The sequence below is a fragment of the Aeromonas sp. 1HA1 genome (genome assembly GCF_029237385.1).
In the GTDB taxonomy this organism is placed as follows: Bacteria; Pseudomonadota; Gammaproteobacteria; order Enterobacterales; family Aeromonadaceae; genus Aeromonas; species Aeromonas popoffii.
The window spans coordinates 1-57,030 of the sequence record NZ_JAACGC010000012.1 but is presented as its reverse complement, the minus strand read 5'-3'; the positions used below and the strand labels follow the sequence as shown (position 1 = coordinate 57,030).

Sequence of the window (57,030 nt, the reverse complement as noted above, 5' to 3'; positions counted from 1 at the left end):
GCCCCTAGGGCTGAGTCAGGCCGGGCTTTAGTGTAAGCTGGCCCGATGAGACTGAATGAAAAGGACGAGCAGATGGATCGGGTACCCAGTGATGTGATTTATGCCCTGACCCTGGATGGCAAGGGTGGCATGCAGCCACTGGCGGCGGGGAGCGAGATCCCGGGGAAGAGCCCTGGCTGGCTGCATCTGGATTACGGCAATCCGGAAGCGGCCCGCTGGTTGCTGCACACCCCCTTGCTCAATGAGGCTGCCAAAGAGTCACTGCTCGGCCAGAGCAACAGGCCCAAGCTGGTGCGGATGGGGGAAACCGTGCTGCTGATCCTGCGCGGTATCAATCACAACAAGGATCACAGGCCCGAAGAGATGGTGGCGCTGCGCATTTTTATCACCCCGGATCTCATCATCAGCAGCCGTCGTCGTCCGCTGCTCTCCGAGCAGGATGTGTTCAACCAGCTGACGCTGGGCGGTGGTGCCGATACCCCGGCCGATTGGCTGGTGGAGGTGTGTGATGCCCTGACCGACCGGGCGGGGGAATTTGTCGAGGAGCTGCATGATCAGATCCTGGATCTGGAGGAGATGGTGCTGATGCGCGACCTGCCCGCCAACGGCAGACTGGCGCTGATCCGCAAGCAGCTCATCATGATCCGCCGTTACCTCTCCCCCCAGCGGGATCTGGTGGCGCGTCTTGCCAACGAGAAGATCAGCTGGCTGGACGAGGATGACCGCCGCCGCCTGCTCGACATTGCCGACCGGTTGCGGCGCTGGCTGGATGATCTGGATGCCGGGGTAGCGCGCACCGCCGTGCTGGCGGACGAGATCAACAACCTGATGGCGGAGGCAACCAATCGCCGGGCTTACCAGATGTCGGTGATGGCGCTGCTATTTCTGCCCGCCAGCTTCCTGACCGGTCTGTTTGGTATCAACCTGGGGGGGATTCCGGGGGCCGAGAGCCCGACCGCCTTCTGGGTCTTCTGCGGCTCGCTGGTGGCACTGGCCACCGGGCTGGCCGTCTGGCTCAAACACAGACGCTGGTGGTAAGGAGTCGTCATGACCATATGGCAATCTTTTGGTGTAACCCTGCTGCTGTTGCTGTGCCACACCCAGATCCGGCGGCTGATCCACAAGAGCCTGCTGGCGCTCGGCCAGAGCAGGCAGGTGAGCGAGAACCGGGTGCTCTACGTGGCCCATGTGTTCCACTTCCTGCTCGGCTGCGCCACCCTGCTGATCCTGGCCGGGGTGTGGGGGCTCGACTTCTCCCGGCTGGTGGTGCTCGCCTCCTCCTTCTTCGCCGTGCTCGGGGTTGCCATGGTGGCGCAGTGGTCGATCCTCTCCAACATCACTGCCAGCATCACCATCTTTTTCGCCTTCCCCTACAAAATTGGCGACCGGATCCGCATCCTCGACAAGGACGATTCAGTCACCGGTATCATCACCGAGATTGGCCTGTTCTACCTGCAGGTGCGCGATGACAACGGCGATCTTGTCACCTATCCGGCCAACCTGATCCTGCAAAAACCGGTCAGGCGGCTGGATGGCAAGGGGGCAGAACCGCTGCAACCGGAATGAAAAAAAGCTCCTTACGGAGCTTTTTTTGTCTTGAATGTCGCTCAGCGTTCGAAGAAGCGATAGAGATGTTCGACCTGGATCGGGCAATCCGCCACCAGATGTACGTGCTGGCGTGCCTCTTCGACCGAGCCGAAATAGCGGGGGCAACCCAGGGTGTCTGTCATCTCGTACAACCTGCCATCCTGGCCCCTGAACTCCACTATCCAGCCCGGCAGTATGGCATCCTGCAGGATCTCGGCTTCCTTGAAGGCTTGCTGCTGGTAGAGCAGGCGAAGTTCGCTGACTGTCATGACGTCCTCCTGTGACTCATAGCGTCTCTTCAAGTCTAGTGGCTGGGGCTGGTGGCGGCCCGGATCATTTGGCCGTGTTCAGGCACTCCCAAGCCCAGCGAATGCGAATGAAGGTCTCGGCATCACCACCGCGATCCGGGTGGTGCTGCAGTGCCAACTCGCGCCAACGGCGGCGGATTGTCTCCTGGCTGGCATTGGCGGTCAGCTCGAACAGGGCCAGGGCCTCCACCCTGTGTCCTGCGCCATCATAACGACGCCAGAAGCGGGTAAGCAGTGCTTCCACCTCTGCTCGGTCGGTCTGCCAGAACACCTGCCAGTCGAGATAGTAACTGCGCAAATTTTCACCAATGGCAAAGGCGTGGCTGGCATCTGGGACATTCGTCAGCGGTTCGAGCCGGATATCCAGGGTGCTGATCACCAGCCACCACCCCTCTTGCCAGAGTTCGGCTTGCAGCTGGTAGAGGGCGTTCATGATCAGGAAGTTGACCCGAAACAGCTGTAACTGCTCATCGTCGGCCAGCACCGGAATGGCCCCCTGCTGGCGCAGGGCGGACATCAGCTCGTGCACCTTGTAGCTGCTCGCCGCCTGTTGCAGCAGGGCTAGCAGAGGGGCTATCAGAGGGTTGGTGCTCTGGTCACTCATCACATTCGATTCCTCCGGGTGAGGTGGCCCTCTGTCTGTGGTGTCCGCGGTGCGCTACGTACAGACGAGGTGGTGATGGATCAGAGTGACATTCACGACGGGGCGGGGCAAGGCGCTGTGGCAAGGTAGGCGAAGAAAAAGACCGCCAGCTGGGCGGTCATGAGATTGAGCCGGATTAGATGGGGCTCTCTTTGTGGAGATCGGTGACACAGTCGGCCACTGCCAGCACCAGCGCCGAGCGCACCACCTGATCGAGCCGGTTGAGCTGCATCTGGTAGAAGGCCCAATCCTCTTCGCTGGTGGGGGGCGCCAGTTTCATCATGCCACCCTGATTGACGCCGTGCAGACGGTCGAGCAGGTCGCGGATCGGCTTGTCGCTGAAGCGGTAATCCTTGGGGTCGCGCACCAGAAAGTCGCGGATCTTGAGATAAGCCTCCAGATCCTGATAGCGCTCGAGGGAGATGAGGCCGAGGGCGAAGATGAGCTTGAGGCGTACCTCCAGCTGGCCGAGAGGGCCGCTCTGGTTGAGCAAGGGTTCGATGGCGTATTTGACGGCATACTCCTCCTGACGGAACGCGCGTCGCATCAGGGAATCGACCGCTTCTTCCAGGATGGTCACGGCTTCGAGAAAGAAGCCGCGGGGGCCATCCTGCTCGTTCAGTCGTTCCAGTACTTCATCTTCCTGGTGTGTGGTCATAGGTGTATAGGGTCCAGCTGACAAAGGAGAGAGAGTGCCTCTCTCCCGGTTTTTATCGTATGGGGCACATTCCCTTGCCATTCAAGCGCTTGGCACGCTATCAGGGCTGGCTGAATGCGCCGCAAGCAGGGTCATTACAAGGTTTCGTAACGGGCGACAATGGCGCTAACCACCTCGCTCTCTTCATCCAGGCCGGTGACGTGGGCCAGCGCTTTGGTCGGGCCAAGCTCCGCCAACAGGTGTTGCAACTCCACCGCCTGCGGGTCATCGGCATTGCGATAGTGCAGCGCCGCGGCGATCCCCTCCTGCAACTGCTCGCTCGGCAGGCCGTACTCCAGGGTGCCGAGCAGCGGTTTCACCAGCCTGTCTCCCGCCGCCAGTTTGCGCAGCGGCTGACGGCCGACCCGGTCAATTTCGTCCACCAGATAGGGGTTGGCGAAACGGGCCAGGATCTTCTCTATGTAGGCGGCATGCAGGCCGGGATCGAAGCCGTAGCGTTTCACCAGTACGGCCCCGCTCTCCTCCATGGCACGGCGCACCTTGCTACGGATCAGCGGATCCTCGATCGCCTCGCGGATGGTGCGATAGCCCCGCAACTTGCCGAGATAGGCGGTGACGATGTGGCCGGTGTTGAGGGTGAACAGCTTGCGCTCGACGAAGGCCATCAGGTTGTCGGTGGGTTCCATACCCGCCACCTGCGGCAGCTCCCCCTTGAACTGGGTCTGATCGACGATCCACTCGCTGAAGCTCTCCACCGTCACTTCCAGCGGATCATCGTTGGCTGCCGCGGTGGGCGGTACGATGCGATCCACCGCCGAGTCGACAAAGCCGACACAGGATTCGAGCGTGGCATGATACGCGACCGGCAGGTGCTTGAGTACCTCCTGCTTGAGATGCGTGGTGCCGCGCACCATGTTCTCGCAGGCGATGACGTTGAGGGGGGTCAGGTTGCCGGCATCGAAGCGGGCCTGCAGCCCCTTGGCCAGGGTGCTGGCAATTTTGTCCAGAATATTGGGGCCGACCGCGGTAGTGACCAGATCGGCGGTGATGATACGGGCGATCACCTCGTGACCGGCGGAGCTGACCGCCGCCACGTTGCGCACCACGTCCAGTTTCTGATCCGCCCCCACCACGTGCACCTTGTACTCCTGGCGGTGGTTGAGCTGATCGATCAGGGTCTCGTTGACGTCGGCGAAGGTGACCTGATGGCTGGCGTCCGCCAGCAGTTTTCCGATGAAGCCACGACCGATGTTACCAGCACCAAAATGCAATGTTTTCATAATATTAACCTCTTTAACCAAAGACGATGAAGGACGATTACGCCGCATGCTCGGCACCCAGCAGATCCAGAAACGCCTGGGGATCCGTGGTGCTGGCCAGCCGGTCGATGAGACCGGGTTCATCCAGTGCATTGGTCAGGCGGGTTATCACCTGCATGTGTTCGTCGTTGCACGCGGCGATGCCGATCACCAGTCGCGCCACCTCGTCCGCCGCTTCACCAAAGGCGACGCCGGCCGGATACTGGCAGATGACGATGCCGGTACGCTTCACGAACTTCTTGGCGGCGATGGTGCCATGGGGCACGGCGATAGATTCGCCGAGGTAGGTGGAGACCAGCTGCTCGCGCTCCAGCATGGCGTTGACATAATCGGGTGCCACGTAGCCCCGCTCCGCCAGCAGCTTGCCGGCAGTCCGGATGGCGGCCTCCTTGTTGTCCGCTTTCAGTCCCAGATGCACGTCCTGACGGCTCAGGGTGAACACCTCGCTGGCCTGCGGTGCGTAGCTGTCGTCGTTGGCCGCGATCAGCAGCTGCGGGGTGGCGACGTCATCGTTGGCGGCCCGGGTCAGGCTCTGTACCAGCTCCTGATAGAGGCCGTTGTCGAGGAAGTTGGTGAGCGAGATATGGTGGGCGTTCGGCGCATGGCGACGGGCCCGCTCGGTCAGATCCTTGTGGGTGATGACCCAGTCCACCTGATCGTCGAGCTGATCGATGGCGCGGTTGGTGACGCTGATGTCGAGCCCGGCGGCCTGCACCCGCTTGCGTAGCATGCCGGCACCCATGGCGCTGGAACCCATGCCCGCATCGCAGGCAACCACGATATTGCGCACCGCCATCAGTTCACCGCCCGGCTTCTTGGCTGCTGCGGTCTCGGGCTTGCCGCCCTTCATGGCTTTCATCTTGCGAGTGGCTTCACCCAGCGCATCGGCCTCGTCGGCTTCCGGCTGTTGGGCACGGACGAACACGGCGGCGACCAGGAAGGAGACCAGGGTCGAGCTGATGATGGAGAGCGCGACCCCGATCAGGGAGGCTTTCGGCGTCATCAACAGCACGGCGAAGATGGAACCCGGTGAGGCAGGGGAGACCAGACCGGCGTTGAACAGGGTCAGGGTGAAGACCCCGGTCATGCCACCGGCGATCACCGCCAGAATGAGGCGCGGGTTCATCAGCACATAGGGGAAGTAGATCTCGTGAATGCCGCCGAAGAAGTGAATGATGGAGGCGCCAGCCGCGGACTGCTTGGCGGCGCCACGGCCGAACACCATGTAGGCCAGCAGCACGCCCATGCCCGGGCCCGGGTTCGCTTCAATCAGGAAGAAGATGGAGCTGCCGTGCTCGGTCGCCTGCTGGATCCCAAGTGGTGAGAAGATACCGTGGTTGATGGCGTTGTTGAGGAACAGGATCTTGGCCGGTTCGACGAAGATGGAGGTGAGCGGCAGCATGTGGTTTTCCACCAGGAAGCCGACGCCACCGGCCAGCACGCCGGAGAGCACCTTGACGAAGGGGCCGATCACGAAGAAGGCGAGGATCGCCAGCAGCATGCCGATGAGGCCAGCGGAGAAGTTGTTGACCAGCATCTCGAAGCCGCTCTTGACGCGCCCTTCCATTACTTTGTCGAAGCGCTTGATGGCCCAGCCACCGAGCGGGCCGACCATCATGGCGCCCATGAACATGGGGATGTCTGTCCCCACGATGACGCCCATGGTGGTGATGGCACCGACTACGCCACCGCGCTCACCGCCCATCAGTTTGCCGCCGGTGTAGCCAATCAGCAGCGGCAGCAGGTAGGTGATCATGGGGCCGACCAGCTTGGCCAAGGTGTCGCTTGGCAGCCAGCCGGTGGGGATGAAGAGGGCGGTAATGAAGCCCCAGGCGATGAAAGCGCCTATGTTGGGCATGACCATATTGGACAGGAAGCGTCCAAAATTCTGTATCTTGACTTTGGTATCCGGTGATAACATGTCGGGACCCCGTTTTAAGCCTGTTTGATTAAAAGTGGTAGTCGGGATGACGGGTTTTGCCGAACCTTCATCCCAGTCGTCTAAGCAACTTCAATCTACCAGCTTGTGATCACATTAGGTTGAAAACGGGGTGCCTTGTGACACACCTCTCAAATATCCAGGCTACCCCCCTCCCTTGATAGTGACTTTGATCACATACAGGCGTTGTAGTTTGGCTACATATCGATCTTTCCTGCTGATAACACACATTCAATGTGATTAAGATCACCTTATTTGGCTTGCGCAATCCCGCACTCAGTGTGACGTCTGTCACAAACGCATTATTTGTATTCAAATGGGGCAATTGAAGTGACCTCCAATGAGAGGGGCAGGACGATGAATCCTTCGCCTTATACTGTTAATGGCAAATGAATCAATTGCTTTGTAACCCACTTTCAGTTTCCCACTCAGCTTCTTCAGCCGCATTACCCCCTCCAGCAGGCCCCGATCGAAGCGTTGACGCAACAGATTGACAAACAGCAGCGCCGCCAGAGCAGCGTCTCCGGCACACTCATGCCGAGCCTGTCTATACGTATAAAAAAGCCCGCAGAGTTGCGGGCTTATGGATATCCAGTGGTTGACGCCGGGTTTAGTCCGCCTTGGGAGCGGTCTCGGCAGGGGTCTCAGCGCTCTCGGCCACCGGTGCTTCCGGTGCCGGGCCCGGCACCAGCTCGACCGCCGGTTTGGCGATGAGGGAGCGAGTCTCTTCCACCGCTTCACTCAGCTTGACCTCGATGATCTGGCCCAGCTCATAGACCACCTCGGTCTTGTCCAGATAGACGCGGCCGTTGTCCCAGTTGCACTCCAGGCGATCCTTGTTGTCGAGGATATGGCGAGCAGGCATGAAGACCACGGCTCCGTTCTCCTGCAGTCGCAGCTTGAGACCGGCACGCATCACGTCGATGATCTCGGCGTTGAACACCTTGTCGGTGCCGGCATCGGCCTTGAGGTAACGGACATAGAGCCAGTCACCGATGTCGCGCTCCACCATGCGGTGCAGGCGGCGACAGGCGGTCAGGTGATCGGTCAGTTCCTGGCTCGGGCGCTCGCCCGGGGTCTTGCCGGCGATGACGGCCTTGAGCAGGCGATGGTTGACCATGTCGCCGTATTTGCGGATCGGGGAGGTCCAGGTGGCGTAGGCATCCAGACCCAGGCCGTAGTGGGCACCCGGCTCGGCGGACATCAGCGCATAGCTCTGGAAGCGGCGGATCTTGCCATCCAGCCAGCGGGTATCCAGGTTGTCGATCCAGCGGCGCAGGGCGCAGAAGCCCGACAGGCTGGCGATCTCGTCGCGTTCGAACGGGGCGTCGGCGCTTTTCATCAGGTCGATGGCGCCGTCGAGGGACTCTTCATCGAATCCTGTGTGGACGTTGAAGATGCCGTAGCCGACACTTTTGCCCAGCACGCGACCGGCGCAGATGTTGGCGGCGATCATCGACTCTTCGATCATGCGGTTGGCGATGCGGCGCGGCTCCACGTGGATGGCCAGCACGGCGCCGTTCTCACCCAGCTCGAAGTCGTAGTCGGGTCTGTCCGGGAACACCAGCGCATGCTCGGTGCGCCATGCGATGCGCGCCTCTGTCATGGCTTTCATCAGCGGCAGCTGGGCCATGACGCCTGCGTCTATGGTCAGCTCCTTGCCATGCTCGGCCCAATCGGAGACCTCGTCATAGTTGAGACGGGCATGGGAGATGATACGGGCGGCGAAGAATTCGGTCTCTTCCAGCAGCAGGCCATCTTCGGCGATCAGCAGGCGGGCGCACAGGGTGTTGCGCTCCTCACCCTCTTTCAGGGAGCAGAGCTCGTCGGAGAGGGTGCGCGGTATCATGGGCACGTTGCGGCCCGGCATGTAGACGGTAAACGCGCGCTGGGCGGCTTCCTTGTCCAGCTCGCTGCCTTCGGCCACATAGGCGGTCGGATCGGCGATGGCGACCAGCAGTTCCCAGCCGTTGTCCAGCTTGCGGATGGCCAGGGCGTCATCCATGTCCTTGGTTTTGGCGCCGTCGATGGTGAAGAAGGGGACCGCAGTCAGGTCGGTGCGCGGCAGCTCTTCCTCCTTGATGACATTCCACTCGGGCAGATCGGCCGGTTCAATCTGGGCCAGGTTGTGGCGCGCCAGCACTACCCACCAGGGCACGTTGTGGTCTTCCTGATCGGCGATTTTGTGGCTGATCTCGGCGGAGAAGTTGCCATCACTCAGGGCGTGACGCTTGAGGGTCGCAACCACCCAGTCCCCTTCCTGGAAGGACTTCTCATCCAGACCCTTCTTGGCGCGGGCCTTGATGGCATCCTTGATCAGCGGATGGTCCGGCACCACGTTGAGGCGATCGCGGAACATCTTCACGCGACCGACGAAGCGGGTCACCGCCTGCTCCAGCAGGGCATCCGGCTCGGCCACTTCCTTCTCTTTTTCGGTACGGATCAGGGCGCTCACCCGGTCACCGTGCATCACCTTCTTCATGTAGGGAGGCGGTACGAAATAGCTGGTCTTCTCATCGACTTCCAGAAAGCCGAAGCCCCGGTCCGAGGTGCGGATCACACCCTCTTTCTTGGGGATGTTTTCGCGGATTTGTTGCTTGAGCTGGGCCAGCAGCGGATTGTCTTGGAACATAAGTGAGGAACCTGAGTGGAGACCTGATGAAGAAACGCCCAGCACTATACGTTTTTACCCCTCCAAAGCCAAGGTGAATGGCCCCGTCAACCCCTGTACAGTGCGTGGCGCCCCTGATCGATCAGGCGCTGGGAGATCTGTTTGTGCAGCCCGCGCTCCAGCACCCAGCGGTGCCAGTAGAGGCGCTCGACGAGCTGATGCTGAGGGCTGAGATCGAGCAGGCTCCCCTGGGCCAGCTGCTGGCGGATCTGCAGTTCGGGGATGAGGCAGTAGGCGAGCCCCTGCTCGGCCATGGCGACGAAGGCCTCCGACGAGCGCACCGTGTGGCAAGGGTAGCCGCCGGGTTCCAGCCCGAAGTGGCGCGCCATGAAGCTCACATGCATGTCGTCGCGCTGATCGAAGGCCACTGCCGGCGCCTTGGCCAGCGCTGCCTGGGTCATGCCATTGGGAAAATGGCGGGCGACGAAGGCAGGGCTGGCGGTGAGCAGGTAGCGCATCTCGCCTAGCTCGTCGACGCAGCAGCCCGCCAGTGGCTGGCCGTGCAGGCTGACAGCGCCGAAGGCCTGCCCCTCACGCACCCGGTCCAGGGTGCGGCACTCGTCATCCACTAGCAGGTTCAGTTCGATGGGGTGCTGTTCCAGCAAGGGGGCCAGGGCGGGCAGGAACCAGGTTGCCAGGCTGTCGGCGTTGACCGCTATGCTGACCCGGATCGGGGCCTGCGGTTCGTCAGGATCGATCTCGCCGGCCAGCTCCAGTTCCAGCTGGCGCACCTGGCGGTAGTGGGCCAGCAGCTTCTGGCCAAGGGGGGTCGCCTGCAGCGGCTGGCTGCGAATGAGCAGCGGCTCGGCGAATTGCTGCTCCAGCTGCTTGATGCGCTGGGAGATGGCGGACTGGGTGATGTGCAGGCGCTGGGCGGCCCGCTCGAAGTTCTGTTCCTGCATCACGGCATCCAGCGCCAGCAGCAGCTTGTAGTCCAACGCCTTCATCAGTATTCCTTATCCGTAAAGGTATTTAGAAGGGATGCTACTGGAGTGGCGGTGGCAGGACAACGCTGCGCTGGCCATATCGCCGACAGGCCCGGCTGGCGTGGTGTACGGGGTGAAGCAGGTTGGTCACTGTGAGATGTGACAGTGGTGGTCAAAAGATATTCAGTGGATACTCCTTTTCGTCCGTTTTTGCATGGGGTGGAAACGGGCCATAGCGAGCACTTTTAATCCCGGGCCTTACCCCGGGATTTTTTTATGGTGATTATCACTCAGTGACCAGCTCACGCGCATCGGCATACTCGCCCTGCATGGGCTGGCCGACAGCACGGGCGAAGCGCTCATCCAGGTGAAAGCGTATACCGACCCCGCGCACCGCGCCCAGATCCACCGCCTGACGGTGGCCGAGTCGCTCTATGGGCAGGCCGAGACGGCGGAAGATGCGCTCCACCGGTAGGCTGACCACGGCGACCAGTTCCCTGATCCCCTTCGCCTTGGCGAAGGCATAGACCTCGCGGAAGATAATACAGGTCAGCTCGCTCACCCCGCAGTCCATGCGCGGCGCCCGGTTGGCGTCGATGGCAAGGCGGGTCAGCTCCCACACGTCGTTGCTGCGCGGTGGTGCCTCACCGGCGAGGGCGCTGGGGAATATGCTGGGCAGCATGTAGTCCTGGGCGCAACTGAGCAGCCGGATGCAGCCACACAGGCCTTCTTCGTCTTCGATCAGCACCCAATGGGTGTCCGGGGTATCGAAGCTGTCCTGCTCCAGGCCACGGTGGGACTCCACATCCCAGCCGAGGCGATCGGAGAAGACGCGATTACGGAAGCGATAAAGCTCGTTTTCTACCTCCCATCTGGGGTGTTCTTTTAATTTTCCTTTGAAAACAAGCATTCAGGTGTCTCCATTTTAGTGTTCGGCGCTATAATCGAGGCCCTGGCCAGGGGGGCTAGCATATGAAACAAGACCAACTGCTTGAGTACCTCGAACATTTCACTTTGGTAACGGACGGGGATCGTTTGGCCGAGTTGATCGGTCGGTTCACGCTCGGTATGGGCTATGACTACTACCGGTTCGCGCTGATCATTCCCATGTCGATGCAAAGGCCCAAGGTGGTGCTGTTCAATCAGTGCCCCGATTCCTGGGTGCAGGCCTATACGGCTAACCATATGTTGGCTTGTGATCCCATCATCCAGTTGGCTCGCAAGCAGACCTTGCCCATTTATTGGAACCGGCTGGAAGGACGGGCGCGTTTTCTGCAAGAGGGCAGTTTGGATGTGATGGGGTTGGCGGCGGAGTTCGGACTGCGCAACGGCATTTCGTTTCCGCTGCACGGTGCGGCGGGGGAAAACGGCATACTGTCGTTTATTACCGCCGAGCAGGCGTCGAGCGATCTGCTGCTGGACTCCTCGCCCATCCTCTCCTGGATGTCCAACTACATCTTTGAGGCGGCGATCCGGATTGTGCGGGTCAGTCTGCGGGAAGATGACCCTCAGGAGACCCTGACTGACCGGGAGACCGAATGCCTGTTCTGGGCCAGTGAAGGGAAAACGTCGGGTGAAATTGCCTGCATCCTGGGGATCACGGAACGTACCGTGAACTACCACCTCAATCAGGTCACCCGTAAAACGGGGTCGATGAATCGCTACCAGGCCATCGCCAAGGGGGTGAGCAGTGGCATTTTGCTGCCCAATCTGGAGCAGGTCCTTGTCACCAACTTCCCCAAGCTGATGCAATAAAACCTGCTGATTTTCGGGGCAGAGCGACAGGCTCACAATTGTCAGATCATGCAATTGACAGTTGGTGCCGGATGGGGGTCATTCCTGCCCTCAGGAATTCGGTTGATTAGAAAAATGAATGCATCAGAAAATTTATGAATTTCTCTGAACACTTCGTTGCCCCTTATAGTGCCGTCCAACTTCTCTTTTGGACGGTTCATTCATGTTTGCAACTATCCTGCAAGGCTTCACTCTCGGCCTTGCCATGATCATTCCCATCGGTGCCCAGAACGCCTTCGTGTTGAGCCGGGGCATCCACCGTAACCACCATCTGTTGGCGGCGACGCTCTGCTGTCTGTGCGATCTCATCCTGATCGGAATTGGGGTCTTCGGTGGGGCCAATCTGCTGGCGGCGAGCCCCCTGGGTCTGGCGCTGCTGACCTGGGGGGGCGTGCTGTTTCTCGGCTGGTTCGGCATTCGCTCCCTGCGCAGTGCCTGGCGGGGGCAGGGGGCTGCACTGGCGGACTCGCCCCGGTTGATGGGGTTAAAGAGCGTGCTGGCCATGACGCTCGGGGTGACGCTGCTCAATCCTCACGTCTATCTGGATACCCTGATGCTGCTCGGCTCCTTCGGCAGCCAGTTTGCCGAGGAGTTGCGGCCGGCCTTTGCAGCCGGGGCCATGTTGGCCTCCCTGGTCTGGTTCTACAGCCTGGCATTTGGCGCGGCTGCGCTCTCGCCCTGGCTTGCCCGCGGCAGGGTCCAGCAAGCTATTGATACTATTGTTGGTTTCATCATGCTGGGGTTGGCGTTGCAACTGGTTAGCGGAACTTTGCTGACCTCATAAGGCTTTTTTTGTGTCGTACCTCATAAAAATTAATCCCAGCTTCATGCCCTGACATATTCGTCTGTTAAATTCCTGCCGCTGGTAAAGCGACACTCATAATAAAAGGAACAAAACAGTGAATAAAACCATGAAGCTGGGTGCTATTGCAGCCATAGTGCTGTTGTCTGCCTGTAGCAACGAAAACGACAGCAAGGCGCAACCGGGAACGGTTGCCCTGCGTCTGATCCAGACCTCCGATATTCACTCCAACGTGCTGGGGTTCGACTACTACCAGAACAAGGAGGATCGCAAGTTTGGCTTCTCCCGCACCGCGCTGCTGATCCGCGCGGCCCGCGCCGAAAACCCCAACAACCTGCTGCTCGACAATGGTGACCTGATCCAGGGCACGCCGCTGGCGGATTACATCTTCGAGCAATCCGGTGCCGGCTACCTCGACAAGCAGGCCCATCCGGTGTTCAAGGCCATGAACGAGATGGGCTATGACGCCGGCAACCTGGGTAACCACGAGTTCAACTACGGGCTGGATTACCTCGCCAAGACACTGCAGGGCGCCAAGTTCCCCTATGTGAACGCCAACGTGTTCGAGGCGGGTGCCTTCAAACGCGATGCCAAGGGGCAAATAGACTGGAGCGGCAACAAGTTCAAGCCTTACCTGCTGCTTGAGCGCAAGGTGAAGGATGACAAGGGCCAGTTGCAGACCGTCAAGGTGGGCATACTGGGACTGACCCCGCCGCAGGTGCTGCAGTGGGACAAGCGTCATCTGGAGGGCAAGGTGGTGGTGGCCGACATGGTCGAGACCGCCAATCACTATGTGCCCGAGCTGCGCGCCAAGGGCGCCGACATTGTGGTAGTGGTGGCGCATACCGGCATCAACGCCAGCAGCTACGAGGCCATGATGGAGAACTCCGCCTGGCATCTGGCCAAGGTGCAAGGGGTGGATGCCCTGATGCTGGGTCATGCCCACAAGAACTTCCCGGGCGATTTCCCGGATCTGCCGGAGGTGGACAACCAGGCCGGCACCCTGCGCGGTGTACCGACCGTGATGCCTGGCTACTGGGGCAATCACCTCGGTATCATAGACCTCACTCTGGAGCAGGTGGGCGGCAAGTGGCAGGTGAAACAGAGCCAGGCCAGCCTGCGCAAGATTGACTCCAGCGAAGGCAGCGCCGTGGATCAGCGGGTTGTGGATCTGGTGCAGGCGGATCACGACGCCACCAACCAATGGCTGGATGAGCCGCTTGGCAAGATCACCTCCTCCATCCACAGCTTCTTCGCTCTGGTGCAGGACGACCCGTCGGTGCAATTGGTGAGCGATGCCCAGCGTCGCTACGCCGAGCAGCTGCAACAGGACGGTCTGCTCAAGGAGCCCTACCCGATCCTGTCGGTGGCGGCGCCCTTCCGTGGCGGTCGCAACGGCATCAACGACTTCACTTATGTGGCTCAGGGTGACATCTCCCTGCGCAACGTCTCTGACCTCTACATCTATCCGAATACTTTGCAGGTGGTCGAGGTGAATGGTGCCACCGTCAAGGAGTGGCTGGAGATGAGCGCCGGTCAGTTCAACCAGATCGACACCGGCAAGACAGAGGTGCAGTGGCTGGTGAACGAAAAGTTCCCCACCTACAACTTCGACGTGATCGATGGGGTGAACTACGAGGTGGATATCACCCAGCCGTCCCGTTACAGCAAGGAAGGGCTAAAGGTCAGCGATGGTCAGCGCATCAGCGCGCTTACCTTCAACGGTCAGCCCATGGATCCGGCCCAGAAGTTCTACGTGGTGACCAACAACTACCGCGCCAGCGGTGGCGGTCACTTCCCGGGTGTCGACGGCAGCAACATAGTGCATGAAGATCCCTCCGAGACACGGGAGATCATAGCCCAGTACCTGAAGGCCCAGTCTGCTGACAACCCCGGTGGTTTCAGCCCTGCGGCCAACAACAACTGGCACATGAAGGCTCTGCCGGCCAACGTGGACGTGCGGCTCTACTCCTCCCCCCGCGAAGAGGCCAGGCAGCTGGCCGGCGCGGATCTGGAGTACAAGTCCACCCTGCCGATGGATGATGCCCAGCACCCCGGCTACGCCATCTTCCGGCTGATCCGTCAGTAATACCTGACTGAAACCGGCGATAAAAAAAGCCCTCGCAGTGCGAGGGCTTTTTCGTGGGCAGCTGGTGGCGTGTGTTTAGTTCACCACAGCCACGTTGACCCTGCCGTTGCTCTGGGTCATACGAACCCGTGCGCCGGTAGTGAAGGTGGGGCTGGCTTTTTGTACCACTACGATGATTTCGCCGGTATCTCTTTTGATCTCGAGCTCGACGCCGTCGACCTGATTCAACCTGTTGCCGATGGCGTTGCCTGCCGCCGCGCCGCCAATGGCACCGCCGGCAGTGGCAAGGTTACGGCCGGAGCCACCACCTATGGTGCTGCCTAGCAGGCCACCGACTACGCCACCACCTATGGTCCCCAAAACAGACTCATCTTGGGCTTGGATCGTGACGGGACGGGTGGAGGTGATGGTGCCGAAGCTGACAGTTTGCACCTGTTTGGCGCGATCCCTCGTGTAGACGTCGCCAGAGAAAACATTGCTATTGGCGCAGCCAGTGACGGTCGTTGCGGCCAACAGGGCAATAAGAGTCGTTCGTTTCAACATGAGGGGCCTCCTGGGCTGGCATCTGATCTGGTTAATTCGGTTAGTGAGTTTAACTTTACGCTAAGCGGATTGAGCATGACACCCGCAAAGTGTAACCAATTATCAGACTCGGGGGGAGAGAGGTTGTCAGCGGCCGGGTCAGCCAAGCCGTTTTTCCAGCAGCAGGCGAGCTTCATCCGGGCCAAAATAGTCGCGCACCTCGGCAAGTTTTTGATAACCAAGTCGAAAGTAGAGGCGTTGGGCCGGATTGGCGGGATTGGCGGGATCCACTGTCAGCCTGACGTGTTCGACCCGCAAGTCTGTCAGCGTCTGCTCCACCTTTAGCATCATGCGCTCGGCGAGGCCGAAGCCGCGCACCTCGGGCAACACAGCCAGTGAGAGCAGCCAGCCTTGCGACCGATTCTGTCCCAGCCCGCCCAGGGCATAGCCCAGCAGCCTGCCATCCAGTTCGGCGACCAGCAGCAGCTCGGGCCACAGATCCATGGCCTGACGGAAGAAGAAGCCGGGGTAGGTATCCTCCCCGAAGACATCGACATCTATCTGCCAGATGGCGTGCATGTCGGTGTGGCGAGCCACTCTCAAAATGGGGGGCTGATGCATCCGGGTTCCTGTCATTGCATGCGTGCTGCCGTGCGGCAGTCAAAAAAGGAGCACAGGTTAGTGGGCCAGCCGGACTGATGCAAGCTGGTCTGGTGATGGGGCCGGCGCCGCAGCTGCCCGATTCAGGGTGGCAGGGGCCGATTGCTGGGCAATCTGGGGGCCTTGCGGCGGCTGTCCAGCAGGTGGTGCAGGGCGAGCCAGGGGTGATGCCACAGCATGCGCAGGCCGCTCCACTTCATGATCAGTTGTATCTGTTTGCGCATGGCCGGGGCATAGCAGTGGATGTTGCAGTTGGCACAGGTGGGTTTGTGGCCGTGACCATAGCGGCAGCGCCGCAGGCGCTGGTGGGCGAATGCTTGCAACTGCTGGCAGTGCCGGCAGGCGGGATCCTGATGATGGTGGTCGCAGTAGAGGCGGATCATGGCGCTGACCGTCTGCTGCTCGCGCATGAGTCTGGGGTGGTCACTCGCCTGTTTGCTGACTGCGGCGTGTGAGCCCCGGGCTGGGCTGGCATGATGACTTTTCATGGCCGCCATTCTCCTGACCTGCTCGTTTGGGGTGTTGATACAGGTCAAAAGGGGGAGAAAAAACAGGGCCCGCAGGCCCTGTGTCATCAGATGAGGCTGGTTGCCTGCTCCAGCCAGGCGAGATCCTCGCCCTCAAGCAGTGGGCTCAGGCGGCGGAACACCTCGACATGGTATTCGTTGATCCAGCGGAACTCTGCCGGGCTCAGCAGACTGCGGTCGATGAGGCGAGTATCGAACGGCACATAAGTCAGCCGTTCGAAGCCCAGCATGGGCAGCTCGCCGACCTGTGCCTGTTCGGTCACCACCACCAGGTTTTCGCAGCGGATGCCGAACGCATCTTCGCGGTAGTAACCCGGCTCGTTGGAAAGCACCATGCCCGGTTGCAGGGCGACCATGCTCCCTTTCGGCGCGATGCGCTGGGGGCCTTCATGCACGCTCAGGAAGTGGCCGACCCCGTGACCGGTGCCGTGGTCATAGTTGTAACCGGCTTGCCACAGCGGCATGCGGGCCAGTACGTCGAGCTGGATGCCGGCGGTGCCGCGCGGGAAGCGGGCCTGATCCAGTGCGATATGGCCCTGCAGTACCCGGGTAAACATCGCTTTCTGCTCGTCGGTCACCTTACCCACCTTGATAGTACGGGTGATGTCGGTGGTGCCATCCATATATTGCGCGCCGGAATCCAGCAGATAGAGGCTGTCCTGACCGAAGGGGCGCGGGGTGCCGTTGGTGTGACGGTAGTGGCACATGGCGGCGTTGGGGCCAAGAGCGGAAATGGTATCGAAGCTCGGCTCGACATAGTGCTCCTGCTCACGGCGGAATGCTTCCACCTGATCGGCCAGGGTGCCTTCATCCACCCCCTCGAACTCGCCGGAGACGATCAGCCGATCCAGCCAGGCAAGAAAGCGGGTGACGGCGACGCCATCGCGCAGATGGGCGGCGCACATGCCGGTCAGCTCGACCTCGTTCTTGCACGCCTTCGGCAGCATGGTCGGATCCTGGCCGGCCACCAGGATGGCGCCTGCCTCTTCCATGATGAGCTGGGTCCAGGCGTTGGCCGTGTTGGGGTCGGCCAGCACTTTTTGCTGGTCTTCACCAATGCGTTGCAGCACGTCACCCAGCTTGTCGATGGGGTAGACGGAGACGTCTTGGCCAACGTGTTGGGTGAAGGCGAAGCAGTCAATTTTGTCGGTGTCGACGAAGAAATCCATGCTGGTGTTGGCGTAGAGCACGGCAAAGCCCAGCACCACAGGCAGCCGTGCCACATCGCGCCCACGCAGGTTGAGCAGCCAGTTGATGGGCTCGGCCTGGGTCAGCAGCACCGCATCCAGCCCGCGCTTGCGCAGATCTGCCGCTAGCAGTTCACGCTTGGCCTGGCTCGACTGGCCGGCCAGCTCTTCGCTGTAGAGGATGACCGGGGTCTTGGTCGGCACGGGGCGATCGCTCCAGTGCAGATCGATGGGGTTCTGTTCCACGCGTACCAGCTCGATACCACGCTCGGTCAACACGGCCTTGGCGTGTCGATACCAGGCCAGGCTGTGCAGGCGGGGGTCGAAACCGACCCGGGAGCCGGACGGCAGCTGATCCGCCAGCCACTGGACGTGGGGATCTTCATTGAGGTGGAGAAACTCAAACAGCTCGGCCGGTGCCTGCATACGGGCCTGCACAGTGTAACGACCATCGATGAACAGGGCCGCCCGCTGCGACATGATGATGGCGAGCCCGGCGGAGCCGTTGAAACCGGTGATCCAGTCCAGACGCTCGGCGTAGGCGGGAATGTACTCGCCCAGGTGCTCGTCATCGTGGGGGACGATAAACGCGTCCAGCTCCTGCAGGGCCAGCACGGCTCTGACTTGGGCCACGCGGGTTTCAATTATCTCGAAATGATTCATGTCGTTAGTGCCAGATGGTTGCTATATGAGTGTTCAGTTTTTATGGCCACTATCCAGGATCCGTTTGATCGACTGGCCTGCCGCTTCGATATGTTGTTTGAGCAGTACCACCGCCTCGTGCTTGCGCCGGGCGCGGCACAACTCCAGCAGTTGGGCGTGTTCACGCTCCGCCTTGTCCACGCCGTCGCTGGCAAACAGCAACTCGAAGCGGACATAGCGGTCACAGCTCAGATTTATCTGGGCGATCAGTTCAAGTGCCTGGGGGCGACCGGCTGCCTGATAGAGGGTGGCGTGAAAGCTGTGGTTCAACTCGGCCCAGTGTTCGATCTGGGTGCCTGATTCGAACGCCTGATCAAACTGGGCGAGGATCGCCTCCGCTTGCGCGAAGGTGGCTTCCGTCATCTTGTCGACGGCGTGAAACAGGGTATCGGCTTCCAGCAGGGCTCGCAAATAAAAGAGCTCCTCGATGGCCGAAGTGTCCAGCATGGTGACCACGGCGCCGCGGTGGGCCTCGAACTTCACCAGCCCCTGGGCCTCCAGCTGCATCAAGGCTTCCCGCACCGGAATGCGGCTCACCGCCAGCTCCTTGGCGATGGCATCCTGACGCAGGGGGGCGCCGGCGGGGAATTCGCCACGCAGGATCCGGCCACGGAGGTTTTCCATCACCATCTGGGTTCGGGTCTTGTAGGGTGGGGTCATGGTTGGGTCACAGGGGAATCGTTACGAAATTGTATATTGTATAAAGTTGGGCTGAATCTAACGTGCAACCGCACACAAGGCAAGGTTTGGCGGGGATCAAACGCCGCCCTTTGGTTAAAAAAATACCGGTCAGCAGGGCTGACCGGTATGGATGTCGGTAAGAGAAGGGGGCTGGTGTTACAGCTGCGGACCCGCAGCAATCAGGCGCTTGCCCTCTTCGTTATCGGTGAAGCGCTCGAAGTTCTTGATGAAGCGCTGGGCCAGATCCTGGGCCTTGGCATCCCACTCTGCCTTATTGGCATAAGTGTCGCGCGGGTCGAGGATCGCCGGGTTCACGTCGTGCAGTGCGGTCGGCACTTCCAGATTGAATATCGGCAGCACCTTGGTCTCGGCCTTCTCGATGGAGCCATCCAGGATGGCGTCAATGATGGCGCGGGTATCCTTGATGGAGATGCGCTTGCCGGTGCCGTTCCAGCCGGTGTTGACCAGATAGGCTTCTGCGCCGGCCGCTTCCATCCGTTTCACCAGCTCCTGGCCGTACTTGGTCGGGTGCAGACTGAGGAAGGCTGCGCCGAAGCAGGAGGAGAAGGTCGGCGTCGGTTCTGTGATGCCACGCTCGGTACCGGCCAGTTTGGCGGTGAAGCCGGACAGGAAGTGGTACTTGGTCTGCTCCTTGGTCAGCTTGGAGACAGGGGGCAGCACACCGAAGGCATCGGCAGTCAGGAAGATCACCTTGTTGGCATGACCCGCCTTGGAGATCGGCTTGACGATGTTCTCGATGTGATAGATGGGGTAGGAGACCCGGGTGTTCTCGGTCTTGGAGCCATCATCGAAGTCGATGGTGCCATCGGCGGCGACGGTCACGTTCTCCAGCAGCGCATCGCGACGGATGGCGTGGTAGATGTCCGGCTCGGCTTCCTTGGAGAGCTTGATGGTCTTGGCGTAGCAACCCCCTTCGAAGTTGAACACGCCGTGGTCATCCCAACCGTGCTCGTCATCGCCGATAAGCGCACGCTTGGGATCGGTGGAGAGGGTGGTTTTGCCGGTGCCGGAGAGACCGAAGAAGACGGCGACGTCGCCGTCCTGACCCACGTTGGCAGAGCAGTGCATGGAGGCAATGCCGCGCAGGGGCAGGAAGTAGTTCATCATGGAGAACATGCCCTTCTTCATCTCGCCACCGTACCAGGTGCCACCGATGAGCTGCATCTTCTCGGTCATGTTGAAGGCGACGAAGTTCTCGGAGTTGAGACCCTGCTCCTTCCAGTTCGAGTTGGTGCACTTGGCACCGTTCATCACCACGAAGTCAGGTTTGAAGGTTTTCAGCTCTTCATCGCTCGGGCGAATGAACATGTTCTTCACGAAGTGAGCCTGCCAGGCCACCTCTGTGATGATGCGCACGGCCAGGCGGGTATCCGGGTTGGCACCGCAGAAGCCATCGACCACAAACAGGCGTTTGCCGGAAAGTTGTGTGGTCACCAGGGATTTCAGATGTGACCACACTTCCGGGGTAATCGCTTTGTTATCGTTTTTACCCTGATCAGACCACCACACAGTATTCTGGGTGGTAGCGTCTTTGACGATATATTTATCTTTCGGGGAGCGGCCGGTGAAGATGCCTGTATTGACGTTGACGGCACCCAGCTCGGTCACCACGCCGCGCTCGAACCCTTCCAGGTCAGAACGTGTCTCTTCCGCGAAAAGCTGATCGTAAGAGGGGTTGCGAACGATTTCTTGGCTGTTTTTGATACCGTACTGGTCCAGTTCTAATTGTTGGGCCAGGGTGGGTTCTGCCACGATTGTCATTGTATTCTCCTGGGGTCAGAGGTGTGTAGGGCTCTATCTGGCGTTTATCCTATCACTTAGGTGGTAGGGTTTAGCGATCGCCATCAAACTTTATAAAATAGGGTGTTTTTTTGTTATTTAAGTTAAAGGCGGGTTTTGCCCGCCTTCAATTAGTGTAACTTGTTTGCATCATTATCGGGAGCCCTGCTGAACAGGGTTTCGACGTCGATCCCATCGAATTGGTACTGGGCGCCGCAATAATCACAATGCATGTCGATCTTGCCGAGCTCCTGCACCATCTCCATCACCTCTTCCTTTTCTATCTGCAACAGGGCCCCTTCGCAGCGTGCGCGGGAGCAGGTGCAGCGGAACTCGACCGCCTGCGGATCGAACACCCGCACCTTGTCCTGATGGTAGAGCCGGTAGAGGATCTCTTCCGCTTCCAGGCCGAACAGTTCTGCATCCTTGATGGTGGCGGTGAGCTGGGTCAGGTGATCGAAATCTGCGCTGTGATCCTCGCTCTGGGCGGGCAGTGCCTGCAGCAGTATGCCGGCGGCACGCGGTGCGCCTTCGTGGTAGCCGGTACGGATCCACAGCTTGGTGGCCAGCTGTTCCGACTGGGCAAAGTAGTGCTCCAGGCAACCTGCCAGGGTGTCTGCGTCCAGCGCTATGATGCCTTGGTAGCGTTCACCCTGCTCCGGGGTGATGGTGATGATCAGCTGGCCTTCACCGATCAGGCTCTGCAGCTTGCCATCGTTTGGCAGCTCGCCCTCAAAACGGGCCACACCGCGCAGTTGCTGGTTGTTGTCACCGTTGATGACGGCGAGGCGCACCGGGCCATCGCCCTGCAACTGCACCGTGATGGAGCCTTCAAACTTGAGGGTGGCGGTCAGCAGGCTGGTGGCAACCAGCAGCTCACCCAGGAGTTTTTGCACCTGCACCGGGTAGTTCTGGGCTTCCACTACGTGGCGGTAGGTATGGTCCAGCTGGACCAGCTCACCCCGGACTTCGTACTCTTCAAACAGATAGCGATACAGGAGATCTTGGTTACTCATCATGCATTCCTGGGTTCTTAGGTGAGGTAAATAGATAAAAATATTATTAAACAGTTGGTTAGGAACTTATCCCGCCTCCTGTCGTCATAAAAGGGCCACGTTGGCGAGTCAGTATTGCTTGACCTTGATTAGCTGGCGTCGCTCTTGCTTGTCGGGGCGGCGCTCGGGGCTTGGGGCAAACTGGCTGTTGAAGCGGCGCGCCTCGCTGTTCTCGGCCCGTTTTTTCAGGCTGGCTGCTGTCTCTTCATAGAGCAGTTGGGCCAGCGGTGCGGACTTGCGCTGTTCGCTCACTTGCAGCACCCGCACCTCCCGTTCGTCCTGGCCTTGCCAGACACGGATGAGGGCACCGGCTTCGACGGCCTTGCCCGGCTTGCTGCGCTGGCCGTTGTAGTGCACCTTGCCCCCTTCAATCTGATCGCGGGCCAGGCTGCGTGTTTTGTAAAAACGCGCTGCCCACAACCATTTGTCGAGGCGGACCTGGGTTGTGGTTTCTGCGGGATTCGGCATGAATCGACTCCGGGATGGCTGAAAGGGGAGCCTGATTATACCAGAGGCAGGCCTCGGGATAGAAACGGGGGGGCTTATGGTGTGACGCAATGTCAATTTTCGCAGCTTCATCCCATCCGGTCGGTTGTCTCTGGGTCCATTGCCGTACACAATAGCCAACCGATTTGGATGCCAGAATATATTGATAAACATGACGCTACCGTTCAGGGATGACTTGTTGAGCTCCCTTCTGGCCCGTTGCAAAACCGTGCCGCTCTCCCGTTTCAGCCAGCCTCTGTTCTGGCTTCTGCTGCTGTTGCTGGCCCACCAGTGTGCCGGTCTTACCTGGCGTCTGCTGGATCTCGGCAGCCAGCAAGCCAGCCAACCCTGGCAACCGGCCATGGTCTCCAGTCCGGGCCAGGGCACGGCCCGACTCGATCTCAGCGGTATCAGCCGGCTGGCGCTGTTTGGCAAGGCGAAGCAACAGGCCCAAGCGGCCGATGCTGTCGCCGCCGATGCTCCCAAGACTCAGCTCAACGCCCAGCTCAACGGTGTGCTGGCGAGTTCTGACCCGGCCAAATCCATCGCCATCATCGCCCACAACGGTGTGCAGAACTCCTATGGCATCGGTGATTTCATCGATGGCACCCAGGCCAAAATTCGTCAGGTGTTTGCCGATCGTGTCATCATAGAGCGGGACGGGCGGGACGAGACCCTGATGCTGGACGGGGAAGAGTACGGCAAGCCACTGCCCAAGGCGGGCAATCAGGATGACAAGCTCTCCTCGGTGCGCACCGAACTGCTGGGCAACCCCGGCAAGATCACCGATTACCTCAATATTTCCCCAGTACGGGTGGATGGTCGCATGGTCGGCTATCGCCTCAATCCGGGCAGCAATCCAGAGCTGTTCAATCAACTCGGTCTGGTCGCCAACGACATGGCGGTCAGCATCAATGGCCTCGATTTGCGGGATAACGCTCAGGCCATGCAGGCAATGCAGCAGGTGGCTGGCGCCACGGAAATGACCGTCACCGTCGAGCGGCAAGGACAGCTCTATGACGTTTATGTCGGCTTGTCAGAATAATGATTTGGAGTAGCACCAAGAATGATAAATAAAGGGAATGGCTGGCGTCTGGCCACGGTTGCGGCGGCGCTGATGATGGCAGGTTCTGCCTGGGCCACCGAGTATTCTGCCAGCTTCAAGAATGCCGACATCGAAGAGTTCATCAACACGGTCGGCAAGAACCTGAGCAAGACCATCATCATAGAGCCTTCGGTGCGCGGCAAGATCAACGTCCGCAGTTACGACCTGTTCAACGAGGAGCAGTACTACCAGTTCTTCCTGAGCGTGCTCGATGTCTATGGTTTCGCTGTGGTGCCTATGGATAACGGTGTGCTCAAGGTGGTGCGCTCCAAGGATGCCAAGACCTCTGCCATCCCTGTGGTGGATGAGACCAACCCGGGCATAGGTGACGAGATGGTGACCCGGGTGGTGCCGGTGCGTAACGTCTCGGTGCGCGAACTGGCTCCTCTGCTGCGTCAGCTCAATGACAACGCCGGTGGCGGCAACGTGGTCCATTACGATCCCTCCAATGTGCTGCTCATTACGGGCCGTGCCGCTGTGGTCAACCGTCTGGTGGAAGTGGTACGCCGGGTCGACAAGGCGGGCGATCAGGAAGTGGACATCATCAAGCTGAAATATGCCTCCGCCGGCGAAATGGTGCGGCTGGTGACCAACCTCAACAAGGATGGCAACAGTCAGGGCGGCAACACCTCCCTGCTGCTGGCCCCCAAGGTGGTGGCCGACGAGCGCACCAACTCGGTGGTGGTCAGTGGTGAACCCAAGGCGCGGGCCCGCATCATACAGATGGTGCGCCAGCTCGATCGGGATCTGCAGAGCCAGGGCAACACTCGGGTCTTCTACCTGAAATATGGCAAAGCCAAGGACATGGTGGAGGTGCTCAAGGGGGTCAGCTCCAGCATAGAAGCGGACAAGAAGGGGGGCGGCACCACGGCCGGTGGCGGCAACGCCAGCATAGGGGGGGGCAAGCTGGCCATCTCCGCCGACGAGACCACCAATGCGCTGGTCATCACGGCCCAGCCGGATGTGATGGCCGAGCTGGAGCAGGTGGTTGCCAAGCTGGATATCCGCCGTGCCCAGGTGCTGGTGGAGGCGATCATCGTCGAAATTGCCGACGGTGACGGTCTCAACCTCGGGGTGCAGTGGGCCAATACCAACGGTGGTGGTACCCAGTTTACCAATGCTGGCCCAGGTATAGGTTCAGTGGCCATCGCCGCCAAGGATTACAAAGATAACGGTAACACCACGGGTATTGCCAAGTTGGCGGAGAATTTCAACGGCATGGCGGCCGGTTTCTACCAGGGTAACTGGGCCATGTTGGTGACGGCACTCTCCACCAATACCAAGAGCGATATTCTCTCCACCCCGAGTATCGTCACCATGGACAACAAGGAAGCCTCCTTCAACGTCGGCCAGGAAGTGCCGGTGCAGACGGGCACCCAGAACTCCACCTCCGGTGACACCACCTTCAGCACCATAGAGCGCAAGACGGTGGGTACCAAGCTGGTAGTGACGCCGCAGATTAACGAAGGGGACTCTGTGCTGCTCACTATCGAGCAGGAGGTCTCCAGCGTGGGTAAACAAGCGACAGGAACGGACGGCCTGGGCCCCACCTTCGATACCCGCACCGTCAAGAACGCCGTGCTGGTGAAGAGTGGCGAAACCGTGGTGCTGGGCGGCCTGATGGATGAACAGACCAAGGAGGAGATCTCCAAGGTGCCTTTGCTGGGCGATATCCCTGTGCTGGGCTACCTGTTCCGCTCTACTTCCAACACCACGTCCAAGCGCAACCTGATGGTCTTTATCCGACCCACCATATTGCGCGATGCCAACGTCTACTCGGGAATCTCCAGCAACAAGTACACCATGTTCCGGGCCGAGCAGCTGGAAGCGGCCGCGCAGGAGGGTTATCTCACCTCGCCCAAACGCCAGGTGCTGCCTGAATATGGCCAGGATGTGGCCCAGTCGCCCGAGGTACAGAAACAGATTGAGCTGATGAAGGCGCGCCAGCAGGCGACAGCCGACGGAGCGCAGCCGTTCGTGGGTAACAAGTAATGGCGGCATACCAGCTCGATAACACGAGTTTGCCGGCGACCCTGCCCGAGCTGCCGTTCGCCTTTGCCCGCAACTTCGGTGTCGTCCTGACCGAGCGGCAGGGGCTCCCCCTGCTGCAGTGCCGTCCGGGGGTGGCGCCGCAAACCCTGCTGGAGGTGCGGCGGGTGGTGGGATGCGCCTTTGAGGTGGAGCAGCTCGGCAATGACGAGTTTGAAGAGTTGTTGATGGCGCACTACCAGCGCGACTCTTCCGAGGCGCGCCAGCTGATGGAAGATCTCGGCAATGAGATGGACTTCTTCGCCTTGGCGGAAGAGCTGCCCCAGAGCGAGGATCTGCTGGACGCCGATGATGACGCCCCTATCATTCGCCTCATCAACGCCATGTTGAGCGAGGCGATAAAAGAGGAGGCGTCTGATATCCATATCGAGACGTTCGAGCGGGTGCTGGTCATTCGTTTCCGCATCGATGGCGTGCTGCGGGAGATACTGCGCCCCCATCGCAAGCTGGCATCGCTCTTGGTATCGCGCATCAAGGTCATGTCGCGGATGGACATCGCCGAGAAGCGGGTGCCGCAGGATGGCCGCATCTCGCTGCGCATCGGTGGCCGGGCGGTGGACGTGCGGGTTTCCACCATGCCGTCCAGCTACGGCGAGCGGGCGGTATTGCGTCTGCTTGACAAGAACAACGTGCGCCTCGAGCTCAAGCAGCTTGGCATGACGCTTGCCAACCGTAACATCATCAGCGAACTCATTCGCAAACCTCACGGCATCATTCTGGTGACGGGCCCGACCGGTTCGGGCAAGTCCACCACCCTCTATGCGGCGCTCTCCGAGATAAACTCCCGGGATCGCAACATTCTCACGGTCGAGGATCCCATCGAATTCGACCTCGAAGGGGTGGGCCAGACCCAGGTCAACACCAAGGTGGACATGACCTTCGCCCGTGGCCTGCGCGCCATTTTGCGACAGGATCCGGACGTAGTGATGGTGGGGGAAATTCGCGACCTCGAGACCGCCCAGATAGCGGTGCAGGCGTCGCTCACCGGTCACCTCGTGATGTCGACCCTGCACACCAACACCGCCATCGGTGCCATCACCCGGATGCGGGACATGGGGATAGAGCCTTTCCTGCTCTCCTCGTCGCTCTTGGCTGTGCTGGCGCAGCGGCTGGTGCGCACCCTCTGTCCGGATTGCCGCGCTCCGCGCCCGATCACGGAGCAGGAGCGCCTGGCCATGGGGATGGCGTTAGCGCCGGATCAGCAGGTATGGCGCCCGGTGGGCTGCGAGCAGTGCAACCACACCGGCTATCGCGGCCGGACTGGCATTCACGAGCTGGTGGTGATCGACGAGGCGGTGCGCGAGGCGATCCACAGCGCCAGTGGTGAACTCGCCATCGAGCGGTTGATCCGGGACCATACCCCCAGCATACGCCGCGACGGTATCGACAAGGTGCTCAAGGGCCAGACCAGCCTGGAAGAAGTGCTGAGAGTGACCCGGGAAGATTGATGTGCGGTCAGGCAAGCGCGGCCGGACAGACTCAGGAACACAATGCCTGATGGCAGCTAGCTGAATCGGGATAACGAGACGTCACAGTGTTAGGGCAGAGGAGCAAGAGTATTGTCAGCATTTGAATACAAAGCCCTCGACAGCAAGGGGCGCCAGAAGCAGGGGGTGACCGAGGGTGATTCGGCCCGTCAGGTGCGCCAGCAACTGCGTGAGCAGGGGCTGACCCCGCTCGAGGTGAACGAGACTACAGAGAAAGCAAAGCGGGAAGCGAATCGCTTCGTGCTGTTTCGCCGTGGCGCCTCCACCTCCGAGCTGGCCCTCATCACCCGTCAGCTGGCGACCCTGGTGGGTGCCGGTCTCACCATCGAAGAGGCGCTGCGGGCGGTGGCCGAGCAGTGCGAGAAGGCTCACCTGCGCAGTCTGGTGGCAACCGTGCGCAGCAAGGTAGTAGAAGGCTACTCGCTGGCCGATTCGCTGGGGGCATTCCCCCACGTGTTCGATCAGCTGTTTCGCTCCATGGTGGCGGCCGGTGAAAAATCGGGCCATCTGGAGAAGGTGCTAAACCGGCTCGCCGACTACACGGAGCAGCGCCAGCACATGCGTACCAAGCTGCTGCAGGCGATGATCTACCCCATAGTCCTCACTCTGGTGGCGGTCGGGGTCATCTCGATCCTGCTCACCGCCGTGGTGCCCAAGGTGGTGGCCCAGTTTGAACACATGGGCCAGCAACTGCCTGCGACGACCCGTTTCCTCATCGGCACCAGCGAGCTGATGCAGCATTATGGCCTCTGGTTCCTGCTGCTGCTGTTTATCGGTGGGTTTGTCTGGCGCTGGTGGCTGACCGACGAGAAGCGTCGCCGTCACTGGCACCAGGTGGTGCTGCGCCTGCCGGTCATTGGCCGGGTCAGCCGTGGTCTCAACACAGCCCGCTTCGCCCGTACCCTGAGCATACTCAACGCCAGCGCCGTGCCCCTGCTGGAGGGGATGAAGATCGCCGGCGAAGTGCTCTCCAATGACTTCGCCCGTACTCGCATCAGTGAGGCCACCGAGCGGGTGAGGGAGGGGACCAGCCTGCGCAAGGCGCTGGATGAAACCAAAATTTTCCCGCCCATGATGCTGCACATGATCGCCTCTGGTGAGCAGAGCGGCGAGCTCGACAGCATGCTGGAGCGGGCGGCGGACAACCAGGACAGGGAATTTGAAACCCAGGTGAATATCGCCCTTGGCGTGTTTGAGCCCCTGCTGGTGGTCTCCATGGCCGGGGTCGTGCTGTTTATCGTGATGTCGATCCTGCAGCCGATCCTTGAGCTCAACAACATGGTGAATCTGTAAGGTTCGGGTGTTCGAATACGCTTCGCTATTCGAACCTGCAAATCCAATCGAACTCGCAGGTTCGATTAGCCGGCAGGCGTAATCGAACGATCGCGGTTTAACAGTTAATCGTTGATGGTTCATGCCATCTCATTTCGTTAGGGAGTAAGTCATGCAAAAGCGTCGTCAATCCGGTTTTACTCTGCTGGAAGTCATGGTGGTCATCGTGATCCTCGGGATCCTGGCCAGCCTGGTGGTGCCCAACCTGATGGGTAACAAAGAGAAGGCTGACCAGCAGAAAGCGGTCTCCGATATAGTGGCGCTGGAAAATGCCCTCGACATGTACAAGTTGGACAACAACCGTTACCCGACCACCGAGCAGGGCCTGGATGCCTTGGTCACCAAGCCGACCGCCGCCCCCGAGCCGCGTAGCTACCGTGACGGCGGTTACATCAAGCGCCTGCCGCAGGATCCCTGGGGCAACCCGTACCAGATGCTGAGCCCGGGCCAGTTTGGCAAGCTCGATATCTTCTCCATGGGGCTGGATGGCGAAGCCGGTACCGATGACGACATCGGCAACTGGAATCTGAAGGATTTCCAATAAGTGATTGATTGCGCTGCCATCAAGGTGCTGTGGATGAGGCAGCCGTGAGGGGCTCGTCATCGCGTCATCGCCAAGCCGGTTTCACCCTGCTGGAGGTCTTGCTGGTGGCCATGCTGATGGGGCTGGTGGCCACCGCCGTCACCCTCAGCATGGGAGGCGCCAGAGGCGATCGCGAGCTCGACAAGCAGGCGCGCCGCTTCATGGCGACCCTGCAACAGGCTCAGGAGTATTCGGTGATGGATGGCCGGCTAGTAGGGCTTCGCATCGAAGAGCATGGCTGGCAGTTCATGCAGCGCGGGGCCAAGGATCGCAAGTGGCAGGCGCTGACCGGCGACAAGATCCTGGGGCAGGTACAACTGCCTGACACCATGCTGCTGGCCATTGAGCTCGAAGGGTTCAGCTGGCGGAGCGAGTCCGACGAGAAAACCGAGCAGGGTCGGGACGAGAAGGAGCGCACGCCCCAGGTGTTGATCTTCCCCGGTGGCGAGCTCAGCCCCTTCGTATTGACCCTGACCCAGCAGGATGAGGATGTGCGCTACCTGCGTACGGTCAAGGCAGATGAATTCGGCCGTTTGCAGCTGTTGCAAGATGGCGAGGAGGGGGCTGAATGAACATCGGCGGCGTGACGCTGTTGTTGAAGGCCGGGGTGATGGTGGCGCCGCTACCGGGTCCGGGTCGGCACTCCGGGTCGGGGGTGATCACATGAACGCCCGTGGCATGACCTTGCTGGAAGTGATGGTCGCGCTGGCGGTGTTTGCCATCGCGGGTCTGGCTGTGATGAAGGCCGCCAGCGAACACCTCTCTGCGCTCAATTATCTGGAAGAGAAGACGCTGGCAACCTGGGTGGCGGAAAACCAGTTGGTGCAGCAGAAACTCGACGCCAGGTGGCCCGGCGATAGCTGGGTGGAAGGGGACGAGAAGATGGCTGGGCAGACCTGGTATTGGCGCTATCGCGGCGTCGCCACCGCCGACAACAACTTCAAGGCACTGGATATGGAAGTGCGTACCGCGCCCAAGGCCGAGAGCCCTGTGGCCATGCTCCGGACCTATATCAGCCGATGACAACAGCCAAGGACCTATCCGCGACGCGAGCACACCCGCCGGGCTTCACTCAGCGGGAGAGATCGATGCGGACATCGTCATTACCCAGGCCGAGAGTGCGATATCGCGGCCGTCAGGACGGTTTTACTCTGCTGGAGATGCTGGTGGCCATCGCCATTTTCGCCAGCCTCAGCATGGGCGCCTATCAGGTACTGCAGGGGGTGCTCACCAGTGACGAGGTGTCCAAGAAGAAGGAGGCCCGTCTCTCCGAGTTGCAACTGGCCTTTACCCTGATGGAGCGGGACATTACCCAGATGGTGCCCCGCAGCGGCCGTATCGACGGCGAGAACAACAAGGTGCTGCTGGCGGTATCCCGCTTCGGCCAGCAGAGCGACGATTGGGGCATGGCCTTCATTCGCGGTGGTTGGCTCAATCCGGATGGCATGCTGCCACGATCCGGCTTGCAGCGGGTCGGCTGGCGCCTCAAGGATCACACGCTGGAGCGCCTCAGCTACCTCTATCCGGATCCCGTGATCGGCACAGAGCCGCGCATCCAGCCCATGCTGGATCGGGTGACAGCGCTGCGGTTCTATTTTTACGATAAGGGTGTCTGGAAAGAGGAGTGGACCCAGCGCAACGTGCTGCCTTACGGCCTGGCGGTGGAGCTGGATCTGGAAGATTACGGCACAGTTCGCCGCCAGTTCCTCATCGGGGCCGGTGGCCAGCGAGCAGAAAATGGGAACTAAGCGGACAGGGGGCGGCAGCATGCACTCTTGCCGCCGTCAGGGTGGCATGGCCCTGCTGGTGGTACTGCTCATATTGTCGGTGATGGTGATCATCGCCAGCAACATGAGCGGTCGCCTGCAGCTGGAGCTGCGCCGTACCGGCAACCTTACTGCCGGCAAGCAAGCCTGGTGGTATGCCATGTCGGCGGAAGCCCTGGTGAGCAAGGTGCTGGCTCAGGATTTCAAGGATGACCCCAATGTGGTGAGCCTGGGTCAGAACTGGGCCAAGCAGGATGCTGTCTTCCCGGTGGATGACGGCAAGCTGACCGGCCGGGTGCGGGATCTGCAATCCTGCTTCAACCTCAACAGCCTGAGCGTGCCCCTGAAAGAGGGGGAGAGCGGCGATGACCTCGAGAAGCAGCCTTATCCGGTCAAGGTGTTTCGCGCCCTGCTCAAGCAGCTCGAGGTCGAGGATTACGAGGCGGTGCAGCTGACCGATGCCATCCGCGACTGGACCGACAAGGACACGGCGCTGGTCTCCAGCTACGGTGCCGAGGATGCCTATTACGAGGGGCTGACCCCCCCTTATCTGACCGCGAACCAGTGGATGCTCAGCACGGACGAGCTGAGGGCGGTGCGTGGTGTGAGCGCCAAGTTGTATGCCCGGCTGGCGCCTTATGTCTGCGCCCTGCCGAGCGAGAAGCTGGTGGTGAACATCAACACCATCAAGCCGGAACAGGCGGCGCTGCTGGTGGCGCTCTATCTGGACAAGGTGGGGCTCGATGATGCCAAGCGGGTGCTGACCAGCCGCCCCCAGAAGGGGTGGAAGAACAAGAAAGAGATGACGGACCAGATGACAGCGCAGGTGAGCGGCATCCAGGGGCTGGATGCGGCGCTGGACGTCAAGAGCAGCTACTTCGAGGCCAAATTGATCGCCGAGGTGGGTGATACCCGGGCCAGGCTGGAGAGCGTCTTTTTTCGTGGCAAGGACAACAAGCTGGTGATGCTGCGTCGCCTCAATGGCGGCGCCGAATGACAAACAGGTGTGGGGAGCGGCGACTGGCCGTACCCGCCCTGACCTCGTATTGGACAGCAGCCGAGGGCTGCGCTCCCGCCCATCCAGAGGGATGCGGACGGGAATGGCAGGAGAGATATTTGTGAGCGAGAGTCTGGTCATCCGTTTGGGGACCAATGCGCAGCAACCGGTCGAGTGGCTGGTGTGGTCGGCCAAGGAGGAGGAGATCATTGCCTCCGGCACCCTGGCCTCGGCCCATGCCCTGAGTGAGCTGCAGGAGCGCGCCGGTGGCCGCCCCGTGGTGACCCTGGTGCCGGGCAGCGATCTTATCTTCCGGCGGGTGAGCCTGCCGGGCAAATACAGTCGCCAGGCTGCAGCCGCCTTGCCCTACCTGCTGGAGGAGCAAATCGCATCCGATGTGGATGGACTGCATCTGGTGGTGCTGGGCCACGAGGGCCACGATGTGGACCTGATGGCGGTCGACAAGGAGAAGATGCAGATCTGGCTGGGTTGGTTGCAGCAGGCGGGCCTCAAGAGCCAGCAGCTGTTGCCGGACGTGCTGGCCTTGCCGCCCACCGCCGACGGCTGGTCTGCCCTGCAGCTTGGCAAGGAGTGGCTGCTGCGTCAGGGCCCCTGTCAGGGCATAGTGGCCGACGAATCGCTGCTGGCCATGTTGCTGGCGGCGGAGGTCGAACCCGTCACCATCCACAGCCATACTCCCTTGCCGGCGATCCCGGCGGCCAACTGGCTGGCGGCGGATCCCGAACTGCCCATGCTGCTGCTGGCCAAAGGGGCGCTGAACTGCCAGGCCAACCTGTTGCAGGGTCCCTACCGGCCGCAGACCGAATACTCCCGCTACTGGCTGCAGTGGCGCAAGGTGGCCGTGGTGGCCGTGCTCTTGCTGTTGGTGGCGTTGACCCAGCGCGGTGTGCATCTTTATCAGCTGGCGGAGCAGGACAAGGCCCTCAAGGCCGAGATCCGGCAGGTTTACACCCGCATCTTCCCGGGGGAAAACCGTATCGTCAACGTGCGCAGCCAGATGGCACAGCATCTCAAGTTACTGGGACAGACCCCGCAGGATGGCGTGCTCTTGCTGCTGACCGAACTGGCGCCCACCTTTGCCGAGGTGCCGGGGCTGAAGCCACAGGTGTTGCGTTTCGACGCCGCGCGGGGCGAGTTGAGATTGCAGGTCACGGCACCCGGTTTCGCCGAGATAGAGCGCTTTCGCGAACTGGCGGGCAAGCGTTTCTCGGTGCAGCAGGGCGAGGTGCGCAGCACAGAGGGCAAGGTTGAAGGGACACTGGTGCTGAAGGGTAAATCATCATGATGGACAAATTACAAGGCTGGTGGCGCAGCATCAGTGCTCGCGAGCAGCGGTTGGTGGCCGTGGGTGGCAGCTGCCTGCTGATCGGGCTCTGCTACTGGATGGTCTGGCAACCCATCGACAACCGCATCGCCGAGCGCGAGCGGCAGGTGCTGAGCCAGCAACAGACGCTCGCTTGGCTGAAAGAGAAGGGGGAAGAGGTGCTGGCGATGCAGGGCGGTCAGGGCCGCCAGATCGACACCAGCGGTACCCTGGAAGGGGTGGTGAACCGCACCGCTTTCAACCAGAAGATCAAGATTGCCCGTCTGCAACCCCAGGGTCAGGAGCTGCAGGTGTGGATCGATACGGTTCAGTTCGATGATCTGCTGATCTGGCTGGCGACCCTGGCCGATCAGTATGGCGTACAGGTGCAGGTCATCGAGGTGGCCCGCGAGAATCTGGCGCCGGGTCTGGTCAAGGTCAGACGCTTGCAGTTGAGTCGTCCCCAATGACAGCAAGCGGGCTGAGCGCCGTCCGGTTTCCGGCATCTCGTCCCGGTGTGGTACCGGGCCTGGCCAAGGCCAGATATTTGCAATCGAGTCGTTTTCTATGAAGCAAAAAGTACTGATCGCTGCCCTCTTCCTGGTAGCCTATCTCGGTTTTCTGCTGGTGAAACTGCCAGCCACCCTGGTGGTTCGCCATCTGCCGCTGCCACCCAACCAGGTGCAGCTGGAAGGGGTGAGCGGCACCCTCTGGAGCGGCCAGGTCGCCCGGCTGCAATACGCCAGTGAGTCGCTGACCCAACTGCGCTGGGAGCTCAACGGCTGGTCGTTGCTGCGCTTTGCCCCCGAGGTTTCCCTGCGTTTTGGCGATCGCAGTGGTCTCAACGGCCAGGGTGTGGTTGGATGGAACGGCGCCGCCTTTGGTCGTGATATCACCCTCAACGTGCCTGCGCCCTGGGTGCTGGAGCGGGTGCCCATGCAGCTGCCTTTCCCGCTGACGGTGGCGGGTCAGCTGCAGCTCAAGGTCGATCAATTTGCCCAGGGCAATCCCTGGTGTGACAACCTCTACGGCAGCCTTCACTGGTATGGTGCCTATGCCGATACCCCGGCCGGCAAGCTGCCGCTTGGGGATCCCGAGCTCAAGCTGACCTGCATTGACTCCCGACTGGTGGCCGAGCTCAAGCAGGGCTCGGAGGCGGTCCAGGTGCAGGGCAAGCTGGAGCTGCAGCCCAATCGCCAGTACCTGTTCCAGGGCACCCTCAAACCGGGTCCCGAGCTGCCGGAGCAGATGAAGCAGGGGCTGCCCTTCCTCGGTCAGCCTGATGGTCAGGGGCGCTTTCCGCTGCGCTATCAGGGGCGCATCTGACGGCATCGTCTGCCGGTCTGGAAAAGGATAAATACGACCCCGCTTTGGCGGGGTCGTGTCGTTATGGGGTTCCAGTCTCGCCGCTTGGTGCCGTGATGAGATGGTTCAGAAAGAAGCTGAACAGCTCGGCGCGTGAGCCGAGGCGCAACTTGCCGTAGAGGTGTTTGCGGTGATTCTTCACTGTGCCGCTGCCAATGCCGAGCTCGGCGGCGATCGCCTCGGTATCCAGCCCCTGCAACAGCAGACCTGCCACCTGCCGCTCGCGGCGGGTGAGTCGATCCCCGCCCACGCTGGCGATGGCCTGTGCCACCGCCGCCTTCAGGCTGGCACTGTCAGGCAGCGCCGTGCTCTGGGCCAGCAGCGGCGGGCTCTGCTGCCACTGCTGACGACAGAGCGAATGTACCAGCGGAAACAGCTGCTCCAGCCTCGCCAGCTCGCTCTGGCTCAGGGTGCTGCGTTTGTCGAGGCGACCGAGAAACAGCATGAGCGTGAGCCCGTCCCGCACTGGCAGGATCAGCCCCACCTCCTCCTGCCAGCCGGTGGCCTGATAGAAGTGATGGCGATATTCGGGATCGAGCCGCCCTTGGGAGACCTGTGCCAGGGTCCAGACGCCGGCAGGCAAGCCCTGTTCCAGCGCCTGCATAAAGGGATCCTGACTGAAGTGGCTGGTGAGGTAGCGATCAAACAGCAGGGCCCGCTGATGGTTGAGGTTGTCGTAGAGGTAGACGGGCCGCTGCCCCACCCCGAGCAGCAGGGCGCAATCAAACGCCACCTGCTGCTGGATCAGCCGCACCAGCGCCGCTGCAAAGGCGCTGCTGTGCAGGGCATCGACCACCTCGGTCATGCTGCGGGTCAAGGCATCTGTGGTGAATGGCTGGGTCATGGTGGCTCGTTTCCGGTGGCGGGGAGCTATTCCCCGCTATGGCTGGATGCTAGCACGAGAGTGGCAAAACTGTCCCTCAGGGGACATATCCGCCACCGGCCAGAACGGCGAGGATGACGGCTTTTCCCACTGCTATTGGAGCACCCATGATCAACCCCCACCTGCTCGATGAGCTGACCGAGCGCGGCCTTGTGGCCCAGAATTCCGACCCGGCGGCCTTGGCCGACCACCTCGCCACCCCGCGCACCGTCTACTGCGGGTTCGATCCCACCGCCGGCAGCCTGCATATCGGTCATCTGGTGCCACTGTTGATGCTGCGCCGCTTCCAGCTGGCGGGCCACACCCCGGTGGCACTGGTGGGCGGGGCGACCGGCCTTATCGGCGATCCCAGCTTCAAGGCGACCGAGCGCAGCCTCAACAGCAGCGATACCGTGCTGGGTTGGGTCGCCAGCCTGTCGGCCCAGATCAAGGCGCTGCTGCCCGCCGATGAGGGTCTGTCGGCACCGCAACTGGTCAACAATGGCGACTGGATGGGGCAGATGTCCGCCCTCGATTTTCTGCGGGATATCGGCAAGCACTTCTCGGTCAACGCCATGCTGGCGCGGGAGTCGGTGCGCCAGCGGCTGGCCCGTCCGGATCAGGGCATCTCGTTCACCGAGTTCTCCTACGCCCTGCTGCAATCCTACGACTTTGCGGTGCTGCACCAGCGACTCGGCTGCACCCTGCAGATTGGCGGCAACGACCAGTGGGGCAATATCACCAGCGGCATGGATCTCACCCGTCGCCTCCATCAGGCGCAGGTACACGGCATGACCCTGCCCCTTATCACCAAGGCGGACGGCACCAAGTTCGGCAAGACCGAGGGTGGAGCCGTCTGGCTCGATCCGGCGCTCACCTCCCCTTACGCCTTCTATCAGTTCTGGCTCGGCACCGCGGATGAGGATGTCTACCGCTTCCTGCGCTACTACAGCTTTATGTCGCTGACCGAGATTGATGCACTGGAGGCGGAAGATGCCCAGCGGCAGGGACGCAAGCAGGCCCAGCAGGTGTTGGCGAACGAGCTGACCGAGCTGGTACACGGCAAGGCGGCGCTGGCGGCGGTGCAGCGCATCAGCGAGCTGCTGTTTAGCGGCGACGTGGCACGCCTCGGCGAGAGCGATCTGGCCCAGCTGGCGCAGGATGGCATGCCGAGCAGCACAGTCCGCGGCGAGACGGATCTGGTCAGCCTGCTGGTGGAGTGCGGTCTGGCGAACTCCAAGCGGATCGCCCGCGAACTGCTGACGGCGGGGGCCATCAGTCTCAATGGCGCCATCAAGCAGGATGAGCAGCTGAATGCTGCGGATCGGCTGTTTGGTCGCTACCTGCTGCTGCGCCGGGGCAAGAAGCAGTACCGGCTGGTGGCTAGCCTGCCGCGCCATATCAACGAGCAAGGGCAGCCCGGGCAGCCCTTTCCATTGTGCGCCTCGGCCAGTCAGCCGCTCGGTATGCAGGGGAGGGCGGTCAATGGTTTCCCCGTCTCTACCCCAACAGCCGAATCACGCTGTCAGCGGCAGCCATTCTGCATAGTCACGGAATAGATCGGGGAAGGCGGTGAATTCTGCCCCCGTGCTGGTATCAAGTAGTCAGCGGCAGCAGTTCGGCATAGTCACGGATCGCCGGGAAGGCCGTAATACTCTGCTCGGGCTGGCGACTGTCCGGGTTCTGGATGGCGAGCTGATAGCCAATGCCGTAGTCGGCGGCGGCCCGCAGGATCCGCTCGCTGTCATCCACAAACAGGGTACGGGCGGGATCGAACGCCAGCCGCTCGGCCAGCGCCTGCCAGCAGTGCTGGCTCTCCTTTGACCAACCCAGCTCGTGGGTACTCACCATCAGATCCAGATGACCGGCAAGCCCGAGCTGCGCATCCTTGACCGACAGGCTGGCGGGATGGGCGTTGGTAAAGAGCACCAACTGCTTGCCCGCGGCGCGCAGCTCGGCCAGGAAGGGGATGGCGTTGGGCCGCCACTGGATCTTCGCCAGCAGCTCCTGCTTGAGGGCGCGAATGTCCAGCCCCAGGGTCTTGCTCCAGTAATCCACACAGTACCAGTCGAGGGTGCCGCTGACGGCGTGATAGTGCAGATCGATCTGCTCTTTGGCCGCTACCGCTGGCAAGCCGAGTCGCTCGGCGTAACGCGCCGGTACCAGCTGCTGCCAGAGGTAGTTGTCAAAATGAAGGTCGATCAGGGTGCCATCCATATCGAGCAACACGGTATCTATCTGGTGCCAGGGTAAGGTGTTCGACATGCAGCCTCTTGCTCTTGGTGTCGCGAAAACGTCGCGGGAAAAAAGGAGCGGCAGTATAGCGGATTTTTCCTCCCCCTTTGCCATCCCTGTCCCGTGGTGTTCAGTGTGAGAGTCGTTTACTCTTGAAGCACTATTTTTTAACGAGCAGCCAGCGCCCGATGAGTGACCACCACAAGAGCAAGCCCGAATACCTCAGTGTCGAGAACATGGCGCATGACAAGAGCAAGCCGGAGATCCTCAAGGCCGAAATCGTGGCCGAGAGCCGGCTGTTCAAGGTGGAATCCCTGCATCTTAAATTCAGCAATGGGGAGGAGCGGGTCTACGAGCGGATGCGCGGTGGCAACCGGGGCGCCGTCATGGTGGTGCCCTTGTTTGATGCCCACACCCTGTTGCTGGTGCGCGAATACGCGGCGGGTACCCACTCCTACGAGCTGGGTTTCCCCAAGGGGCTGATCGACCCGGGCGAGAATGCCTTTGAGGCGGGCAACCGGGAGCTGATGGAAGAGGCGGGCTTCGGTGCCAACAGCCTGATCCCCCTCAAGCAGGTGTCGCTGGCGCCGGGTTACTTCTCTAGCAGGATGGACATACTGCTGGCGCGGGATCTCTTCCCGGAGCTGCGGGTCGGTGATGAGCCCGAGCCCCTCGAGGTGATCCCCTGGCCACTCAACCGTATCGATGAATTGCTGGCACGACCCGACTTCAGCGAGTCGCGCAGCATCAGTGCCCTGCTGCTGGCCCAGAAGTGGCTGGCGGAGCAGGAAAACTAGCCCAAGCGTGGGCGAAGGCAATAAATAAAAACAGAGGATAACAAGATGCAGGAGTTGTTGGCCTGGGTGCCAGGGGTCAAGGAGATCGCCCGCGAAGCGGGGCGTATCCTTCACGAAATCTATCACGGCGGTCAGTTCGAGCGTCAGCTGAAGGAGGATGCGACCCCGGTCACCAGTGCCGATCTTGCTGCCGATGCCTACCTCAAACAGGCGCTATCGGCGCTCACTCCCCATGTGCCTGTGTTGACCGAAGAGGCGGCGGATGTCCCCTTCAGTCAGCGATCCAACTGGCGGCAGTATTGGCTGGTGGATCCCCTCGACGGCACCGGTGAATTTATCGCTGGCAGCGGCGATTTCGCCACCCTGATCGCGTTGGTGCGGGACCATGTGCCTGTGCTCGGTGTCATCTACGCTCCCGAGTCCGATGTGCTCTACTGGGCGGTGCGTGGCCACGGCGCCTTCAAGGAGGTGAATGGCGAAACCTTGCCCATCAGCGCCATGCAGCACGAACACAACCAGCCCGATTCGCTGGTGGTGGCCATCAGCCGTCGCCAGAAGCTGGAGACCCTGACCCGTCGCCTCAATCCTGCCATCAACTACGAGCTGATCCCGCTCGGTTCCAGCTCCCTCAAGTCCTGCCTGGTGGCAGAAGGGGCGGCCGACTGCTACGTGCGGCTCGGTCCCACTGGCGAGTGGGACACCGCCGCTGCCCAGTGCATCGTCGAGGCGGCGGGCGGTCGCATCCTCAGCCTGACGCTGCAGCCGCTCAGTTACAACGAAACCGAGTCGCTGGAGAACCCGGACTTCATCGTGATGGGGGACCCGGATCTCGCCTGGGACAAGATCCTGGCTCGTCCGGCGGGTTGATCATCTGTCGCCAGACGACACAAACAGGCGGCCTCATGGCCGCCTGTTTGTTTGGTGTGATCCGCTAGTTTCATCGCAGATGAGCAGGGATATCCGCTGGCAAAGTACGAGAATGACAGTGGATGATCACGAGCGTTCAGCGGTAATTGGCATTTTTTCAGGTAATTCTGAAAACGCTCTGTTGTCCAAAATAAAAAAGTAAGTATGAATGAAAATTTGGTTTTATATTTCGCCATGTTTGGTTTGTGCAGTTTTACCAGGTTATGCGCCCCCGATTGGATTCCCAATCTCACTGGCTAAGGCCAGTAATGGCAGTGATATGTTTCAGTCTCGCTTTTTGAGAATTAAATCCTAATAAACCACAATAAGAACAGATTAAAATACTGACAAAATGTGGATTGGTAATGAGTTTATCTGTAGATGTCGTAAAGGATTTGTCCGCTTCCCAGCCCGCCGTTGCCAGCGCCACCCGTTGGCGCCGTCACGACACCCACTGGGTTATCAGCCTGTTTGGCACCGCCGTTGGCGCCGGCATCCTGTTTCTGCCCATCAATCTGGGTCTGGGCGGGATCTGGCCCCTGGTCATAGTGGCTGTGCTGGCCGGTCCCATGACCTTCCTGGCCCACCGCGGGCTGGCGCGCTTCGTGCTCTCCTCGTCACGCCCTCACGCCGACTTCACCGAGGTGGCCGAGGAGCACTTCGGCAAGATGGCCGGCCGCCTCATTTCGGCGCTCTATTTCCTCTCCATCTTCCCGATCCTGCTCATCTACGGGGTTGGGCTGACCAACACGGTGGAGAGCTTCATGGTCAACCAGCTCGGCATGGCAACCCCGAACCGGGTGATGCTCTCCGGCCTGCTGGTGTTCGCCATGATTGCCGTGATGCTGGCAGGGGAGAAGGCAATGTTGCGGGTGTTTGCCTTTATGGTCTATCCGCTGGCGGCCATTCTGGCGGCACTCTCTTGCTACCTGATCCCCCAGTGGCAGTGGCCGGAAGTGACCGCGTTTGAAGGGGTCAGCTTCCTCAACACCGTCTGGCTGGCGTTGCCAGTGACTGTGTTCGCCTTCAGCCACGCCGCCGCCATCTCCGGCTTTGCCAACGTGCAGCGCCGTGAATATGGCGAGCAGGCCGAAGCCAAGAGCGGCCTGATCCTGTGCAACACCACAGTGATGCTGGTGGGCTTCGTGCTCTTCTTCGTTTTCTCCTGCGTGCTGAGCCTCTCGCCAGCCCAGCTGGCTGAGGCCAAGGCCCAGAACGTCTCTGTGCTCTCTTATCTCGCCAACATCACCGACAACCCGGTGATCGTGACCCTGGGGCCGCTCATCGCCTTTATCGCCATCAGCTCCTCCTTCCTCGGCCACTTCCTCGGTGCCCGCGAAAGCCTCAAAAGCCTGATCGCCAAGCCCACCGGCCTGCCGCAGGCCAAGGCGGACAAGCTGGGCATCGCCCTGATGTTCTTCGCCATCTGGGGTGCCGCCGTCATCAACCCGGGCATTTTGGGACTGATGGAGACCCTCTCCGGCCCGGTCATCGCCATGATCCTGTTCATCATGCCGGTGATTGCGATCTACAAGGTGGAGGCGCTGGCCCGCTTCCGTCACGGCTGGACCAACGGCTTCATCCTGCTGACCGGGTCGCTTGCGGTCTCGGCGCTGATCTTCAGCCTGTTGAAGTAACAGCGAGCTGCGGCAAAAAATGAGAGAGGCGACCCCGGGGTCGCCTCTCTCATTTCATGGGGCCAACGGCATCAGCCCAGCTTGGCGCGGCCCTTCACCCCCTGCTCCGGAATAGCCATCACCACGGCAACTCTCTGGCGTACCCGCTGGGCGATGTCGTGGCTGTGGTTGCAGATGTTGCTTTGGTAGTGGCGCAGGCGCCAGATAGCAATGACGCGGCCCGGGGCCGCGTCATCTTCAAAGAGGGTTTGCTGTTTGGCATAGATCGCAGCTATTACTCTGCGTCGAAATCTTCGATCTCTTTACCCAGCGCTTCCATGATGGCGCGCACCTCAGCGGGAACGCTGTCCGGATGATCCTTGCGCAGATCGTCGTCGCAGGGCAGCGGCTGGCCGGTGAAGGCGTGCAGGAAGGCTTCACAGAGCAGCTCACTGTTGGTCGCATGGCGCAGGTTGTTCACCTGGCGACGGGTGCGCTCGTCGGTCAACACCTTCAACACCTTGAGCGGGATCGAGACGGTAATCTTCTTGACCTGTTCGCTCTTCTTACCGTGTTCCGCATAGGGGCTGACGTAGTCGCCGTTCCACTCTGTACCCATGTTCCACCTGTTCTCGTTTGGCCGTGAGCACGGATTTTAACCCTTAAGGAAATTAATGGCAATCCAACAGCAAAGCCATTTAGACGTCTAGAAGTGTTGACGGCTTTTTTATGCTGGCGTAAGGTGGTTCACCATAGGCCAGCAATGGCAGGATAGCCGTGGCAGAGGCAGAGCGGCCACCGCCCAGAGACAGTTCAAGGAGAGAGTGACATGACCCACAAGGCCACCCAGGCGGTACGCACCGGGATTGAGACAGACACACAGCACGGTGCCGTGGTGCCGCCCATCTACCTCTCCAGCAACTACACCTTTGCCGACTTTGGCGAGCCCCGTCAATACGATTATGCCCGATCCGGCAACCCGACCCGCACCAATCTGGCGGACGCACTGGCGGCGCTGGAAGGGGGCGCCGGCGCCGTGGTGACCGGCACCGGCATGGGCGCCGTTCATCTGGTCACCACTGCCCTGCTCAAGGCGGGGGATCTGCTGATCGCCCCCCACGATTGCTACGGCGGTACCTGGCGTTTGTTTGAGTATCTGGCGGCCAAAGGCCACTACCGGGTGCAGTTCGTCGATCAGGGTGATGCAGCCGCGCTGGCCGAGGCGCTGGCGAAGAAGCCGGCGCTGGTGTGGGTGGAGACCCCCTCCAACCCCCTGCTGCGGGTAGTGGATATCGCCGCCATCGCCACCGCCGCCCATGAAGTGGGTGCCCAGGTCGTGGTGGACAACACCTTCCTCTCGCCCCTGCTGCAACAGCCGCTGGCGTTGGGGGCCGACCTGGTGGTGCACTCCACCACCAAGTACATCAACGGCCACTCCGACGTGGTGGGGGGTGTGGCCATTGCCAAGGAGCAGACACTGGCCGAGTCGCTGGGGTGGTGGGCCAACTGTTTGGGGCTCACCTCCGGGGCGTTTGACTCCTATCTCACCCTGCGCGGTCTGCGCACCCTGGCCCCCAGATTGCGCGCCCATCAGGAGAACACGGATCGCATCCTTGCCTTCTTGCAGCAACAGCCGCTGGTCAAAAAAATCTATCATCCCAGTCTACCGACCCATCCGGGCCACGATATTGCGCGCCGTCAACAGTCAGGTTTCGGCGCCATGCTAAGTTTTGAACTCGATTGCAGCGAGGCCGGATTGCGTACCTTCCTCGCAGCACTCACCCTCTTTTCGGTGGCCGAATCCCTCGGCGGGGTGGAGAGTCTGGTGGCCCATCCAGCCAGCATGACCCACAGGGCCATGACCCCGGCGGCGCAGCAGGCAGCAGGTATCAGCGCCCAGCTGCTACGGCTGTCGGTTGGCATAGAACACGGTGAAGACCTGGTGGCCGATCTGGCTCAGGCTTTTGAACAGGTGCAGCAGGCAGAGCAGGTAGCGAAGTAATGGAACAGCAGCAAGGAGAGAGCGCGGTGGTAACAGTAGCAGGATTGAAGCGGCGCCATGTGCACAAGTTTGGTGGCAGCAGTCTGGCGGATCCGGTCTGCTATCGCCGGGTCGCGGCGATAGTCGAGCAACAGGTCGGCGGGAACGAGCTGATCGTGGTCTCCGCCGCTGGCAAGACCACCAACCGGTTAATCCAGCTGGTGGAGCTGGCCGAGGTGGGGGATGAGGCCGCCGGTGAAGCCATCTCCGCCCTGCAAGCCGATCAGCAGAGCCTGATCGACGGCCTGCTGGAGGGGGAGCTGCAGCTCGACCTCAGCCAGCAGCTGGCCGACGATATGCAGCTGATCGCCAAGACCCTGGAGGGGCAATTTGACCGCTTCGCACGCAACGGCCTGCTCGCCTTTGGCGAGGTGTGGTCGGCGCGCCTCTTGGCGGCCCTGCTCACCAGCCGCGGCGACAAGGCCATCTGGCTCGATGCCCGCAGTTTCCTGCGCGCCGAGGACGGTGCCCTGGTCAAGGTGGATACCGCCCTTTCCAGCGAGCTGCTCAAGGCGCGGCTGGCCGAACATGCCGGTCGTATCGTGGTGACCGGTTTTATCGCCGCCGACATGGAGGGGCGTTCCCTGCTGCTCGGTCGCAACGGTTCAGACTACAGTGCCAGCCTCCTGGCCCTGCTGGCGGATGGTGAATCCACCACCATCTGGAGCGATGTGGCGGGGGTCTACAGCGCCGACCCGCGCCGGGTCAAAGAGGCGCGCCTGCTGGAGCGCCTCAGCTTGGCAGAAGCAAACGAGCTGGCCCGGCTTGGCTCCTCGGTATTGCACTCGCGCACCCTGCAACCGGTGGCTGACAGCCGCCAGCGCCTCACCCTGCGTTGCAGCTACAACCCGGACGAAGGCTGCACCCATATCCTGCGCCGTGCGCCACGCTCCGGCGGTGCCCGCATCGTCTCCTCGGTGGATCAGATAGCCCTGATCGAGCTGAAAGTGCTGCCGCAGACCCACTTTGATCAGACAGTCGCTGTCATCGAGGCCCATCTGGCCCGTCATCGCCTCAATCCGCTCACCCTGCAACGCCAACCGGATCGGCGGGTGCTGCGTCTGGCCTACACCCTGGAAGTGGCGGAAGGGGCGTTCGAGATACTGCGCGACTTCCAGTTGCAGGGCAGCTTCACTGGCCTCATCCAGAAAGAGGGGTTCAGTCTGGTGGCTCTGGTGGGGGCCGGGGTAACCGATAACGCCGAGCAGTGTCACCGCTTCTATCAGCTGCTGGCGGATCAGCCACTGGAGTTTGTGCAGGTAGCCAGAGATGGCCTGAGTCTGGTGGCCGTAGTGCGCCAAGTGGTGTTGGAGCCACTGCTGATCGCCCTGCACAGCGCCCTGTTCAGCCGCCCGACCCGGGTTGGGCTGGTGGTGTTCGGCAAGGGGAATATCGGCGGCCACTGGCTGAGCCTCTATGGCCGCGAGAAGGCCCGTCTCGAACATGAACTCAATCTGGCGCTGACTCTCTACGGGGTGTTCAGCTCGGAAGGGGGCTTGCTGGACGAAGAGGGGATGGATCCCCTCAAGGTGCAGGACAAGTTCAACCCCAAGCCGCTGATCTGGCCCGAGCTGCTGGCCCAGCTGGAGCAGCACAGCTTCGATACCCTGATAGCCCTCGACATGACCGCCAGCGAGACGGTGAGCCGCTACTACCCGGATTTCGCCCAGCTCGGCATCCACATCATCGCCGCCAACAAGTTTGCTGGTGCCGCCGACAGCGAGTTCTACCAGCGCATCAAACAGACCTGCCGCGACCATCAGGTGCAGTGGCGCTATAACGCCACCGTGGGGGCCGGGCTGCCAATCCAGTCCAGCATCCAGATGCTGCGCCAGAGTGGCGACCGCATTCAGGGGGTCTCCGGCATTTTTTCCGGCACCCTCTCCTGGCTGTTCCAGCAATATGACGGCACGCGCTCCTTCTCCGAGCTGGTGGACGAGGCGTGGCAGCACGGCCTGACCGAGCCGGATCCCCGCGAAGATCTCTCCGGTCAGGATGTGAGGCGCAAGCTGCTCATTCTGGCGCGGGAAGCGGGCTTTGAGCTCGACTCCGCCGATATCGAGCTGGAGAATCTGGTGCCCGTCTCCCTGCGCAAGGCGAGCACGGATCAGTTTATGGACAGGCTCAAAGAGCTGGATGGCCCGATCCAGACCGCCTTCGAGGGAGCCAGGCGCCTGGGCAAGGTGCTGCGCTACGTGGCCCGCTTCGAGCACGACGGCAAGGCCAGGGTTGGACTGGAAGCGCTGGAGCCACACCACCCGTTCGCCAACCTGCTGCCGTGCGATAACATCTTCGCCATCGAGAGCGACAGCTATCGCACCAACCCGCTGGTCATTCAAGGGCCGGGCGCTGGCCGGGAAGTGACGGCCGCCGCCATCCAGTACGACCTCTGGCAAATCTGTGCCAGCCTGTAAGCGCGGATGTTGCAGTTCAACAACCGCGGGTAGTAAAAACACAAAGGGCGCCGAGGCGCCCTTTGTTGTAGGGGAGTGATGTCCCGACTATCAACCCGTGTTGCGCATACCTGCCGCAATACCGGCGATGGTAACCATCAGCGCCTGATCCAGCTCGGGGTGCAGGGTCTCCGGGTTCTTGCGCGAGCGACCCAGCAGCTCGACCTGCAGTACGTTGAGCGGGTCCGTGTAGGGGTTGCGCAGCTTGATGGACTCCTTGATCCAGGGCTGGTCGTCGAGCAAGTCGCCCTGCGGGCGCAGCTCCAGCACCACCTGAATGGAATCGGCAAGCTCATGGCGCAGCTGTTTGCCCAGGCCCCACAGCTCCTTGGGTACCAGACGGGTGTCGTAGTATTCGGCGAGCCAGAGGTCGGCCTTGAGGAACACCATCTCCAGCATCTCGAGGCGAGTGCGGAAGAAGGGCCACTGGCGGCTCATCTCTTCCAGCACGCTCTTCTGACCGCCGGTGATGGCCTGTTGCAGCCCCTTGTGGGCGCCGAGCCAGGCCGGCAGCATCAGCCGGTTCTGGGTCCAGGCGAAGATCCAGGGGATGGCGCGCAGGCTCTCGACACCGCCGTTGGGCTTGCGCTTGGCCGGGCGGGAGCCGAGCGGCAGCTTGCCGAGCTCCATCTCGGGGGTGGCGGCGCGGAAGTAGGGCACGAAGTCCGGGTGGCCGCGCACTATGCTGCGGTAGTGATCGCAGGAGACGGTAGCCAGCTGCTCCATCACGGCGCGCCAGCACTCCTTGGGCTTGGGTGGCGGCAGCAGGTTCCCTTCCAGCACGGCGCTGGTGTAGAGGTTCAGGCTGTGAATGGCCACTTTCGGCAGGCCGAACTTGAAGCGGATCATCTCGCCCTGTTCGGTCACCCGCAGGCCACCGCGCAGGGATCCCGGCGGTTGTGAGAGGATCGCCTGATGGGCGGGGGCGCCGCCACGGCCGACGGTGCCGCCACGGCCATGGAACAGGGTGAGGCGCAGCTTGTTGGCCTCGGCCAGTGCCACCAGGGATTCCATGGCGGCGTACTGGGCCCAGCCGGCGGCCATCATGCCCGCATCCTTGGCGGAATCCGAGTAGCCGATCATCACGTACTGACGACCCTGGATGTAACCGCGATACCAGTCCACCGACAGCAGGCGCTCCATCACGGCGGTGCCCGCCATCAGGTCTTCCTGGGTCTCGAACAGGGGGGCGACCGGCATGCGGAACTTGCAGCCAGCCTCTTTGAGCAGCAGTTGCACCGCCAGCACGTCGGATGGTGCGCCGGCCATGGAGATGATGTAGATGCCGAACGCATCCGGGTCGTGTTGGGCGATCACCCGACAGGTGTCTATGGTCTCGCGGGTCTCGTCGCTCGGTTCCCAGTCGGTCGGGATCAGCGGGCGGCGGGAGTTCAGCTCGTTGAGCAGGAAGGCTTGCTTGTCGTCCTCGCTCCACTCGGCGTAGTCGCCCATACCGAGGTAACGGGTCAGCTCGGAGAAGACCTGACCATGGCGTTCACCATCCTGACGGATGTCCAGCTTGACCAGATGGATGCCGAAGCAGGCCAGCTTGCGCAGCACGTCCAGCAGCATGCCGTCGGCGATGTTGCCCATGCCGCAGGCGTGCATTGAGTGGTAGCAGAGCTCCAGCGGCTCGCGCAGCTGGGCCGTGGTCTTGACCAGATCCCGGCTCTCGCTCACCTGACCCTGCACCTTGGCGGTGAGAAATTCCTGGGTTTCGCGCAGCTGTTCACGCAGCTCGCGCACCAGGGCGCGGTAGGGCTCGGGGTGATCGCCCACCCGCTCGCGCACGGCGTCGGTGCAGTCGGACATGGAGAGCTCGGAGGTGAGCTCCTTGATGTCCTTGTAGAAGAGGCTCACTGCCATCCAGCGGCCCAGCTCCAGCACCTCGGCGGTCACCTTGGCGGTGACGAAGGGATTGCCGTCACGGTCACCGCCCATCCAGGAGGTGAACTTGACCGGCGCGGCATCCAGCGGCAGCCGCACACCCAGGTGCTGTTGCAGACGCTCGTCCAGGTTGCGCATGAATTCGGGAATGGCCGGCCACAGGCTGTTTTCCACCACGGCAAAGCCCCACTTGGCTTCGTCCACCGGGGTCGGGCGCTGCTCGCGGATCTCATTGGTGTGCCAGGCCTGGTTGACCAGCTGTTCGATGCGATTGAGGATCTTGTCCCGTTCGCGGGGCAGCAGATCGGAGAGTTCCAGCGCCTCCAGGCAGTCGTTGAGCTGGACGTGCTTGTGGATTAGGGTGCGACGGGTCACCTCGGTCGGGTGAGCGGTCAGTACCAGATCGATATCCAGCTCGCGCACGGCCTGGATGATGGCCTCCTGCGTCAGGTTGGAGGCCTTGAGCTTGGCGAACATCTGCTCCAGCGGGTCCGGGGTGCAGACCTGCTCTTCGCAGCGACGGGAGATGGTGTGGAACTGTTCGGCCACGTTGGCCAGGTTGAGGAACTGGCTGAAGGCGCGGGCTACCGGCAACAGCTCGTCATCGCTCAGGGTGCGCAGGGTATCGAGCAGACGTTCCCGGTCAGCCTCATTACCTTTGCGGGAGGATTTGGCCAACTGGCGAATGGTTTCGATCTTGTCGAGGAAGGCCTCTCCTTGATGATCCTTGATGGACTTGCCCAGCAGTTGACCCAGCATGCCTACGTTGGCGCGTAGCGCGGCGTACTTTTCGTTCATTCCACATCCTTATCTGGTTGGTGTCTCTCTCCATCCGAGGTGAGAGACAGCCTCACTTATTGTTGTGTGATTACAACATATGCTCCGTCATCTTAGGGCGACAATCTACCCAGATTATCTGCGCAAGGTCAAATAACAGGCCGATTCAGAACATGTATTTCCCTCACCTGTCCCGAGGCGGCATGTTATGTAACTTACTTACATTTTCGTCAACTCAGAGGCAAAACCGGCGGATCAGGTGTTGCAGCACCGCCGTGGTCGGCTTGACGAAGGAGAGATCCAGGTATTCGTCCGGTTGATGGGCCTGAGTGATATGGCCAGGGCCCAGCACTATGGTCTGGCATCCCAACTGCTGGATAAAGGGTGCCTCGGTGCAGTAGTTGACCGACTCGGCCGCCCGACCGCTCGCCTTCTCGGCCTCGCGCACCAGCTCTGAGTCATCCGCGCAGGCATAGGCGGGGATGGGTTCGTGCAGGTGTTGCAGGTGCAGGCAGCCCGGCTGGTGGATTTCGATGGGGGAGAGCGCCTCCTTCAGCATGCCCATCAGCTCGTCTGGCCCCACCTGCGGGGTGGGGCGCATATCTATGTGCAGTTCACAGCAGCCGCAGATGCGGTTCGGGCTGTCGCCACCCTGGATGTAACCGAGGTTCAGGGTCGGTTGCGGCACCGCGAACCGGTAGTCGGCATAAGTCTCTTCCAGATGCAGCTGCAGGCGCAGCACCCGACCCATGGCCTGATGCATGATCTCCAGCGCATTGACGCCGTTGGCGGGATCCGAGCTGTGACCGCTCTTGCCGGTAATGCGGATCGCCTCCGACATATGCCCCTTGTGGGCTACCACGGGCACCAGTCCGGTGGGTTCGCCGATCACCGCGTAGTCGGGTTTGATCTCGGCCGCGGCGGCGATGGCGCGTGCCCCCGCCATGGTGGTCTCTTCGTCGGCGGTGGCCAGGATGCGCAGCGGCTTGCTCAGCTTGGTGAGATCGATTTCTTTGAGCGCTTCCACTATGAAGGCGAAGAAGCCCTTCATGTCGATGGTGCCGAGGCCATACAGGCGGTTGCCCTCTTCGGTCACCTTGAAGGGATCTTTGCTCCAGGCGCCCTCGTCGAACGGGACAGTATCGGTATGGCCAGCCAGTAGCAGGCCGCCCTCGCCCTGGCCGATTGTCGCCACCAGGTTGAACTTGCCGGGCAGGTCCGGCAGTGCCGTCACCTCGCAGTGGAAGCCGAGCTGGCCGAACCAGTCGGCCAGCAGCCTGATCACCGCCTCGTTGCTCTGATCCCAGCGGGGATCCGTGCTGCTAATAGAGGGAATCGCAATAATATTCTTATAAAGTGCAAAAAAATCCAGATTGGCCATCAGCTCCTCCTTGCGTCCCCGGAACGTTTCTGTTAGAAAATACAAATGCAAAGTGAGTGCATGAATATTCTGTGAGTTTGCCTGAATTCGTGGCTCATCAACAAGGCTTCTAGTTGTAAGGGAAAGTTAATGTTCTGTCACCTGATCTATAACCGACGACACAACCCCGCCTGAATTGCCCCTCCGCACTCGTTGCATTGAAGGGGCGGTTCCTCACCCCTTGCACTGTCTGCAGCGCCATGCTGTGAATTTCGAACCCTGACTTGGAATACTCAATAATGCTTAACACCGTTATCGTCGGTGCCAGTGGCTACGCGGGAGCCGAACTGGCCGCACTGGTCCAGAACCATCCACAACTCAAGCTGTTCGGCCTCTATGTGTCGGCCGGCAGCCAGGATGCGCACAAGCCTTTCTCTTCTCTCCATCCCCAGTGGGTCGGTGCGCTGGATCTGCCGCTACTGCCGCTGGACGAGGATGGCATGACCCGGATCCTGACCCAGGCCGATCTGGTGCTGCTGGCCACCGCCCACGAGGTGAGCGCCACGCTTGCGCCCCAGTTTCTCGCCAAGGGTCTGCCGGTGTTCGATCTCTCCGGTGCTTTCCGGGTCAAGGATCAAGGCTTCTACGACAGCTTCTATGGCTTCACCCACGACAGCGAGCAGTGGCTGGATCAGGCCGCCTACGGTCTGGCGGAATGGAACAGCGATGCCATCGCCACCGCCCAGCTGATTGCGGTGCCGGGTTGTTACCCGACCGCCTCCCTGTGTGCCCTCAAGCCGCTGCAGCAGGCTGGCCTCATCGCCAAGGGGTGGCAGCCGATCATCAACGCCGTGTCCGGGGTCTCCGGCGCCGGTCGCAAGGCGGCCATCAACACCAGTTTCTGCGAAGTGAGCCTCACCCCCTACGGCACCTTCAACCACAGACATCAGCCGGAGATCAGCCACCACCTTGGCTGCGAGGTGCTGTTCCAGCCTCACCTTGGCAACTATGTGCGCGGCATCCTGGCCACCATCTATGTGCAGTTGGCGGATGGCGTGACGCCGACTCAGGTGGAGCAGGCCTACCTCAAGGCCTACGAAGGCAAGCCGCTGGTGCGCCTCACCGGCCAGATGCCTTCCATCCGTGGTGTGGCAAGCACCCCTTACTGCGATATTGCCTGGCAACAGCAGGGCAACATGCTGGTGGTGGTCTCTGCCATCGACAATCTGCTCAAGGGTGCCGCCTCCCAGGCTGTGCAGTGCATAAATATCAAATTCGGATTTGAACCGGCCACCGGCCTGATTTAAGGACTTAAGGAAGGATTGCAACGATGGACAAACAGACGCTGGTTATCAAGTTGGGTGGCGCCCTCATCGAGAACGACGAGGCGCTGACCGCCCTGTTCGCCACTCTCAAAACGTTTCTGGATGAACAACACAGACCCCTGGTGCTGGTGCACGGTGGCGGCTGTCTGGTGGATGACCTGCTCAAGGGCTTGGGTCTCTGCTCCACCAAGAAGAACGGCTTGCGGGTGACCCCGTTCGAGCAGATCCCCTTCATCGCTGGCGCCCTGGCGGGGACAGCCAACAAGCAGATGATGGCCAAGGCCATCGCCACCGGTATTCCGGCCGTGGGGCTCTGTCTGGCCGACGGCGGCTTGTGTCAGGTAACCCAGCTCGACCCGGATCTCGGTGCGGTGGGCGACTGCAAACCGGGTAACCCGGCGCTGGTGACCGGCATCCTGGGGCAGGGTTTCCTGCCGGTGGTGAGCTCCATCGGCATCACGGCCGACGGCCAGCTGATGAACGTCAACGCGGATCAGGCGGCCACGGCGATTGCCGAGGCGCTCGACGCCGATCTGGTGATGCTGTCGGACGTGAGCGGCATTCTGGATGGCAAGGGTAAACTGGTGCCGCAGCTGAACAAGGCGACGGCACTGGATCTGATGGAGAAAGGGGTGATCAGCGATGGCATGGCGGTCAAGGTGAAAGCTGCGTTGCACGCCGCTGAGACCCTCGGCAAGCCGGTCTGTGTCGCCAGCTGGCGCTACCCGGATCAACTGCTCAAGCTGCTGGCAGGCGGTGCCGTCGGCACCCAGGTCACCCTCTAACCCGGTCGTAACAAGGAACATCCGATGCAACATCTTCTGAAAGACAGCGATCTGAACAAAGCCCAGATCGAGGCGCTGATAGCGCTCGGCAAAGCGGTCAAGGCCGATCCGAAAAAGTACAGCCAGGCACTGGCAGGCAAGAGCGTGGTTACCCTGTTCGAGAAGCCCTCCCTGCGCACCCGGGTCACCTTTGACATCGGCATCGCCCGGCTCGGTGGCCACAGCGTCTATCTGGATCAACAAAACGGCGCGCTGGGTAAACGGGAGTCGGTGAAGGATTTCGCCGCCAACCTGTCACGCTGGTGTGACGCCATCGTCGCGCGGGTGTTCGACCACCAGACGCTTGTTGGATTAGCGGAGCACGGCACTGTCCCTGTGGTGAACAGCCTGTGCAACCTCTACCACCCCTGCCAGGGGCTGGCCGACTTTATGACCATTGCCGAGCACTACGACGATCTGTCGAAGGTGAAGCTTGCCTACCTCGGTGATGGCAACAACGTCAGCCACTCTCTGCTGCTGCTGGGGGCGACCCTGGGCACAGACGTGACCCTGATCTGCCCCAAGGGCCACGGCCCGGATACCCAGATCTTCCTGCAGGCGCAGGCACTGGCGGCCAAGTCGGGGGCGACCATCCACATCAGTGATGACGTGGCAGATATCGAAGGGTTCGACGTGGCCTACACGGATACCTGGGTCTCCATGGGCGACAACACCCCGATGGAGCAGGTCACCGAGCTCTTTATGCCTTACCAGATCAACCAGGCCCTGCTCGACCGCACCGGCATCCAGCATGTGCTGCACTGCCAGCCGGCGCACCGGGAGCTGGAGATCACCTCTCAGGTGATGGATGGCTCGGCCTCCCTCATCATGGACGAGGCTGAAAACCGGATGCATATCCAGAACGCCGTGTTGCTGACTCTGCTTGGCAATAAATAGCGGAATCAGTAACGCGGCACTCAATCTGAATCACGACACCTTTATCGAATCATCATGGAGAGAAGTAAAATGAGCGGAATCAACAAGATCGTACTGGCTTACTCGGGCGGACTGGATACCTCGGCCATCATTCCCTGGCTCAAAGAGCACTACGATGCCGAAATCATCGCCTTCGTCGCCGACGTGGGTCAGGAGCGTGACGATCTGGAAGGGATCGAGCAGAAGGCCATCGCTTCCGGTGCGGTCAAATGTATCGTCAAGGATCTGCGGGAAGAGTTCGTCAAGGAGTACGTCTACCCGACCCTGAAAACCGGTGCCGTCTATGAAGGCACCTACCTGCTGGGCACCTCCATGGCCCGCCCGATCATTGCCAAGGCGATGGTGGAAGCGGCCCTGGCAGAAGGGGCTGGCGCCATCTCCCACGGCTGTACCGGCAAGGGCAACGATCAGGTGCGTTTCGAAGGTGCCGTGGCGGCCCTGGCGCCCCAGCTGAAAGTGATTGCCCCGTGGCGGATCTGGGACATGCGCTCCCGGGAAGATCTGCTGGCCTATCTGGAGACCCGCAACATCCCCTGTAAGGCGACCCTGAAGAAGATCTACAGCCGCGATGCGAACGCCTGGCACATCTCCACCGAGGGTGGTGAGCTGGAGAGCACCTGGAACGAGCCGTCCGAAGCCGTCTGGCAGTGGACCGTGCCGGCCGAGCAGGCACCGAACGAGCCGGAGTACGTCAAGCTGACCGTGGCGCAGGGTGAAGTGGTTGCCGTTGATGACCAGCCGCTCAGCCCGCACCAGATCCTGATGACCCTGAACGAGCGTGCTGGCAAGCACGGCGTGGGCCGTATCGACATCACCGAAAACCGCATGGTGGGCATGAAGTCCCGTGGTTGCTACGAGACCCCGGGTGGCACCGTCATGGTGGCGGCACTGCGCGCCGTGGAAGAGCTGGTACTGGACAGACCGACCCGCGCCTGGCGCGAGAAGCTGGGTGCCGAGTTCTCCCACCTGGTTTATGACGGTCGCTGGTTCACCCCGCTGTGCAAGGCCATCGTCGCCTCTGCCAACGCCATCGCCGAGGATCTCGACGGTGAAGTGGTGCTGAAGATGTACAAGGGTCAGGTTACCGCAGTGCAGAAGAAGTCACCCAACAGCCTCTACTCCGAAGATTTCGCCACCTTCGGTGCTGACGAGGTGTATGACCAGAGCCATGCCGAAGGGTTTATCCGTCTCTACACCCTGGCCAGCCGGATCCGCGCCATGAAGGAGCAGCATCAGGCCATCGGTGGTGATCACACCCACGGCTAAGCTGACGCCAATCCGTTGATACTGGTGAGGGGGCATGGCCCCCTCTTTTATCAGCCCTCCCATATGGTGGGGTGTGAGCAGAGCGGCAGCGCCTCGGCCGCTTCTGTGAGATAACAGGCTCGCAGAAAAACAGGGCACGATTTCAAGCTCGACGGTGCAAGACGCCGCCGACAACGCATTCAAGGAGAGCAGTATGGCACTTTGGGGTGGACGCTTCAGTCAGGGAGCCGATAGCCGGTTCAAGCAGTTCAACGATTCGCTGCGGTTCGATTACCGGTTGGCGGAGCAGGATATTCAGGGCTCCATGGCCTGGGCCAAGGCGCTGGTGAAAGTGGGCGTTTTGACCGCCGATGAGCAGGGCAAACTGCAACAGGCGATGGAGGTACTGCTCGCCTCGGTGCAGCAGGATCCGCAGCAGATCCTCAATTCGGACGCCGAAGATATCCACTCCTGGGTCGAGAGTGCGCTTATCGCTGCCGTCGGCGATCTTGGCAAAAAGCTGCACACCGGCCGCTCGCGCAACGATCAGGTTGCCACCGACCTGAAACTCTGGTGCAAGGCACAGTGCGAGCTGCTGCTCGGCTCCATCAGTGCCCTGCAATCCGGGCTGGTCGCCTCTGCTCGTGCCAATCAGGCCGCTGTGCTGCCGGGTTACACCCACCTGCAGCGCGCCCAGCCGGTCACCTTCGCCCATTGGGCGCTGGCCTATGTGGAGATGCTGGAGCGGGACTACTCCCGTCTGCAAGATGCCCTCAAGCGGCTCGACACCAGCCCGCTTGGCTGCGGCGCGCTGGCGGGCACTGCCTATGCCATCGACCGCGAAGCCTTGGCACTCGACATGGGCTTTAGTGGCGCCACCCGCAACAGCCTGGATTCAGTGTCGGACAGGGATCACGTGGTGGAGCTGATGCACGTGGCGTCGCTCTCCATGACTCACCTGTCGCGCTTTGCCGAAGATCTCATCTTCTACAACACAGGCGAAGCGGGTTTTGTCGAACTCTCCGATGCGGTCACCTCCGGCTCTTCCCTGATGCCGCAGAAGAAGAACCCCGATGCGCTTGAGCTTATTCGCGGAAAGACAGGCCGGGTGGTGGGCGCCCAGATGGGCATGTTGATGAGCCTCAAGGCGCTGCCGCTGGCCTACAACAAGGACATGCAGGAAGACAAGGAAGGGCTGTTCGATGCCCTCGACACCTGGCACGACTGCCTCGACATGGCGGCGCTGGTGCTGATCGACTTGAAGGTAAATGGCGAGCGCACCATGGCGGCAGCACAGGGTGGTTATGCCAACGCGACTGAGCTGGCGGACTATCTGGTTGCCAAGGGGATTGTGTTCCGCGAGGCGCACCAGATCGTCGGCGAAGTTGTGGTTTATGCCATTGGCGTAAAGAAGCCGCTGGAAGATCTCTCACTGCCCGAGTTCCAGCGCTTTAGCCCGGTGATTGGGGCAGACGTCTACCCCAATCTGGAGCTGGAAGCGACACTGGCCAAGCGGGTCGCCAAAGGCGGCGTCGCCCGCGAGCAAGTAGAAGCGGCACTCACCGCCGCCGAGCAGTGGCTGGCCAAGCGCGGCTGATTAAGCCACCGTAATGTTACCTAAAATGGAAAGTGAAACGGCAACCCTAGATTGTCGTTTCACTTCTTACTAGCATGTATAAAAGTTGAATTTGCCTACCTTTTCTTTTTAATCTCTCTTTTTTCTTTTATTGATTCAGTTATTTCAGTTAACACGATTATCGACTTTTCTATATTGTTTGTGCGTTCAGCTGCGGTTGAACTATTTCTAGCTTCAATGGCATTTTCTAACATGGCTTTACAGGCGTGTTCAAAGTTTGCTTGCTGTCCCCTGTTTATTTTAAAATATGACTTTTGATACACTTCCTCATATTTTACTACTTGTCTGAAACGATGATTGTCATTTTTTACATTCGACAATAATCTGTGCGCTTTATCGAATATAATTGCAATTTCAGATGGACTTTTACTACCATCACAGGCAGCCATCAAAAATAATCTTGCTTGCTGCGTATCAATATTATCAGTGTGATAGTCTTTAGGCCTTTTAGTAGCGAAGTCATAAGCTGATGTCAAATGTTCTTGTGCCTGTAAAATATCACCAAAACTCAAGCGGCACATTGCGTACTGAACCCAATAATGTGGGTGTTGTCTTAACCAAGTACATCGTCTTTTTAACTCTGCAAAATAGTTATTTAGATGGCTTTGTTTCTGAGGTAATAGTTTTTCAACATTATGAAATGTTCTTAACTTTGAGTGAAGTCTTTTAAAGTGATACTCATCTCGATGATCAATTCTAGACATTATTTCAAGGCAATGTTCTACAACATAGTTCTCTGTGAACAAACTATTTATTATAAATAGACTTAAAATACTGGATTTTGTAACTATGGTGCTATCTGCATTAACTAAAAATAAACTTTTAAATGCATTGGTTCCTCTTAATTTTGCTGTAAATATATCCTCGTTACCTGCTATGTCGGAAATGTTACTCGGCTCCTTGCGTATACCGAAGACATCACAAAGGGCTATTGATAGAAGGGTTTTCTTATGTCGGTCATTTCTTAACAACTCATCAATCAGAGAGGATATGCGTCCTTTTATATCAGGGCTTTTCAGTAGTTCAAGTAGAACATTAGCCAGCTGAGAGTTGTAGGTCTCTCGTATTAACGTGTTTTTTCTTTCTTTTGACCAAGTAGCATACCTTTTCCATAGGTTTTGGTCATCTAGAATAACTATCAGCTCTCCAATTTCATCGTCAGATAATTTATCTAAACTCAAAACCCTAAGTTCAATACCGCACTTGCTAAGTTCCTCTATATTTGAGAAGGAGCTTACAGAGCGATCTGATAGTAATAGAGTAATATTATTTGGTAGAGTTGCCGTATAATAATCTAGAAAATCGCCCTGATCACTTACCTCATCAATAACAATAATGTGATGTTCGCCATTCTGAGCCAATATATCTAGGTCTTTGCATGCGTGACCTTCAAAGTCAGTCATCTCCCATACATTATATCCATTTAAAGCTAATTGAGCAGATACTTGGCTTAAGAAGACCGACTTACCATTTCCCAGGTCACTCTGTATAAAAACATGTTTCTTTTTCATTAGAGAGTTGCAAGTATCATCCATTATGTTTCTTTGAAACATATAGGGTATATTGAATCCCTTTTTAACAATTGTATCTATATCGCAATTATTGAATTTCCCAAATAAAAGCATTGATTGGGTTGATACCTGTCTCTTGATCAGATCTTGATCCCCGAAGCCATCATCTCTTTGGCGGCAATAAAGCCGTCCAGTTTACTTTGCAGTGTTTGCCAGCCTTCCCAGAGTGAGCTCCAGCCTGCAATCCCTGTTCGC

At 60.4% G+C, this 57,030-nt stretch carries 49 protein-coding genes and 1 pseudogene; 28 read left to right on the top strand and 22 right to left on the bottom strand.

The window, feature by feature from the left end:
• Window positions 1–45 precede the first annotated feature (45 nt).
• Window positions 46–1,038, top strand: a complete 993-nt coding sequence (gene zntB, locus GWQ22_RS06355; RefSeq protein ID WP_042038662.1) for a zinc transporter ZntB — start codon at window positions 46–48, stop codon at window positions 1,036–1,038.
• 9 nt (window positions 1,039–1,047) lie between these two features.
• Window positions 1,048–1,566, top strand: a complete 519-nt coding sequence (locus GWQ22_RS06350) for a mechanosensitive ion channel domain-containing protein (RefSeq protein ID WP_275929785.1) — start codon at window positions 1,048–1,050, stop codon at window positions 1,564–1,566.
• 41 nt (window positions 1,567–1,607) lie between these two features.
• On the opposite strand, the gene GWQ22_RS06345 is transcribed toward GWQ22_RS06350, so the two are convergent.
• From GWQ22_RS06345 to GWQ22_RS06310, 8 genes are all read right to left on the bottom strand, one after another.
• Window positions 1,608–1,856 (bottom strand): hypothetical protein, encoded by a 249-nt coding sequence (locus tag GWQ22_RS06345; RefSeq protein WP_212514197.1) that lies wholly within the window; start codon window positions 1,854–1,856, stop codon window positions 1,608–1,610.
• A 64-nt stretch (window positions 1,857–1,920) separates the two neighbouring features.
• On the bottom strand, window positions 1,921–2,499 hold the full coding sequence (locus GWQ22_RS06340; protein WP_275929784.1) for a DNA-J related domain-containing protein: 579 nt from the start codon (window positions 2,497–2,499) through the stop codon (window positions 1,921–1,923).
• 175 nt (window positions 2,500–2,674) lie between these two features.
• The gene (locus GWQ22_RS06335) at window positions 2,675–3,196 is read right to left on the bottom strand and encodes an MltR family transcriptional regulator (protein ID WP_108537921.1); all 522 of its coding nucleotides are present in this window, start codon (window positions 3,194–3,196) and stop codon (window positions 2,675–2,677) included.
• A gap of 134 nt (window positions 3,197–3,330) precedes the next feature.
• Entirely contained in the window at window positions 3,331–4,476 is a 1,146-nt protein-coding gene (locus tag GWQ22_RS06330; RefSeq protein WP_275929783.1) for a mannitol-1-phosphate 5-dehydrogenase, read from the bottom strand.
• A 37-nt stretch (window positions 4,477–4,513) separates the two neighbouring features.
• Window positions 4,514–6,436, bottom strand: a complete 1,923-nt coding sequence (locus GWQ22_RS06325) for a PTS mannitol transporter subunit IICBA (RefSeq protein WP_275929782.1) — start codon at window positions 6,434–6,436, stop codon at window positions 4,514–4,516.
• Window positions 6,437–7,064: 628 nt separating this feature from the next.
• Window positions 7,065–9,086: an exoribonuclease II gene (locus tag GWQ22_RS06320; RefSeq protein WP_275929781.1), complete on the bottom strand. Its 2,022-nt coding sequence runs from the start codon at window positions 9,084–9,086 to the stop codon at window positions 7,065–7,067.
• A gap of 86 nt (window positions 9,087–9,172) precedes the next feature.
• Window positions 9,173–10,072, bottom strand: a complete 900-nt coding sequence (locus GWQ22_RS06315) for a LysR family transcriptional regulator ArgP (RefSeq protein ID WP_042038672.1) — start codon at window positions 10,070–10,072, stop codon at window positions 9,173–9,175.
• Window positions 10,073–10,337: 265 nt separating this feature from the next.
• Window positions 10,338–10,961: an acyl-homoserine-lactone synthase gene (locus GWQ22_RS06310; RefSeq protein ID WP_275929780.1), complete on the bottom strand. Its 624-nt coding sequence runs from the start codon at window positions 10,959–10,961 to the stop codon at window positions 10,338–10,340.
• Window positions 10,962–11,023: 62 nt separating this feature from the next.
• Between GWQ22_RS06310 and GWQ22_RS06305 the strand changes: the two genes are divergently transcribed.
• From GWQ22_RS06305 to GWQ22_RS06295, 3 genes are all read left to right on the top strand, one after another.
• Entirely contained in the window at window positions 11,024–11,806 is a 783-nt protein-coding gene (locus tag GWQ22_RS06305) for a LuxR family transcriptional regulator (RefSeq protein ID WP_275929779.1), read from the top strand.
• A 202-nt stretch (window positions 11,807–12,008) separates the two neighbouring features.
• Entirely contained in the window at window positions 12,009–12,629 is a 621-nt protein-coding gene (gene lysE, locus GWQ22_RS06300; RefSeq protein WP_042038676.1) for an L-lysine exporter, read from the top strand.
• Between the two features lie 127 nt (window positions 12,630–12,756).
• Window positions 12,757–14,736: a bifunctional 2',3'-cyclic-nucleotide 2'-phosphodiesterase/3'-nucleotidase gene (locus tag GWQ22_RS06295; RefSeq protein WP_275929799.1), complete on the top strand. Its 1,980-nt coding sequence runs from the start codon at window positions 12,757–12,759 to the stop codon at window positions 14,734–14,736.
• A gap of 75 nt (window positions 14,737–14,811) precedes the next feature.
• On the opposite strand, the gene GWQ22_RS06290 is transcribed toward GWQ22_RS06295, so the two are convergent.
• From GWQ22_RS06290 to hslR, 8 genes are all read right to left on the bottom strand, one after another.
• A complete protein-coding gene (locus tag GWQ22_RS06290) occupies window positions 14,812–15,279 on the bottom strand; it encodes a glycine zipper 2TM domain-containing protein (protein WP_212514204.1) in 468 nt (155 codons plus the stop codon).
• 138 nt (window positions 15,280–15,417) lie between these two features.
• Window positions 15,418–15,879: an N-acetyltransferase gene (locus GWQ22_RS06285; protein WP_275929778.1), complete on the bottom strand. Its 462-nt coding sequence runs from the start codon at window positions 15,877–15,879 to the stop codon at window positions 15,418–15,420.
• Window positions 15,880–16,001: 122 nt separating this feature from the next.
• Window positions 16,002–16,406, bottom strand: coding sequence for a nitrous oxide-stimulated promoter family protein (locus GWQ22_RS06280; protein ID WP_042038921.1), 405 nt, complete (start codon window positions 16,404–16,406; stop codon window positions 16,002–16,004).
• 86 nt (window positions 16,407–16,492) lie between these two features.
• Entirely contained in the window at window positions 16,493–18,295 is a 1,803-nt protein-coding gene (locus tag GWQ22_RS06275; protein WP_275929777.1) for an aminopeptidase P family protein, read from the bottom strand.
• A 33-nt stretch (window positions 18,296–18,328) separates the two neighbouring features.
• Window positions 18,329–18,994, bottom strand: a complete 666-nt coding sequence (locus GWQ22_RS06270) for a GntR family transcriptional regulator (protein ID WP_275929776.1) — start codon at window positions 18,992–18,994, stop codon at window positions 18,329–18,331.
• A 177-nt stretch (window positions 18,995–19,171) separates the two neighbouring features.
• Window positions 19,172–20,797, bottom strand: a complete 1,626-nt coding sequence (gene pckA / locus GWQ22_RS06265) for a phosphoenolpyruvate carboxykinase (ATP) (protein WP_275929775.1) — start codon at window positions 20,795–20,797, stop codon at window positions 19,172–19,174.
• A 149-nt stretch (window positions 20,798–20,946) separates the two neighbouring features.
• Complete coding sequence (gene hslO / locus GWQ22_RS06260; protein WP_042038683.1) at window positions 20,947–21,831, bottom strand: Hsp33 family molecular chaperone HslO; 885 nt, start codon at window positions 21,829–21,831, stop codon at window positions 20,947–20,949.
• A gap of 108 nt (window positions 21,832–21,939) precedes the next feature.
• Entirely contained in the window at window positions 21,940–22,338 is a 399-nt protein-coding gene (hslR, locus tag GWQ22_RS06255) for a ribosome-associated heat shock protein Hsp15 (protein WP_042038685.1), read from the bottom strand.
• Between the two features lie 214 nt (window positions 22,339–22,552).
• Between hslR and exeC the strand changes: the two genes are divergently transcribed.
• The 12 genes from exeC (at window position 22,553) to exeN (ending at window position 34,325) form a co-directional block, all read left to right on the top strand.
• A complete protein-coding gene (gene exeC / locus GWQ22_RS06250; protein ID WP_275929774.1) occupies window positions 22,553–23,401 on the top strand; it encodes a GspC family type II secretion system variant ExeC in 849 nt (282 codons plus the stop codon).
• Window positions 23,402–23,422: 21 nt separating this feature from the next.
• Window positions 23,423–25,453: a GspD family T2SS secretin variant ExeD gene (exeD, locus tag GWQ22_RS06245; protein WP_275929773.1), complete on the top strand. Its 2,031-nt coding sequence runs from the start codon at window positions 23,423–23,425 to the stop codon at window positions 25,451–25,453.
• On the top strand, window positions 25,453–26,958 hold the full coding sequence (gene exeE, locus GWQ22_RS06240; protein ID WP_275929772.1) for a GspE family T2SS ATPase variant ExeE: 1,506 nt from the start codon (window positions 25,453–25,455) through the stop codon (window positions 26,956–26,958). The genes exeD and exeE overlap by 1 nt, the downstream gene beginning before the upstream one ends.
• 111 nt (window positions 26,959–27,069) lie before the next feature.
• Window positions 27,070–28,290: a GspF family T2SS innner membrane protein variant ExeF gene (exeF, locus tag GWQ22_RS06235; RefSeq protein WP_108537329.1), complete on the top strand. Its 1,221-nt coding sequence runs from the start codon at window positions 27,070–27,072 to the stop codon at window positions 28,288–28,290.
• 151 nt (window positions 28,291–28,441) lie between these two features.
• Window positions 28,442–28,873: a GspG family T2SS major pseudopilin variant ExeG gene (exeG, locus tag GWQ22_RS06230; RefSeq protein WP_042038692.1), complete on the top strand. Its 432-nt coding sequence runs from the start codon at window positions 28,442–28,444 to the stop codon at window positions 28,871–28,873.
• Window positions 28,874–28,917: 44 nt separating this feature from the next.
• Entirely contained in the window at window positions 28,918–29,484 is a 567-nt protein-coding gene (gene exeH, locus GWQ22_RS06225; RefSeq protein WP_042038922.1) for a GspH family T2SS minor pseudopilin variant ExeH, read from the top strand.
• 91 nt (window positions 29,485–29,575) lie between these two features.
• Window positions 29,576–29,935: a GspI family T2SS minor pseudopilin variant ExeI gene (gene exeI / locus GWQ22_RS06220; RefSeq protein ID WP_042038694.1), complete on the top strand. Its 360-nt coding sequence runs from the start codon at window positions 29,576–29,578 to the stop codon at window positions 29,933–29,935.
• Between the two features lie 95 nt (window positions 29,936–30,030).
• A complete protein-coding gene (gene exeJ, locus GWQ22_RS06215) occupies window positions 30,031–30,660 on the top strand; it encodes a GspJ family T2SS minor pseudopilin variant ExeJ (RefSeq protein WP_275929771.1) in 630 nt (209 codons plus the stop codon).
• Window positions 30,650–31,675, top strand: a complete 1,026-nt coding sequence (gene exeK, locus GWQ22_RS06210) for a GspK family T2SS minor pseudopilin variant ExeK (RefSeq protein ID WP_275929770.1) — start codon at window positions 30,650–30,652, stop codon at window positions 31,673–31,675. The genes exeJ and exeK overlap by 11 nt, the downstream gene beginning before the upstream one ends.
• Before the next feature lie 121 nt (window positions 31,676–31,796).
• Window positions 31,797–32,981, top strand: coding sequence for a GspL family type II secretion system protein ExeL (gene exeL, locus GWQ22_RS06205; RefSeq protein WP_275929769.1), 1,185 nt, complete (start codon window positions 31,797–31,799; stop codon window positions 32,979–32,981).
• The gene (gene exeM, locus GWQ22_RS06200; protein WP_042038700.1) at window positions 32,978–33,469 is read left to right on the top strand and encodes a GspM family type II secretion system protein ExeM; all 492 of its coding nucleotides are present in this window, start codon (window positions 32,978–32,980) and stop codon (window positions 33,467–33,469) included. Before exeL ends, exeM begins: the two co-directional genes overlap by 4 nt.
• Window positions 33,470–33,566: 97 nt before the next feature.
• Window positions 33,567–34,325, top strand: a complete 759-nt coding sequence (gene exeN, locus GWQ22_RS06195; RefSeq protein ID WP_275929768.1) for a GspN family type II secretion system protein ExeN — start codon at window positions 33,567–33,569, stop codon at window positions 34,323–34,325.
• A 61-nt stretch (window positions 34,326–34,386) separates the two neighbouring features.
• Here exeN and GWQ22_RS06190 read toward each other — a convergent pair whose 3' ends face one another.
• Complete coding sequence (locus tag GWQ22_RS06190) at window positions 34,387–35,208, bottom strand: helix-turn-helix transcriptional regulator (protein ID WP_275929767.1); 822 nt, start codon at window positions 35,206–35,208, stop codon at window positions 34,387–34,389.
• A 146-nt stretch (window positions 35,209–35,354) separates the two neighbouring features.
• Here GWQ22_RS06190 and tyrS point away from each other — a divergent pair.
• A pseudogene (gene tyrS / locus GWQ22_RS06185) lies at window positions 35,355–36,608 on the top strand (tyrosine--tRNA ligase); the annotation flags it as partial.
• Window positions 36,609–36,822: 214 nt separating this feature from the next.
• On the opposite strand, the gene yrfG reads toward tyrS, so the two are convergent.
• Window positions 36,823–37,491: a GMP/IMP nucleotidase gene (gene yrfG / locus GWQ22_RS06180; protein WP_212514215.1), complete on the bottom strand. Its 669-nt coding sequence runs from the start codon at window positions 37,489–37,491 to the stop codon at window positions 36,823–36,825.
• 158 nt (window positions 37,492–37,649) lie between these two features.
• Here yrfG and nudE point away from each other — a divergent pair, with 158 nt between their 5' ends.
• The 3 genes from nudE (at window position 37,650) to GWQ22_RS06165 (ending at window position 40,801) form a co-directional block, all read left to right on the top strand.
• A complete protein-coding gene (gene nudE / locus GWQ22_RS06175) occupies window positions 37,650–38,258 on the top strand; it encodes an ADP compounds hydrolase NudE (protein ID WP_042038707.1) in 609 nt (202 codons plus the stop codon).
• A 45-nt stretch (window positions 38,259–38,303) separates the two neighbouring features.
• Window positions 38,304–39,125, top strand: a complete 822-nt coding sequence (gene cysQ / locus GWQ22_RS06170; protein WP_275929766.1) for a 3'(2'),5'-bisphosphate nucleotidase CysQ — start codon at window positions 38,304–38,306, stop codon at window positions 39,123–39,125.
• A gap of 404 nt (window positions 39,126–39,529) precedes the next feature.
• On the top strand, window positions 39,530–40,801 hold the full coding sequence (locus tag GWQ22_RS06165) for an aromatic amino acid transport family protein (RefSeq protein ID WP_275929765.1): 1,272 nt from the start codon (window positions 39,530–39,532) through the stop codon (window positions 40,799–40,801).
• 274 nt (window positions 40,802–41,075) lie between these two features.
• Here the strand turns inward: GWQ22_RS06165 and metJ are convergent, their stop codons facing one another.
• On the bottom strand, window positions 41,076–41,399 hold the full coding sequence (gene metJ / locus GWQ22_RS06160) for a met regulon transcriptional regulator MetJ (RefSeq protein WP_005315809.1): 324 nt from the start codon (window positions 41,397–41,399) through the stop codon (window positions 41,076–41,078).
• Window positions 41,400–41,609: 210 nt separating this feature from the next.
• Between metJ and metB the strand changes: the two genes are divergently transcribed.
• Together metB and GWQ22_RS06150 are read left to right on the top strand one after the other, a co-directional pair.
• On the top strand, window positions 41,610–42,782 hold the full coding sequence (gene metB, locus GWQ22_RS06155; RefSeq protein ID WP_275929764.1) for a cystathionine gamma-synthase: 1,173 nt from the start codon (window positions 41,610–41,612) through the stop codon (window positions 42,780–42,782).
• The gene (locus GWQ22_RS06150; RefSeq protein WP_275929763.1) at window positions 42,782–45,235 is read left to right on the top strand and encodes a bifunctional aspartate kinase/homoserine dehydrogenase II; all 2,454 of its coding nucleotides are present in this window, start codon (window positions 42,782–42,784) and stop codon (window positions 45,233–45,235) included. The genes metB and GWQ22_RS06150 overlap by 1 nt, the downstream gene beginning before the upstream one ends.
• 90 nt (window positions 45,236–45,325) lie before the next feature.
• Here the strand turns inward: GWQ22_RS06150 and ppc are convergent, their stop codons facing one another.
• Window positions 45,326–47,959: a phosphoenolpyruvate carboxylase gene (ppc, locus tag GWQ22_RS06145; protein WP_275929762.1), complete on the bottom strand. Its 2,634-nt coding sequence runs from the start codon at window positions 47,957–47,959 to the stop codon at window positions 45,326–45,328.
• A gap of 214 nt (window positions 47,960–48,173) precedes the next feature.
• On the bottom strand, window positions 48,174–49,319 hold the full coding sequence (gene argE / locus GWQ22_RS06140) for an acetylornithine deacetylase (protein ID WP_275929761.1): 1,146 nt from the start codon (window positions 49,317–49,319) through the stop codon (window positions 48,174–48,176).
• Between the two features lie 278 nt (window positions 49,320–49,597).
• Here argE and argC point away from each other — a divergent pair, with 278 nt between their 5' ends.
• The 5 genes from argC to argH all read left to right on the top strand — a co-directional run bounded on the left by argC (window position 49,598) and on the right by argH (window position 55,225).
• On the top strand, window positions 49,598–50,605 hold the full coding sequence (gene argC, locus GWQ22_RS06135; RefSeq protein WP_275929760.1) for an N-acetyl-gamma-glutamyl-phosphate reductase: 1,008 nt from the start codon (window positions 49,598–49,600) through the stop codon (window positions 50,603–50,605).
• Window positions 50,606–50,628: 23 nt separating this feature from the next.
• Complete coding sequence (gene argB, locus GWQ22_RS06130; protein WP_275929759.1) at window positions 50,629–51,408, top strand: acetylglutamate kinase; 780 nt, start codon at window positions 50,629–50,631, stop codon at window positions 51,406–51,408.
• Window positions 51,409–51,432: 24 nt separating this feature from the next.
• Window positions 51,433–52,344 (top strand): ornithine carbamoyltransferase, encoded by a 912-nt coding sequence (locus tag GWQ22_RS06125; RefSeq protein ID WP_042038719.1) that lies wholly within the window; start codon window positions 51,433–51,435, stop codon window positions 52,342–52,344.
• 69 nt (window positions 52,345–52,413) lie between these two features.
• Entirely contained in the window at window positions 52,414–53,649 is a 1,236-nt protein-coding gene (locus tag GWQ22_RS06120; protein WP_275929758.1) for an argininosuccinate synthase, read from the top strand.
• Between the two features lie 193 nt (window positions 53,650–53,842).
• Window positions 53,843–55,225, top strand: a complete 1,383-nt coding sequence (argH, locus tag GWQ22_RS06115) for an argininosuccinate lyase (protein ID WP_275929757.1) — start codon at window positions 53,843–53,845, stop codon at window positions 55,223–55,225.
• Window positions 55,226–55,320: 95 nt separating this feature from the next.
• Here argH and GWQ22_RS06110 read toward each other — a convergent pair whose 3' ends face one another.
• The gene (locus tag GWQ22_RS06110) at window positions 55,321–56,775 is read right to left on the bottom strand and encodes a hypothetical protein (protein WP_275929756.1); all 1,455 of its coding nucleotides are present in this window, start codon (window positions 56,773–56,775) and stop codon (window positions 55,321–55,323) included.
• Window positions 56,776–57,030 lie beyond the last annotated feature (255 nt).

Excerpts from the sequence above, each read along its gene's own strand:
- GWQ22_RS06120 (WP_275929758.1), top strand. The coding sequence starts at position 52,414 with ATGAGCGGAATCAACAAGATCGTACTGGCTTACTCGGGCGGACTGGAT.
- lysE (WP_042038676.1), top strand. The coding sequence starts at position 12,009 with ATGTTTGCAACTATCCTGCAAGGCTTCACTCTCGGCCTTGCCATGATC.
- GWQ22_RS06280 (WP_042038921.1), bottom strand. The coding sequence starts at position 16,406 with ATGAAAAGTCATCATGCCAGCCCAGCCCGGGGCTCACACGCCGCAGTC.
- GWQ22_RS06335 (WP_108537921.1), bottom strand. The coding sequence starts at position 3,196 with ATGACCACACACCAGGAAGATGAAGTACTGGAACGACTGAACGAGCAG.
- hslO (WP_042038683.1), bottom strand. The coding sequence starts at position 21,831 with ATGAGTAACCAAGATCTCCTGTATCGCTATCTGTTTGAAGAGTACGAA.
- argB (WP_275929759.1), top strand. The coding sequence starts at position 50,629 with ATGGACAAACAGACGCTGGTTATCAAGTTGGGTGGCGCCCTCATCGAG.
- exeI (WP_042038694.1), top strand. The coding sequence starts at position 29,576 with ATGAACGCCCGTGGCATGACCTTGCTGGAAGTGATGGTCGCGCTGGCG.
- GWQ22_RS06285 (WP_275929778.1), bottom strand. The coding sequence starts at position 15,879 with ATGCATCAGCCCCCCATTTTGAGAGTGGCTCGCCACACCGACATGCAC.
- GWQ22_RS06340 (WP_275929784.1), bottom strand. The coding sequence starts at position 2,499 with ATGAGTGACCAGAGCACCAACCCTCTGATAGCCCCTCTGCTAGCCCTG.
- GWQ22_RS06320 (WP_275929781.1), bottom strand. The coding sequence starts at position 9,086 with ATGTTCCAAGACAATCCGCTGCTGGCCCAGCTCAAGCAACAAATCCGC.
- GWQ22_RS06275 (WP_275929777.1), bottom strand. The coding sequence starts at position 18,295 with ATGAATCATTTCGAGATAATTGAAACCCGCGTGGCCCAAGTCAGAGCC.
- exeM (WP_042038700.1), top strand. The coding sequence starts at position 32,978 with ATGATGGACAAATTACAAGGCTGGTGGCGCAGCATCAGTGCTCGCGAG.
- GWQ22_RS06110 (WP_275929756.1), bottom strand. The coding sequence starts at position 56,775 with ATGAAAAAGAAACATGTTTTTATACAGAGTGACCTGGGAAATGGTAAG.
- GWQ22_RS06125 (WP_042038719.1), top strand. The coding sequence starts at position 51,433 with ATGCAACATCTTCTGAAAGACAGCGATCTGAACAAAGCCCAGATCGAG.
- argH (WP_275929757.1), top strand. The coding sequence starts at position 53,843 with ATGGCACTTTGGGGTGGACGCTTCAGTCAGGGAGCCGATAGCCGGTTC.
- GWQ22_RS06345 (WP_212514197.1), bottom strand. The coding sequence starts at position 1,856 with ATGACAGTCAGCGAACTTCGCCTGCTCTACCAGCAGCAAGCCTTCAAG.
- GWQ22_RS06290 (WP_212514204.1), bottom strand. The coding sequence starts at position 15,279 with ATGTTGAAACGAACGACTCTTATTGCCCTGTTGGCCGCAACGACCGTC.
- exeD (WP_275929773.1), top strand. The coding sequence starts at position 23,423 with ATGATAAATAAAGGGAATGGCTGGCGTCTGGCCACGGTTGCGGCGGCG.
- GWQ22_RS06330 (WP_275929783.1), bottom strand. The coding sequence starts at position 4,476 with ATGAAAACATTGCATTTTGGTGCTGGTAACATCGGTCGTGGCTTCATC.
- GWQ22_RS06190 (WP_275929767.1), bottom strand. The coding sequence starts at position 35,208 with ATGACCCAGCCATTCACCACAGATGCCTTGACCCGCAGCATGACCGAG.
- GWQ22_RS06325 (WP_275929782.1), bottom strand. The coding sequence starts at position 6,436 with ATGTTATCACCGGATACCAAAGTCAAGATACAGAATTTTGGACGCTTC.
- ppc (WP_275929762.1), bottom strand. The coding sequence starts at position 47,959 with ATGAACGAAAAGTACGCCGCGCTACGCGCCAACGTAGGCATGCTGGGT.
- GWQ22_RS06350 (WP_275929785.1), top strand. The coding sequence starts at position 1,048 with ATGACCATATGGCAATCTTTTGGTGTAACCCTGCTGCTGTTGCTGTGC.
- GWQ22_RS06310 (WP_275929780.1), bottom strand. The coding sequence starts at position 10,961 with ATGCTTGTTTTCAAAGGAAAATTAAAAGAACACCCCAGATGGGAGGTA.
- exeK (WP_275929770.1), top strand. The coding sequence starts at position 30,650 with ATGGGAACTAAGCGGACAGGGGGCGGCAGCATGCACTCTTGCCGCCGT.
- GWQ22_RS06150 (WP_275929763.1), top strand. The coding sequence starts at position 42,782 with ATGGAACAGCAGCAAGGAGAGAGCGCGGTGGTAACAGTAGCAGGATTG.
- GWQ22_RS06295 (WP_275929799.1), top strand. The coding sequence starts at position 12,757 with ATGAAGCTGGGTGCTATTGCAGCCATAGTGCTGTTGTCTGCCTGTAGC.
- argC (WP_275929760.1), top strand. The coding sequence starts at position 49,598 with ATGCTTAACACCGTTATCGTCGGTGCCAGTGGCTACGCGGGAGCCGAA.
- nudE (WP_042038707.1), top strand. The coding sequence starts at position 37,650 with ATGAGTGACCACCACAAGAGCAAGCCCGAATACCTCAGTGTCGAGAAC.
- exeE (WP_275929772.1), top strand. The coding sequence starts at position 25,453 with ATGGCGGCATACCAGCTCGATAACACGAGTTTGCCGGCGACCCTGCCC.
- exeG (WP_042038692.1), top strand. The coding sequence starts at position 28,442 with ATGCAAAAGCGTCGTCAATCCGGTTTTACTCTGCTGGAAGTCATGGTG.
- zntB (WP_042038662.1), top strand. The coding sequence starts at position 46 with ATGAGACTGAATGAAAAGGACGAGCAGATGGATCGGGTACCCAGTGAT.
- exeN (WP_275929768.1), top strand. The coding sequence starts at position 33,567 with ATGAAGCAAAAAGTACTGATCGCTGCCCTCTTCCTGGTAGCCTATCTC.
- argE (WP_275929761.1), bottom strand. The coding sequence starts at position 49,319 with ATGGCCAATCTGGATTTTTTTGCACTTTATAAGAATATTATTGCGATT.
- GWQ22_RS06165 (WP_275929765.1), top strand. The coding sequence starts at position 39,530 with ATGAGTTTATCTGTAGATGTCGTAAAGGATTTGTCCGCTTCCCAGCCC.
- GWQ22_RS06270 (WP_275929776.1), bottom strand. The coding sequence starts at position 18,994 with ATGACCCCACCCTACAAGACCCGAACCCAGATGGTGATGGAAAACCTC.
- GWQ22_RS06305 (WP_275929779.1), top strand. The coding sequence starts at position 11,024 with ATGAAACAAGACCAACTGCTTGAGTACCTCGAACATTTCACTTTGGTA.
- cysQ (WP_275929766.1), top strand. The coding sequence starts at position 38,304 with ATGCAGGAGTTGTTGGCCTGGGTGCCAGGGGTCAAGGAGATCGCCCGC.
- metJ (WP_005315809.1), bottom strand. The coding sequence starts at position 41,399 with ATGGGTACAGAGTGGAACGGCGACTACGTCAGCCCCTATGCGGAACAC.
- yrfG (WP_212514215.1), bottom strand. The coding sequence starts at position 37,491 with ATGTCGAACACCTTACCCTGGCACCAGATAGATACCGTGTTGCTCGAT.
- metB (WP_275929764.1), top strand. The coding sequence starts at position 41,610 with ATGACCCACAAGGCCACCCAGGCGGTACGCACCGGGATTGAGACAGAC.
- hslR (WP_042038685.1), bottom strand. The coding sequence starts at position 22,338 with ATGCCGAATCCCGCAGAAACCACAACCCAGGTCCGCCTCGACAAATGG.
- GWQ22_RS06315 (WP_042038672.1), bottom strand. The coding sequence starts at position 10,072 with ATGAAGGCGTTGGACTACAAGCTGCTGCTGGCGCTGGATGCCGTGATG.
- pckA (WP_275929775.1), bottom strand. The coding sequence starts at position 20,797 with ATGACAATCGTGGCAGAACCCACCCTGGCCCAACAATTAGAACTGGAC.